We start from the raw sequence: 57,671 nt of genomic DNA, 5'->3' as shown, positions 1-57,671 counted from the left end.
TCATCAGTTCTTCTGTAGTTATTTCTTCACCTTCTAAATACTTCATCATTAATTCTTCATCGTGTTCAGCTATATTCTCAAGTAAATTTTCTCTATATTCTTTGGCTAAATCTAACATATCAGATGGTATTTCAGTTATTTCATACTTTTCACCTAAATCATCATGATAAATTCTAGCATTCATATTAACTAAGTCAACTACTCCTAGAAAGCTATCTTCTTTTCCAATTGGTAATTGTATAGGTACTGGATTGGCTTTAAGTCTATCTTTAATCATTCCTACTGCCCTAAAGAAGTCTGCTCCAAAAATATCCATCTTGTTAACAAATGCTAATCTAGGTACATGATATTTATCTGCTTGCCTCCATACAGTTTCAGATTGAGGTTCTACTCCACCTTTAGCACAGAATAATGCTACAGCTCCATCAAGGATACGTAATGATCTTTCTACTTCTACAGTGAAATCCACGTGTCCTGGTGTATCAATAACGTTAATTCTATGTTCTCTCCACATACATGTAGTTGCAGCGGAAGTAATTGTTATACCTCTTTCTTGCTCTTGCTCCATCCAATCCATTTGGGCACCGCCCTCATGGGTCTCTCCTACTTTGTGTATCTTACCAGTGTAAAACAAAATTCTCTCTGTGGTGGTTGTTTTTCCTGCATCAATATGAGCCATTATGCCGATATTTCTAGTTTTTTCCAATGAAATTTGTCTTGGCACAATTTTTCCTCCTTCTTCTTGATTCTTGGTCCCCCTCCACACATTAAAAACGATATACTACCATCTGTAGTGTGCGAAAGCTTTATTAGCTTCAGCCATCTTGTGAGTATCTTCTCTTTTCTTAACGCTTGCTCCCATACCATTTGAAGCGTCTAAGATTTCTTTTGCTAATTTTTCAACCATAGTTTTTTCTCCTCTTTTTCTTGAATAGTCTACCAACCATCTAAGACCAAGAGTTTCTCTTCTATCTGTTCTTACTTCTATTGGTACTTGGTAAGTTGCTCCACCAATACGTCTTGCCTTTACTTCAAGTACAGGCATGATATTATTCATAGCTTTATAGAATACTTCTAATGGATCTTCATTTGTTTTTTCTCCAATGTAGCTAAAAGCTCCATAAACTATATTTTGAGCAATTCCTTTTTTACCATCTAACATAATTCCATTAATTAATTTAGTTACAACCAAATCATTGTAAATAGGATCTGGCATAACTTCTCTTTTTGGCACATGTCCTTTTCTTGGCACTTTACTTCCCTCCTTAACTATATAGAGTTGATTCATTGGTACTCGACAAATATATTGCCGTACCGCGCCAAAATGCATATATATAAAGGGATTATTAATCCTGCATTTTAAGCACTATTATTTCTTTGCCTTTGGCTTCTTAGCTCCATATTTAGATCTACTTTGCATTCTTTTGTCAACGCCAGAAGCATCCAAGGTACCTCTAACAATATGGTATCTAACACCTGGAAGGTCTTTAACTCTTCCACCTCTTATTAGAACAACACTGTGTTCTTGTAGGTTGTGTCCAATCCCTGGAATATACGCTGCAACTTCTTCACCATTAGTAAGTCTTACCCTTGCAACCTTTCTCAAAGCTGAGTTAGGTTTCTTAGGTGTAACTGTTCTAACAGCAACACATACTCCTCTTTTTTGAGGTGAATTAACTTCAGTTTCCTTCTTTTTTAAAGTATTTAAATTCACTCCTAGAGCAGGCGATTTTGATTTGTAAACAACTTTATCTCTGCCCTTTCTAATTAATTGGTTAATGGTTGGCATCAAGGCACCTCCTTCTATTTTTTATATATTATTTTAATAATGCAGCAGTTGCCGCATTAACATCAATGCCACATGCATCACCTAACTTTTTCATGTTATCTACATAAATAACTTGAATCTGCTTGCTAATGCAAATTTCCTTAATCTCATTTATAACTTTATTATCTGCATCATTAGCAATAAAAACTGCTTCAACTTCTTGTGAATTTAAAGCTCGTTTTACTTGCTTAGCACCAACAATTTTGTTGGTTCCATTGAGTTTTGACAGCATAAAATCTTCTCCTCCTTTAAACACTTTAAAGATTATGTGGAACTAAATTCCACATAATCTTTATGTCATCCAGAGTACTTTCTAAGTTTACACACTAATACATTTTATCATCAGTTATTTTCACTGTCAACATTTAATTCTTCTAAAATTTGAATATTTTCATCTCCAGAAATTTCTATATTTCTATATCTCTTCATTCCAGTTCCCGCTGGGATAAGTTTTCCAATAATAACATTCTCCTTAAGTCCTAGAAGAAAATCTTCTTTACCTTCAATTGCAGCTTGTGTCAATACTCTTGTTGTCTCCTGGAATGAAGCTGCCGATAAGAATGAATCAGTAGCTAATGAAGCCTTCGTAATACCCAATAAAGTTTTTCTTCCTACTGCTGGTTCTAATCCTTGTTGGATAGCTATTCTATTATTTTCTTCAAATTCATAAGAGTTCACTAAAGAACCAGGTAACATATGGGTATCTCCTGCCTCTTCTACTTTTACCTTAGCTAGCATTTGTTTAACAATTACTTCAATATGTTTATCGTTAATATCTACACCTTGCAACCTATAAACTCTCTGAACCTCTTTAACTAGATAATTTTGGACTCCTTGTATTCCTTTAATCTTAAGGATATCATGAGGATTTACTGAACCATCAGTTAGTTCATCTCCTGCTTCAACAATATCTCCAGCCCTTACTTTTAATCTAGATCCATAGACTATATTGTAGTTCATAGATTCCCCATTGGATGAAGTAATAATTACTTCTTTTTTCCTTTTACTTTCCTCTATACTAACTACCCCGGAATTTTCTGCAATTACAGCAAGCCCCTTTGGCTTTCTTGCCTCGAATAACTCTTCAACTCTAGGCAAACCTTGAGTAATATCTGCTCCTGCGACTCCTCCTGTATGGAATGTACGCATTGTAAGCTGTGTACCCGGCTCCCCAATTGACTGAGCTGCAATGATTCCAACAGCCTCTCCGATATTTACTTCATCTCCTGTTGCTAAATTTCTGCCATAACAATGAGCACATACTCCATATTTAGCATTACATCCCAATACGGATCGAACCTTAACTTCTGTTATCCCAACTTTTTCAATTAATTCTGCTTGGATACCTGAAATCATTTCATTTTCTTTTACTATGATTTCTCCTGTTTCGGGGTTAACTATATCTTCAAAAGCATATCTGCCATCAATTCTATCATGTAACTCTTCAATTACTTCTCTTCCATCTTTAAAAGGTCTAACTAACAGATATTCATCAGTTTTACAATCAACCTCTCTTACTATAACATCCTGACTTACGTCAACTAATCTTCTAGTTAAATATCCTGAGTCTGCAGTTCTAAGGGCTGTATCTGCTAACCCTTTTCTAGAACCATGGGTTGAAACGAAGAATTCCAATACACTAAGTCCTTCTCTAAAGTTAGCCTTAATAGGTATCTCAATGGTTCTACCTGATGCAGATGCCATAAGTCCCCTCATGCCTGCAAGCTGCCTAATTTGGTTTACACTACCTCTAGCACCTGATAGAGACATGATATAAATATTATTCATCGGATCTAGTCCGTCCATCAATCTATCAGTTAGATCGTCAGTAGTTCTGTTCCAAATTTCTATAACTTTTTCATATCTTTCTTCATCTGATATAAGACCTCTACGATAAGATCTTTCAAATTTATCTACTTCTTCTTGAGCTTTTGCTAGAAGTTCAGGTTTTGATTCAGGAACAAATATATCTCCCATGGAAATAGATATCGCTCCTATTGTTGAATAGTGGAAGCCTGTTTCTTTAATATGATCAAGTACAGTTGCAGTAACTGCATTTCCATGCTTTCTAAAGCATTTTTCTATAATATTTCCTAATGCTTTTTTATTTACAAGCATATCAACTTCTAGTGAATACTTATCTACAGTTCTATCTACAAATCCCAAATCCTGTGGCAGATGTTCGTTTAATATAAATCTACCTACTGTAGATTCAACTAATTTTCCTGTGTCAGATTCATCTAGTCTCATTCTTACCTTTACTCTAGCATGTAATCCTACGGATCCATTATAATAAGCATGTAGCATTTCATCAAAATCTTTAAATATCATACCCTCTCCAGGTTCATCAGGAGATTCTACGGATAGATAATAGGCTCCTAAAACCATATCCTGTGTTGGAGTGGTAATTGGTTTACCATCTTTTGGTGCAAGAATATTATTTGTAGATAGCATTAAAAGTCTTGCTTCTGCCTGTGCCTCCGTAGATAAAGGTACGTGTACTGCCATTTGGTCACCATCAAAGTCAGCATTATATGCTGTACATACTAAAGGATGTAACTTAATGGCCTTTCCCTCAACTAAAACAGGTTCAAATGCCTGAATTCCTAATCTATGAAGAGTTGGAGCTCTGTTTAAAAGTACTGGATGGTCTTTTATTACAGAGTCTAGAACATCCCATACTTGTGGTTTTACCCTTTCAACCATTCTTTTAGCAGATTTTATATTATGAGCATGACCTTCTTCTACTAACTTTTTCATTACAAATGGTTTAAATAACTCAAGAGCCATTTTCTTTGGTATTCCACATTGATAGAATTTTAACTCTGGACCAACTACGATTACTGAACGTCCTGAATAATCTACCCTCTTACCAAGTAAGTTCTGTCTAAATCTTCCTTGCTTACCCTTAAGCATATCTGACAAAGATTTTAAAGGTCTATTCCCTGGTCCCGTTACAGGTCTTCCACGTCTTCCATTATCTATAAGAGCATCTACTGCTTCTTGAAGCATTCTCTTCTCATTTCTAACAATAATATCTGGTGCTCCCAAATCTAACAGTCTTTTAAGTCTATTATTTCTATTTATTACCCTTCTATATAAATCATTTAAATCAGATGTAGCAAACCTTCCTCCGTCTAACTGTACCATCGGTCTAAGATCTGGAGGAATTACTGGGATAACATCTAATATCATCCATTCAGGTCTATTTCCAGACTTTCTAAAAGCCTCTACAACTTCTAGTCTTCTGGTTATTCTTATTTTCTTTTGACCCGATGAATCTTTTAACTGTTGTCTTAGTTCTTTAGACTCTTTATCTAAATCTATTTTCTCTAACAATGCCTTTATGGCTTCTGCACCCATCATCGCTTTAAATTTATTGTGATATTTTTCATAGGCTTCTCTATATTCTGTTTCAGTTAAAAGTTGTTTTTCATATAAAGAAGTATCTCCTCCATCTATAACTACATATGATGCAAAATACAAAACTTTTTCTAATGATCTCGGAGACATATCCATTAGAAGTCCCATCCTACTTGGAATACCTTTGAAATACCATATATGTGACACAGGAGCTGCTAATTCTATATGTCCCAGTCGTTCTCTACGAACTTTGGATTTTGTAACTTCTACCCCACATCTATCACATACTACACCTTTATACCTTACTCTCTTATATTTCCCACAATGGCACTCCCAGTCCTTTGTAGGTCCAAATATCTTTTCACAAAAAAGTCCTTCCTTCTCAGGTTTCAATGTTCTATAATTTATTGTCTCAGGTTTTTTTACTTCTCCTTTAGACCATTGTCTGATTTTTTCTGGTGAAGCCAGCCCAATTTTAATTGAATCAAATGTATTGAATTCAAACAAGGAGCGTTCTCTCCTTTCTATAATAAAATTAAAGAATTTTTGTTTCTAATTCCTCGGGCATAAAGCCCAAGGTTTTAAAAATCTTCATAATCTTCTTCTTCTTCTTCATAATCATCTTCATCAAAGTCAATATTAATATCTATATCATCAGTATCTTCTTCTAAAATAAACCCTGTAGGTATATCATCTTCTCTTATTCTATCTATATCTTCACTTTCTTCTTGTTCATCATCTTCATCATCAGAAAATACTTTTTCTCCTGTCAATTCTTCACCCATAACTTCTAAATCTGACAATTCATCATCAACTGATTCTTGAAGTTCTATTTCAGTTTTATCTTCTGATATAATTTTTATATCTAATGATAAACTTTGAAGTTCTTTTATTAATACTTTAAAGGATTCTGGAATACCAGGTTCAGGTATATTTTCCCCCTTTACTACTGCCTCGTAAGTTTTAACTCTACCTACAATATCATCAGATTTAACTGTTAGTATTTCCTGTAGTGTATGGGCTGCTCCATATGCTTCAAGTGCCCAAACCTCCATCTCTCCAAATCTTTGTCCACCAAACTGAGCTTTACCCCCTAATGGCTGTTGAGTAACCAAAGAGTATGGTCCAGTTGATCTAGCATGGATTTTATCATCAACAAGATGGTGTAATTTCAGCATATACATATAACCTACAGTTACTGGATTATTAAATTCTTCTCCAGTTCTTCCATCTCTAAGGTAGATCTTACCATTCTCTGGATACCCAGCATCTTTCAATGCTTGAATAATATCTTCCTCGTTAGCACCATCAAATACTGGTGTGGCAACATGCCATCCCAATTTTTTAGCAGCAAGTCCTAGATGAACCTCTAACACCTGCCCCAAGTTCATACGAGAAGGTACTCCAAGAGGATTTAAAACAATTTGTACAGGCGTACCATCTGGTAAATAAGGCATATCTTCCTCAGGCATTATCCTAGAAACTACACCTTTATTTCCATGGCGTCCACACATTTTATCTCCAACATTTATCTTCCTCTTAGTAGCTATATACACTCTTATCATCTGGTTAACGCCTGGTGGTAATTCGTCTCCATTTTCTCTAGAGAAAATTTTAACATCCACTATAATACCCGCTTCACCATGAGGAACTCTAAGAGATGTGTCTCTAACCTCTCTAGCTTTTTCACCAAATATAGCTCGAAGCAATCTTTCCTCAGCAGTTAGCTCAGTTTCTCCCTTAGGTGTCACCTTTCCAACTAATATATCCCCTGATTTTACTTCTGCACCTATTCTAATAATTCCTCTTTCATCTAGGTCTTTTAACATATCATCCCCAACGTTTGGAATGTCTCTAGTTATTTCTTCGGGGCCTAATTTAGTATCTCTTGCTTCTGATTCATATTCTTCTATATGAACTGAAGTCAGAACATCTTCCATTACTAACTTTTCATTAATTAAAATAGCATCCTCATAGTTATAGCCTTCCCATGTCATGAAAGCTATTAATATATTTTTACCTAATGCAATCTCTCCTAGATTTGTACTTGGGCCGTCTGCTATTACTTGACCTTTTTCGATTCTTTCACCTTTCGATACGATAGGTCTTTGATTTATAGTAGTTCCTTGATTAGAACGTTTAAACTTCAACAATTTATATCTTTCTAATTTATTGTCTTCATCTTTTCTTATGACTATTTCTGCTGAACTAACCTTTTCTACAACTCCAGAATGATTGGATAAAACTACAGTTCCAGAGTCTTTGGCAGCCTTATATTCAATCCCTGTTCCAATAATTGGAGATTCTGTTTTTAAAAGAGGTACCGCCTGCCTCTGCATGTTTGCACCCATCAGCGCTCTATTAGCATCATCATTTTCTAGGAATGGAATCATAGCCGTACCAACAGATACAAGTTGCTTAGGTGAAACATCCATATAGTCAACTTCTTCTGTCGGGAATATATCTATAACTCCAGATTTACCTCTTCCTATAACCCTTTTACCTATTATTTCTCCTTCAGGACTTAGTTTCTCATTAGACTGAGCTATTATAAATTCATCTTCTACATCAGCAGTTAAATAATGAATTTCTCCAGTAATTTTACCAGTTCCCTTTTTTACTTTTCTATATGGTGATTCAATAAAACCATATTCATTGATTCTTGCATAGGTAGTTAGTGAGGTTATAAGCCCTATATTAGGTCCTTCTGGCGTTTCAATAGGACACATTCTACCATAATGGGAATTGTGAACGTCTCTTACCTCAAATCCCGCTCTATCACGACTAAGACCTCCAGGCCCTAATGCAGACATTCTTCTCTTATGTGTTAATTCAGCTAACGGATTTGTCTGATCCATGAATTGAGACAACTGGCTGCTCCCAAAAAACTCTTTAATTGAAGCAACAACAGGTCTTATATTTATTAGATCTTGAGGTGTAGCAACATCAATATCTTGAATAGTCATTCTTTCTCTAACTACTCTTTCCATACGAGCTAGACCTATTCTAAATTGGTTCTGTAGTAGCTCTCCGACAGATCTAAGTCTTCTATTTCCTAAATGGTCAATATCATCAGTATTTCCAATTCCATCAAATAAGTTTAACTCATAGTTTACAGATGCAACGATATCATCTATAGTAATATTCTTTGGCGATAATTCTTTTAGCCTCTCACCTATAGCCTCTTTTAATTCCTCTGGATTATCATAAGTATCTACTAATTCTTTCATCAAAGGATAATATACTTTTTCCTTTAATCCAAATTCATCTAATGCAAATGGTAGATTAAACACTTTAGAATCAACAAAGTTGTTCCCTAAAACTCTTACTTTTCTCCCATCCTCTAACAATACATCTACCATATTTATACCACTATTTTCAATTTCTATAGCCTGATCCCTAGTTATTTTTTCACCTTGGGATACTAATATTTCTCCAGTTTCCAGATTGTGAACATCATTAGCAGCTCTTTTTCCATATACTCTATTATATAGAGCTAACTTTTTGTTAAATTTATATCTGCCTACTCTAGCTAAATCATATCTCTTAGGGTCAAAAAATAAATTAGTAATAAGAGATCTAGCACTATCCACTGTAGGCGGTTCTCCAGGTCTCAATCTCTTATATATCTCGATTAATGCTTCTTCTTCATTGGTAGTGTTGTCCTTTTCCAATGTATTTAATACTTGCTCTGTCTCACCAAGTACTTCTATAATCTCTGAATTACTTTGAAGCTTTAGAGCTCTCAACAATGTGGTAATAGGAACCTTTCTTGTTCTATCTACTCTAACATAAACAATATCATTAGAATCTGATTCGTATTCTAGCCAAGCTCCTCTGTTTGGGATCAATGTAGAAGAATACAGTCTTTTACCTGTTTTATCTATCTCTTCTACAAAATAAACACCTGGTGACCTAACTAATTGGCTGACAACTACTCTCTCGGCACCATTAATAATAAATGTACCCTTATCAGTCATTAAAGGTAAATCACCCATAAAAACCTCTTGCTCTTTTACTTCACCAGTTTCTTTGTTAATGAGTCTTACCTTTACCTTTAACGGTGCAGAATAATTAGCATCTCTTTCTCTTGCTTCATCCTCGCCATACTTAATGTTTTCCCCAATATGGTAATCAACAAATTCTAATATCAGATTACCAGTATAGTCTTGGATAGGAGAAATGTCTTCAAAAACCTCTCTAAGACCCTCCTTCAAAAACCATTCATAAGAAGACTTTTGCACCTCAATTAAGTCAGGCAAATCTAGTACTTCATCAATGCGTGAATAACTCATCCTAACACGCTTTCCGTAGGTTACAGGATGTACCATCAAAAATTCACCCCTTATTAAACTAAAATATCCAAAAGCATCAAATACTTTTGGTAAAACTTTTCCAAAACAAATATATTATAATATTGTCATTTAATTGAAAAATTATACAATAGACAATATTTTTCCCTATTATGCATTTAATTATGTTACCATAATGCAATTCTTATGTCAAGTTATTTCTTATGTATTTTTAGCATAATAAAAGGCTTCCATTAAAATATTAATATACAAGGAAACCTTTTGTGAAACCCATTTATGATAACTTCTATAGGTTATAAAAAAGGCTTTCAATATAATAGAAAGCCTTTTTAACTTAACCATAATTATTTTACTTCTACTTGTGCTCCAGCTTCTTCTAATTTAGCTTTAATATCATCAGCTTCTTCTTTTGAAGCTCCTTCTTTAATTGGCTTTGGAGCGTTGTCTACTAATTCTTTAGCTTCTTTTAATCCTAAGCCAGTTAATTCTCTAACAACTTTAATAACTTTGATTTTTTCGTTTCCAGCTGATGCTAATATAACATCAAAGTCTGATTTTTCTTCTGCTGCTGGAGCTGCTGCTCCTGCTGCTGGAGCTGCTGCTACTGCCATTGGTGCAGCTGCACTTACTCCAAATTCTTCTTCTAATGCTTTAACTAATTCTGATAATTCTAATACAGTTAAATTTTTAACCTCTTCAATTAAATTTAATACTTTTTCACTTGCCATTTAATATATCCCTCCACAATAATTTTGTTTTTAAGCTCCTTGTTTTTCAGCAATAGCATTAAGTACTATTGCAAAGCTTCTAATTGTACCTTGAAGTACATTTGCAAATCCTTGGATTGGTGCATTGAATCCACCAAGTACTTGAGCAATAAGTACTTCTCTTGGCGGTAAGTTTGCTAAATCTTTTACACCATTTACATCAATAACTTTACCATCTACAATACCAGCTTTTATCTCTAGCTTATCGTTTTCTTTAGCAAAATCAGATGTAATCTTAGCCGCTTGAACTGGATCATCATATCCAAATGCAATAGCAGATGGTCCCTTTAGGAATTCATTGAATTCTTCTAATCCAGAATCTTTAAAAGCAAATCTCATCATAGTATTTTTATAAACTTTATATTCAACACCAGCTTTTCTATATCTGCTTCTTAACTCAGTTAATTGTTCAACATTAAGTCCTCTATAATCAACTACTACAACTGATTGAGCTTTGCTAATTTTTTCTTTTATTTCTTCTACATTTTGACTCTTAGCTTGAAGGGTTTGTTCCCTCACTGACTTCACCTCCCATAGGACGAATAAATAAAGGTCCCTCCGTAGACACAGAGAGACCCTAATTTCTATTTTATGAATTAGATTAATCTCAACCTCGGTAGGAAATTAAACCCTTAGGTACCTACTGTCTACGGCAGCCTATTTAATTAATAACAAAATTGTATCAGCAATAATAAACTTTGTCAATAGATTAGTCCATTAATTTTTGTCCATTAATTTTAATTCCAGGACCCATTGTACTGGATATAGCAACAGATCTTAAGTATTTCCCCTTTGCTGCAGCTGGTTTTGCTTTAATTATAGCATCCATAACCGCTTCAAAATTTTCTTTTAATTTTTCTGTTCCAAAGGATACTTTTCCAATAGGTACATTTACAATACTTTGTTTATCAACTCTATATTCAACTTTACCAGCTTTAATTTCATTAATTGCTTTTGCTACTTCGAAAGTAACAGTTCCAGATTTTGGGTTTGGCATTAATCCTTTTGGTCCAAGGATTCTACCTATTCTACCTACAACACCCATCATATCTGGCGTTGCAACCACTACATCAAAATCTAACCATCCTTCATTTTGAATCTTAGCAACTAATTCGTCTCCACCTACATATTCTGCACCAGCTTCTTCAGCTTCTTTAACTTTATCACCTTTAGCAATTACAAGTACAGTTTTCGATTTACCTGTACCATGTGGTAGCACTACTGCTCCCCTAACTTGTTGGTCAGCATGTCTTGGATCTACTCCAAGTCTTACTGATAAATCTATAGTTTCGTCAAATTTAGCTTTTGCTGTTTTTTGAACTAATTCAATAGCTTCTGCTACATCATAAAGTGCAGTTCTATCTACTAACTTTAAGCTGTCTTGATAATTTTTACCTCTCTTTGGCATAACTTTACCTCCTTGTGGTTATAACGGAATTTCCTCCCACTACTTTCCTAAAATTATTATTCTTCTACTGTAATTCCCATACTTCTTGCAGTTCCTGCAACCATACTCATAGCAGCTTCTATTGAAGCAGCATTTAAATCTGGCATCTTTATCTCAGCAATTTCTCTAACTTTAGCTTGAGAAATCTTAGCAACTTTTTTCTTGTTAGGTTCAGCTGAACCTGACTCAACTCCTACAGCCTTTTTAATCAATACTGCAGCTGGCGGTGTTTTTGTAATGAAAGAAAAAGATCTATCTTGGTAAACTGTAAGAACAACTGGTATTATCATTCCTGCTTGATCTGCAGTTTTAGCATTGAACTCTTTTGTAAATTGCATAATATTTACTCCATGAGGTCCTAATGCAGTTCCTACAGGTGGTGCTGGTGTAGCCTTTCCAGCAGGTATTTGTAACTTAACTAAAGCCATGACTTTTTTTGCCATAAAACTTCCACCTCCTTGTATCCTTTGTGGTCTGGCGGGATAAACCCTCCCACTTAATTATATATATTTAAAAAGCAATTTGCTTTTAAAAACTACAACTTTTCTACTTGGTCAAAATCCAATTCCACAAGGGTTTCTCTTCCAAACATAGAAACAAAAACCTTTACTTTTCTCTTTTCCATATTTAAATTATCTACAGTACCCATAAAGTTTTCAAATGGTCCTGAACATACTTTTACTACATCTTTTACCTTTAAATCTATATCCGGTAAAATAGTTTCTTGTACACCCAGTGCTTTAACTTCTGCGTCTGTCAATGGAACTGGCTTAGATCCTGGCCCTACAAATCCTGTAACTCCTCTTGTGTTTCTCACCAGATACCATGATTCATCATTGATAATCATTTTCACAAGAACATATCCAGGGAAAAGTTTTCTTTCTTTAAGCTTCTTTTTCCCGCCCTTACTATCCATATATTCTTCAGTAGGCACTGCTACCTCGAATATATCATCTCGCATTCCCCTATTCTCCACCATTTTTTCAAGATTAGCTTTAACCTTGTTTTCATGACCCGAATAAGTATGGACTACATACCATTTTGCATCTATAGCCCTTTGTTCTCTACTTTTCTCCGTCATACAATTGGGAACCTATGGTTCCTCCCTCCCTCTTGTACTAAATTATAAATCGTAAACCACCATGTATCACTAGATCTAATACCCAGACAATAATAGCTACAAGTGCACTAATCATTATAACTACTCCAGTATAGTTTATTAGTTCTTTTCTGCTAGGCCAAATTACCTTTTTCATTTCAGCCTTAACACCCCTGAAATATGCGGACATCTTTGCCTTTTTTGTACCTGTTGGTGCTGTCATAACACTCACATCCTTACTTGTTTTAATATTATTTCGTTTCCTTATGAGTAGTATGAGTTTTGCAGAATTTACAATATTTCTTTAGTTCGATTCTTTCTGTATTGTTCTTTTTATTCTTGGATGAATTGTAATTTCTTTGTTTACACTCTGTGCAAGCTAATGTGATTCTATCTCTCACTTAAAACACCTCCCACAAACACCATATATATGTTAAGCTATCGCTTTCGGGTACATTTCCCCACTTTTAACAACGTTACTAATATAAACTATCATAAATTAAAAATTATGTCAATAAAAAAGTCTTTCTTTCTACCACAATTTTTTCTTCAATTTATACAATTATTCCTCATTAATCTAATGTTTATTCCAATTCCATCCAGAAAAAAGACTAGGTTAAAGACCTAGTCTTTCATCACTATTCAAGAACTTTAGTTACAACTCCAGATCCTACTGTTCTTCCACCTTCACGAATTGAGAATCTTAGCCCTTCTTCTATAGCTATTGGTGTTATTAATTCTATAGTAAACTTTGAGTTGTCTCCTGGCATTACCATCTCTACGCCTTCTTCTAATTTGATATCTCCTGTTACATCTGTTGTTCTAAAGTAGAATTGTGGTCTATATCCATTAAAGAATGGTGTATGTCTTCCACCCTCTTCTTTAGATAGTACGTATACTTCTGATTCAAATTTTATATGTGGATTTATTGATTTTGGTTTTGCTAGTACTTGACCTCTTTCGATTTCGTTTCTTTGAACTCCTCTTAGAAGTGCTCCTATATTATCTCCTGCTTGTGCTTCGTCTAGTAGTTTTCTAAACATTTCTACTCCTGTTACTACTACTGTTCTTGCTTCTTCTGCTAACCCAACGATTTCTACGTTGTCTCCTGTTTTTACTACTCCTCTTTCTACTCTTCCTGTTGCTACTGTTCCTCTTCCTGTTATTGAGAATACGTCTTCTACTGGCATTAAGAATGGTTTGTCTGTATCTCTTTCTGGTTGTGGAACGTATGCATCTACTTCTTCCATTAGTTTAACTATTTTATCTCCCCATGGTCCGTCTGGTTCTTCTATTGCTTTTAATGCTGAACCTACTACGATTGGTGTACCATCTCCATCGAAGTCATATTCGGATAGTAATTCTCTTACTTCCATCTCTACTAACTCGATTAGTTCTTCATCATCTACCATGTCTTGTTTGTTTAAGAATACTACTATCTTTGGTACTCCTACGTTTCTTGATAATAGTATATGCTCTCTTGTTTGCGGCATTGGACCATCTGCTGCTGATACTACTAAAATTGCTCCGTCCATTTGTGCTGCTCCTGTAATCATGTTCTTTACATAGTCAGCATGGCCTGGGCAGTCTACGTGTGCATAGTGACGATTTGGTGTTTCATATTCTACGTGAGATGTGGAAATTGTTATTCCTCTTTCTCTTTCTTCTGGTGCTTTATCTATGTTGTCATAGCTTATTGCTTCTCCTGAGCCAAATCTTTTGTTTAATACCATTGTAATAGCTGCTGTTAATGTTGTTTTACCATGGTCTACGTGTCCTATTGTCCCTATGTTTACGTGGGGTTTAGTTCTTTCAAATTTTGCTTTTGCCATTTCAATATTCCTCCTTAATTATATTTAATAATTTAATACGCTTGAGTTTTCTCTAGTAGATGATAAAGAAAGTCTTAAGTTAAAGCATTAATATAAACTTTCTTAAAATGCATTTATCGGAAATTTAAAATTAAGGAGATTTAGAATTTCCTATGCATCACAAGAAAACTCACCCTGGTGTTTCCTATCTTTAAAAAGCATGGAGCCCACGACCGGACTCGAACCGGTGACCTCTTGCTTACCATGCAAGTGCTCTACCTCCTGAGCTACGTGGGCATTTTTTACTCACTGCTAGTTATTTTACTATTTACATATAAAATTGTCAAGCTTAAGTTTATACTTTGTCCTCTAGTAGCTTCTCTAACTTTCTTTTAACTCTTTGTAAGGCATTATCTATACTTTTCACATGCCTGTCTAAATCCTCTGCAATTTCCTGATAGCTCATACCATCCACATAAGACATTAGGACCTCTAACTCTAATTCAGATAAAATCTCTCCTATTCTTCTTTCCATTAAATTCAAATCTTCTCTGCTAATCATTAATTCTTCTGGATCTGAAATTTTAAAGCCCGAAATTATATCCAATAGAGTCCTATCAGATTCTTCATCATATATAGGTTTATTAAGTGAAACATAAGAATTTAAAGGAATATGCTTTTGTCTAGTAGCTGTCTTAATTGCTGTAATTATCTGTCTCGTGATACAGATTTCTGCAAATGCTCTAAATGATGTAAGCTTGTCCTTATCATAGTCACGAATAGCCTTATATAGTCCTATCATGCCCTCCTGAACGATATCTTCCTTATCTGCCCCTATCAAATAATATGATCTAGCTTTGCATTTTACAATGTTTTTATATTTATAAATCAGGTATTCCAGTGCAATAGCGTCATCATTTTTTGCAGCTTCTACAATTTCTTCATCCTGCATAGTCATATATGTAGTTAATTCCATATCATTATGCACTTCCAATTGCACTAAGCATCCCCCCAGTATAACTCTGTTAATTTTGATTACTATTAATTATATTTAATACCTATATTTTAGTCAAGGTTATTCATTCTTACTAATTAAATTATTTAGTTTTTTTATCGTTTCTTCATCCAGTCTTCCTAGCAGAAGATCATTTTTTTTATTCTCTGTAGTACTTTTACGTTTAATAAGCTTTTTTTCATTAAATATTTCCATTTCTAACTCCCTAGCTGAAATCCTAGTTCCACCTCGACCAAAAACAATTTGTTGTTCCATCCAGTCAGATGTTGCTACTCTTACTCTCTTTATCCTTCCAATCTCATCTAGTTTTTTCTCTATATATTGATCTGCAGTCTCGTTTTCTTTCGTATATACAACTTTTAAATCATTATAATTTTCTTCTGCTCCATAGTTGCCCTTTACTAAATGTGCATCAAATACAATTATGACTTCAATTCCCGAATAATATTTATATTCTGTCATGATCTCTATAAGCTCATTTCGAGCCTCCTCTAAATGTTCCTTTTTAAGTTGACTAAACCGCTCCCAAGAATTAATGATATTATACCCATCAACAAAAAGATATTCTTTAATCTTTTTATTCTTCTTAGCCATGATTCTGTCTTACTACCTCATATATCAATATAGATGCCGCATTAGAGGCATTTAAGGAAGATATTTGGCCTAGCATTGGAATTTTAACTAAGACATCGCATTTTTCTTTCACTAGCCTAGATAATCCTTTTCCCTCATTTCCTATTACCAAAGCAATAGCTCCTTGTAAAGATGTCTTATAATGATAGTCAGTCCCGTCCATATCTGCACCATAAATCCATAGCCCTTTATCTTTTAGTTCTTCAATTGCATTTACAATATTGCTTACTTTTGCTACAAGCATATGCTCTACTGCACCGGCAGAACTCTTATATACCGTTTGATTTACTTGAGCAGATCTCCTTTTAGGAATTATTACGCCATGTACTCCTGCACATTCAGCACTCCTAATTATAGAACCTAAGTTATGCGGATCTTCCAATCCATCTAAAATTACAATAAATGGAGGTTGATTTCTTTCTTTAGCTCTATTGAGGATATCATCTATATCAACATAATTATATGATGTAACTAACGCAACTACTCCTTGATGTGCATTCCCTTCCGATAAAGAATCAAGTTTATTTTTATCTACCTGTTGTATTATAATATTTCTGTCTTTTGCCATTCCAATTATCTTATTTATAGATCCTTGAAGCTCTCCTTTTAGAACATATAATTTTTCTATTTCTCTATCCGTTTTAAGTACTTCTAAAACAGGATTTCTTCCAACCACATATTGAAAATCCATTCTTATCACACCTTTCTTCAATTCACAATTCACAGTTCACAGTTCACAATTGTTGAGGTCGAGCTTTTGAGTCTTTAGATATGACCTTCGGTTGTTGTTTTAATTGTGAATCGTGCATTGTGAATTGTGCATTTACTTAAATCGCTCTCTAACTTCAACCATCTTTCCGCAGGTCATTTTCCCCTCTGGACATGGCCCATTTATACAACCTGGTCCAGCATTTTTGAATAATATAGGATAGACTTTTTTCACTTCTTTAAGCATCAAAGTTGCAATCTCTCTTATTTCCCATTGTGCCCTATTACAGCATCTAAGTCTAAAAAAATTCATCAAAGACCTTGCATTCATAGTAAATACTATCTTAGTCTCACAGGCATTGGGGAAAATATATCTTGCATCTTCAATTGACTCTTTTTCTGCTCTATTTCTTGCTTCCTTCTCGTCGAACTTTTCTTCAATATACTTATTATAATGTTCATCAAATAATAAATTTGATATTTCATCATAATATTTCTGATCTTCTCTCATAGCCTTTTCAAATATTTCTCTAGCCTTTTTATTATTTGCAATAGCCGGCGGAATTATATATTCAAACTGTTCAAGTTTCACATATCTTTGTGATTGCTGAGAAAAACTTGCAATCCTATGTCTCACTAGTTGATGAGTTAATGTACGAGATATTCCTTCAATCCCAAAAGTAAATGTAACATGTTCAATAGGACTTTCATGGTTTAAGTCCATTAAAAGAGATAAGAATGATTCAACCTTATCTTCAGTTAGCTTTTCTTCTATCTCACTGACACCTGATGATGAATAGCAAAGCCTTGCTGCAGCTGCAACTAGTTTTTCGCCATCAGGCGTATACCTCAAAAGTTCTACCTTATCCATCCTAATCCCCCTTTTCTTCATTAGTTAATGTCTATATGTGATACCACTTTAAATAATTCTGCTATTCTGTAATCCTTACCCATTAAGTAAAGATAGCCCATCAACGCTTCAAAACCTGTAGCATATTTATAATCTATCATATCAGCATTTTTAGGCATTGTATTAGTCTTTGCATTTCTACCTTTTTTAACTACTGCTCGTTCATCTTCATTAAGTATATCTTCTAACATATGAACTATATCTGCTTGGGCCTTGGCTTTCACATATTTAATAGTCAATTTATGCAATTCTTTAACAGGTAACTTCTTCTCAAGTAGATATGTCCGTACTAACAATTCATATACTGCATCTCCTATATATGCAAGCTGCAGAGGAGATAACATAGCTATATCCTCTGCACTTAATTCTGTATTCATCTTTCTAAACAAGTTGTTTTCTTCCATAGGCTATATACGTTTCCACTTCACCCCTTCTTGGGTATCTTCTAAGACTATTCCTTTTTCCTTTAACATATCTCTAATTTCATCAGCTAACTTAAAGTCTTTATTTTTTCTTGCCATCGTTCTTTTCTCTATAAGATCTAAAATTTCAACCTCTAAAATTTCATCTTTTTTATTTAGTATTCCAAGAACATCGGATAATTCTAATAACAAATCATAAGATATTTGAATTAATTTCTTAGAAGATTTTTCATTTAGATTTGAATTAGAAAATTTAACAAGATCAAATAATGAAGCTATAGCATCTGCTGTGTTTAAATCGTCTTCCATGCTTTCAATAAATTCTTTTTTAAACTTTTCAATAGTATCTAGTAGATCCTTTTCTTCTTTGTCTAATTCTCTATCTTCCGTGTTTTCAAGTAGATATTCTAAGTTTTTCTTCCCATTATATAATCTTTCTAAGGCATTTTCCATTTGATTCATTATTTCTCTAGTAAAGTTCATAGGAGATCTATAATGTGCGGATAGCAAGAAAAATCTAAGGATTTCCAAATCAAATTCCTCTGCAATTTCTTTTACAGTAAAAAAGTTTCCTAGAGATTTTGACATCTTTTGATTTTCTACATTTAACATACCATTATGCATCCAATAATTTGCAAAGGGCTTCTCCGTTAAAGTTTCAGACTGTGCAATTTCATTTTCATGATGTGGAAATTGAAGGTCTTCGCCACCTGCATGTATATCTATAGTATCTCCTAATAGCGTTCTCGACATAACAGAGCATTCGATATGCCACCCAGGTCTTCCATTACCCCAAGGACTTTCCCAATAAGGTTCACCTTCTTTAGCTTTCTTCCATAATGCAAAATCCATAGGATTATTTTTCTCTTCACTAACTTCTATTCTGGCTCCACTCATTAAATCTTCAATATTTTTCTTAGACAATTTCCCATAGTCTTTTGCACTATCTATGTTAAAATAAACATTACCATCTACATTATAGGCGGCACCCTTTTCTATTAAAGCCTCTATAAATTCAATCATTGGCTGAATAAATTCTGTAGCTTTTGGATGGATGGTTTTCTCTTCATAAATATTTAAACCTTTTGCATCCTCCATAAGAGCTTTAATATATCTCTCGGATATATCATTAAATGCAGTATTTTCTTCATTAGCTCTATTTATTATTCTATCGTCAATATCTGTAAAATTTGAAATATACTTAACATTATACCCTCTATACATAAAAAATCTTCTTAAAGTATCGAATATTACCATTGGTCTAGCATTTCCAACATGTATATAGTTATATACCGTTGGACCACAGATATACATGCTAACCTGACCTTCAACAACCGGTATGAATTCTTCTTTTTTTCGAGTTAAAGTATTATAAATCTTCATATCTAACCTCCTTTATTGAAGTGAATAGTTAATAGTGAATAGTTAATAACTAATAGATAAGAAAACCCCAAATCTTTACTTAAAACTATTCACTCTTCACTTTTAGTTATTCACTGTTTTTTACTTTTCACTATATATAATTTTTCTCTACATAATCAATTCTTTTGAGTATATTTTCTTTACCTAGTAAAACCAATATATTCACAAACTCTGGACCATGTGCCATACCTGTTAGTGCAACTCTAGCTGGCATAAATAGGTTTTTACCTTTAACCCCTGTAGCCTTTTGAATTATCTTCATAAATCCTTTAGCATATTCTTCATCTATTTCTTCTATATTGTTTAATTCTTCCTTAATTGCTGTGAGAACAATTCCTACCTGTTCACCCTTTATTATCTCTAATGCATCTTCCTCTAGAATATCTACATAATCTTTAAAAATAAATTCTACTTTATTTACTACTTCTGATACTGTATTTAAGCTTTCTTGAACTGTATGAACTAATAGCTTTAACCATTCATATCTATCTTGGACAAATTCTCTATCTATAAAATCTGCTTTAATCAAATATGGAATAGCCATATCTGTGATCCTTTCAACAGATGAGGATCTTATATAATGACCATTTACCCAATCTAGTTTATCTTTATCAAATATTCCACCAGTTTTTGAAACTCTTTCAAAGGAAAACTTTTGAATTAACTCTTCCATAGAAAGAATCTCCTGATTATCTTCTGGACTCCATCCTACCAATGCTAAATAGTTGACTAATCCCTCTGGCAGATATCCCTTATCTTTAAAATCTTCTACAGAAACATCGCCTTGACGCTTACTTAGTTTTTTTCTATCTTTATTTAATACAGTTGGAAGATGAACATATACAGGTTTTTCCCATCCAAACACTTCATATAGATAGATATGTTTTGGTGTGGATGGTAACCATTCTTCTCCTCTAACTATATGGGTTATTTCCATTAAATGATCATCTACTACTACTGCCATATGATAGGTTGGATATCCATCAGACTTTAATAATACTTGATCATCAATATCATCAGTGTTTATTACAATATCTCCTCTAACTAAATCATGAAATTTCACATCATAATTCTGAGGTAATTTTAATCTAACCACATATTCTTCTCCATTAGCAATTCTTTTCTTCGCCTCTTCTATAGATATATTCCTACAGAATCCATCATATTTTGGAACTAATCCTTTAATTTTTTGTTCCTCACGTACCTGCTCAAGTCTTTCCTTAGAGCAGAAACAATAGTAAGCATGGCCTTTCTCTATAAGCTCATCTACATATTTTTTATATATGTCTAATCTCTCTGACTGAATATATGGACCGTGATTGCCTTTTTGCACAACCTTACCATCTTCTACAAATACACCTTCATCATATTCTATTCCTGCCCAATGTAAGGACTCTATTAAATTTTCTATAGCTCCTTCTACAAATCTAGTTTGATCAGTATCTTCTATCCTCAAGATAAACTTACCATTATTATTTCTAGCAAATAGATAATTGTATAAAGCAGTCCTAATAGATCCTATATGTATGAAACCCGTTGGACTTGGGGCAAATCTTAATCTAACTTCTTTCAAAACTGACACCTCCTGAATTAATTATATTATATTATATATCACTAGTCCTTAAGTGTAAACTGTCCCCTTTAAATAAAAAAGACCTATATCTAATCATCATAAGCTATCCTTTCTTGGAAACTATATAGATTAAACTCTTATTAGCAAAATGATAGCGTTAAACATTTCTATAGATCATAGTAAAAACTTCTATGAAAGCATAATTAAAAAACTTTCCTTAGTTACTGCATAAGCAACTTGCATGAAATCAAAGCTTTCGTTAATATACTTAAAACTCATTGAAGTCAAGCTTCTGAATATAATTTCAAAAGCAGAGCCCCAATATTAATTATAATAAAAATACTATATTAAATCTTAATATTAAGATTTAATATAGTATTTCCATTTTCAAAAAAATATTATTGCAATATAACTACATTTGTTGCTTCTTGTATAAATTTCAATTTTTGTTTTGAGTGGGCATTAAACTCTTCTTCTGATATTAACGATTGTTCTCTTAATTCATATAATATATCCACAACTTCTTCACATAACGTAATTAATTCAGATTCCAATTTTACTAACATAGCATCCCTCCATCGATTATATAATATACATCATATTATATTTCCCTGATAATATGCCTGTATTTTTATTTTTTTAATTCCCCCATTCCCCTAGTTTCTTAGATTCTCATCTGTAAAATATAAAATAAGGACTATTATAAAATTATAATTAAATATTTAAGTATTCTTCTATTGACTTTATGTCTGTATTATATTAATATTCTACATTCATTTTAAAAATCCTTCTTTTTGGACAAAAAAAGTGGTCCTAGGACCACTTTTTTATTTAATCATATAACCAAACCTTCTTTATAAAACTCTTCTTTTATTAAAGGTATTAATTTATCGATACTAATTTCCAATTTATCCTCTTTACCTCTAATAGAATATTCCACAATAGCTTCCCCTGCCCTTTTACCTACAGTTATTCTAACAGGAATCCCTATTAAATCTCTATCTTTAAACTTAACACCAGCTCTTTCATTTCTATCATCTAAAACGACTTCTAAACCTAATGCATTTAGCTCTTTATATAATTTTTCTCCCAATTCTATTTGTTCTTCTGATTTCACGTTTACTATAGTTATAATTACATGATAAGGTGCTACAACTAAAGGCCATATAATACCATCTTCATCATGGTATTGCTCAACAATAGCTGCTACAGATCTTGAAACACCTATACCGTAACATCCCATTATAAATGGTTTTTCTTTACCATTTTCATCTAAGAAAGTAGCTCCCAAAGAATCAGAATACTTTGTTCCTAACTGGAATATATTCCCTACTTCAATTCCTCTATCCATTTTCAGTGATTTTTCACATTTTGGACAAATATCTCCCTCTTTTACTAAAAGTAAATCTTCTACCACTTCACCAGTAAAATCTCTACCATAATTTGCATTTTTCAAGTGATAATCTGTTTCATTACCTCCAACAACTAGATTTTTCATCTTAGTGATTCTAGAGTCAATTAAAAGCTTAACCTCTTTTTTCAGGCCAATAGGACCAGTAAAACCCTTATTTGCACCTGTGATATCTAATATCATCTCTTCATCTGCCATTTCTAATTCATGTCCACCAATACCTAAATAATTACATAGTTTAGTTTCATTTAACTCTCTGTCACCAGGAATTATTGCAACTATAGGCTTATCTGCAACATTGAACACTAAAGCTTTAGCAAAGTTACTATGTTCTATATTAAAAAATTCCACTAACGCTTCAATAGTTGTTATCTCTGGAGTATATACTTTTTCTAATTCTAACTCTTTCTGTATATCCTCTTTAGCTTTGTAAACTACTTCTGCTTTTTCGTCAGTAGCTGCGTAATCACAATGATCACAATATGCTACGAGACTTTCACCTACATCAGACATAGCCATGAATTCATGAGATATCTTCCCGCCCATAGCACCTGTATCACCTTGAACTACTTTATATTTTAATTTTAATCTAGTGAACACTTTGTCATAGGCTTCCCACATTACTTCGTAAGCTTTTTTCATACTTTCTTCATCTACATCAAAGCTATATGCATCTTTCATTATAAACTCTCTACATCTCATCAAACCAAATCTCGGTCTTTTCTCATCTCTATATTTTGTTTGAATTTGATAAAGGTTCAAAGGAAGTTGTTTATAAGACTTTACTTCATCTTTTATTAAATTAGTAAAGTATTCTTCATGTGTAGGTCCAAGACAAAATTCTCTATCATTTCTATCCTTAAGTCTAAACATCTCTGGTCCAAAATTATCCCATCTTCCTGTTGCTTCCCATATCTCTTTTGGTTGAATAGCAGACATCAATAACTCTTGTGATCCAGCCCTATCCATTTCTTCTCTAACAATCTGCTCAACTTTTCTTATTACTCTATATCCCATTGGAAGGTAAGAGTATACTCCACTAACTAATCTTCTCATCATACCTGATCTTAAAAGTAGCTTATGGCTCGCTATTTCTGCTTCTGCTGGCATTTCTCTTAAAGTAGGTATATAAAGCTTTGACATTCTCATTTTATCTTCCTCCTATTAATTTAATTTACAATTAGCCAAGTAACTTACGCAGTCTCACTATACAAATTCATTTGCTCGTTATCACTCGCATGAATTTGGTCCTAACGGACAGCGAAGTAAACATAGCGAATGGTGCGTTTGATCTACATTCACTCCTTCACTGGATTCTAATTGAGAATTTAATTTAATTCTTCTATTTAAATTTATTCTAACCCTTGGGACATCCACGCAGTTTCGCAACTCAAATCTATTTACTCGCTACGCTCGTATAGATTCGGTGCTCATTGCGTTTGACCTACCTACAGTTCACTCGCTTCGCTCCTTCACTGGGTTAGGTCATAAAAAAATAACCTCCCATCTCTTGTAAGAGACGAAAGGTTAAATTCCGCGGTACCACTCTAATAAACCTAATAAAAGGTTCACTCAATAGTTATAACGCACAACCGTTTAAGCTTTATCACCTAAAAACTCTGGGCTAGGTTCAATATCAGGGAGGACAGAAGTTTTCCACCATTTAACTTCCTCTCTATGACCTATAATATTTACTATTTCCCATCTTCGTCTATATAATATATCCACATTATACTAATAGTATTATCCCATGTCAATTATTTTTTCTGAAGTAAACAAACACTGTAGGATGAAATACCTTCTTCTCTGCCTACAAAACCTAGCCATTCTGTAGTTGTAGCCTTTATATTTATGTTATCTATGGATGTATGCAAAATGTCTGCGATTCTAGCCCTCATATCTTCAATATATGGAGCTAATTTAGGTCTTTGGGCAACTATTGTCGCATCTATATTTCCTATATCATAACCTTCCTCATTCATTAATTTAAATACTTGAGATAAAAGATAAATACTTGAAATATCCTTATATTTCATATCCGTATCAGGAAAATGTTTTCCTATGTCTCCTAGGGCCAATGCTCCTAATATACTATCCATTATTGCATGTATTAGCACATCTGCATCTGAATGGCCCAGCAATCCTTTTTCAAAAGGGATTTTTATGCCACCTATAATTAATTTTCTATCCTCTACAAGTTGATGAACATCATAACCAAATCCTACTCTCATATTATCACCTATCTATTCCATACTACCTGCTTTGAAATATGAATTCTCTTCTTCTAAAAATTATATCCTTATCCTTAAATAAAGATTCAGCAAGAATTATATCCTCAGGTGTAGTAATCTTAATATTTTCATAAGAACCCATTATCATTTTCACTCCATATCCTGCTCTTTCAACTATGGAACTATCGTCAGTGCCACAAAATCCATCGTCTATGGCATTTTCATATCCCTTAATAAGTATATCCTTAAAAAAGCACTGAGGAGTCTGTGCGGCCCAAAGCAAACTTCTCTGAGGTGTGTTACCTATAGTTTTATCTTCTCCTACTACTTTGATTGTATCTGTTACAGGAACTCCTATAACACAAGCACCATGATCAATAGTACCTTTTATTCCATCTTCTATATTCTCAATTTTTACAAATGGTCTAGCTCCATCATGGGTTAAAACAATATCCGCTTTTTCATCTAATGCCAATATTCCGTTATATACTGAATCTTGTCTTTCTTTTCCACCTCTAATTATATTAGCCACTTTATTAAATTTATATTTTTTAACAATCTCTTTTCTACAATATTCAATTTCTTCCTCTTTCGCTACTAAAATTATTTCATCAATATATCTGCATTTCTCAAACTTTTCTATCGTATGGGCAAGTATAGGTTTACCGCCTATTGCTATAAATTGTTTGTTTATCTTGCTTCCCATTCTATTGCTCATTCCAGCGGCGGCAATAATTACAGATACATAGTAGTCTTTATACATCTTCTTCACCTCTTAAAGTATTATAACATAGTATATTAAAACAATAAACAATATTTATTATAACCAAAAAAGAAAAAAAGACCCATGTGGGTCTTAAACAGCTCTATCTATCATTGACTTAGGTTTGGCAAATATCATCCTTCCAGCAGAAGTTTGGAGAACTGATGTCACCACTACATCTATTGTTTCACCAATAAATTTTCTGCCACTTTCTACAACAATCATAGTACCATCATCTAAGTACGCTAGGCCTTGGCCTAATTCCTTTCCATCTCTTACAACCTGCACCAGCATTTCTTCTCCTGGTAATACTACTGGTTTTACTGCATTAGCCAGTTCATTTATATTTAGTACATCTATGCCTTGCACCTCTGCTACTTTATTTAGATTATAATCATTAGTTATTATTTTCCCTTTAAGTAATTGAGTTAGTTTTAGAAGCTTGGAATCAACCTCTTGAACATCTTCAAATTTCTTATCGTTTATTATTACCTCGATATCCAATTCTTTTTGTATTTTATTTAGTATGTCTAATCCTCTTCTTCCTCTATTTCTTTTTAAGGAATCTGATGAATCTGCGATATGCTGTAACTCCTCTAATACAAATTCAGGAATAATAAGAGGTCCTTCAATAAATCCTGTTTTACAAATATCAGCTATTCTACCATCAATTATAACAGATGTATCTAGTATCTTAGGATATGACCTATTTTGAGATTTGCCCTTATCTCTAGGGCTTCTTTTTATATTTCCTAAGGTAGAAGAAATATCGTCCTTTTTCCTATGAGGAATAGTAAGTCCTAAATATCCAAATATACTATAAATAATAATTGATGCAATAACTCCAACATAAGGTATTCCCAAATTATTTATTGGTTGAGATAATAAAAATGCTATTACTAATCCTACAATAAGTCCAACAGAAGATATTGTAATATCATAGACAGAAAATTTTTCCAATTCGTTTTCAATTAATTTAACTAATTTTCTACCCCTGTTAATTATTCTTGATGATAAAGAAAAGAATATAATTCCAAATAAAATAGAAACTCCTAAGTATACTGCTAAATTAATCCAGCCTTCTCTAAACATTTTAATGATCCCTAGATTATCAAATAGGGTTAAAATACTAAATCCCATTAATCCCCCTACTAATCCAATGACCCCTCTTAAAATTTTATCAATCATCAATTCACCCCCATTAGTATATTTATTACCAATTTTATATAATAATAAACCCAATCTTTCTATTTTGCAAATTAAATTTCCAGAGTATCATTTTCCTCTTCACACTTAATTGCATCTATAACCAATTGCTCAACCTTGTCAATATCAGAATCTGCAACTAAAACCATTTCAGATAATAGCATCTGTTTAGCAGAACTTAACATTTTTCTTTCACCTGTAGATAAGCCTTTTTCCAAATCCATCATCAGAAGATTACGAACAACAGCAGCAATTTCAAATATATCTCCTGATTTTATCTTATCCATATTTATTCTATATCTTCGATTCCAGTTTTGAGGCATAGCTGTTTTATTACCTTTAAGTATGGAAATTACTCGTTCTAAATCTGTACTATCAATTATCTCTCTTACACCCACTTCTTCAATGTTGTCTACGGGAACCATAACTTTCATATCCCCGATAGGCATCCTCATAATAAAATATTTCCTTTTTTCACCCAATATTTCTCTTTCTTCTATGCCTTCAATAATTCCAGCACCATGCATAGGATACACTACTTTATCTCCAACATTAAACATTTGAAAACCTCCTATTTACCTTTTCTATCCTATTATACATCAAATTGCTGGAATTGTAAAGTTTATATTGTATCATAGACCTATTTCAGTTGTCAATCCCTTTTTATTAGTATTTTGTAAAGTTATTATTGATTTTCAAAATTAAGAAATCTTTTGGAATAATTGATAGAAATATTTGACAACTGCTTGTCTTCATAAGTATAATTGAACTATAGCAAATAATCTTTTGACGGGAGTGGAGAATATGAATGACAATATTATAAATTCAGATATTAATTCAACTTGTAAGAATTTTCAGGACCAAGTCTCTAAGGTTCTTATTAGACATAAAAGTATATTAGATATAATAACAAAGCTAGATGAGTATAATGCTCGAATTAATAGAGCTGTAGCGAAATCTGTTACTTCTTGTGGATGTATTTCTGTTCATGCTATCAAACAAGATTATAGTAAAGATACCTTTGAGGAAATGTTAAATGCCGCTAAAACTCATGTTGAAGGTAATGTTTGTGATGGTTGTAAAGACGTCCTTAACGAAGAAATAGGCTCATATATTTTTTATCTAGCAGCTTTATGTAATACATTAGATTTAGACTTAAACGATATATTAAAAAAAGAATATGGTACGATTAAAACTCTTGGTGTTTTTAGCTTGAAATAGGCAAACTTATATCAATTATGTAATTGCCCTTTAGGATATAAATCTAAAATTATAGAAATAGGCTAGAATAAATTTCTAAGCCTATTTTTATATCTTTAATCAAAGACATTTTTAATTACATCTTTTAAAGTTTCTAATTCTATAATTTTAAGGTTTGATGTTTTTATTCCCTTCCCGCTATTAGGAGCTACATATACATATTTAAATCCCATTCTATCCAATTCTCTGATTCTTGATTCAAGAGAAGGAACTCTTTTCAACTCCCCCGTTAATCCTACATCTGATATAAACACAGTGTCATTTAATATGCCTTTATTTTTCACGGAGGATATGATGCTCATAAGTACTGCAAGATTCGAAGCCTGTTCCTTTAGCTTTATTCCTCCAGTTGTCTTTATAACTACATTTTTATCATAGAATCTTATTCCACCTCTTTGTTCTATTATAGACACCAAAGTATTTAATTGTTCTCTTTTTAGACATTCTCCTATCCTTGAAGGATATGGGGTAAAGGAATCTGATACTAAGCTTTCTATTTCCAGAATAATTGGTCTGGTTCCTTCTCTGACTACAGTTATGGCAGATCCTGGCATTGTACCATCTCCTTCTCTAGCCGTCATAAAATATTCAGAAGGATTATCTATAGAAATCATACCCTTATCAGTTATATAGAAAAAACCCATCTCCCCAGTAGAACCATACCTATTCTTCGTAGTTAATAAAGTCCTTAGCTCTTCTCCGCTTTCACCTTCTATAATAAGTACAGCATCAACTAAATGTTCTAATGCTCTAACTCCAGCAATTTCATCTTCTTTTGTCATTTGTCCTACTAAAATAATCGCCCTAGGCCTGTCTTGATTTTTTGCTATTTGAACTAAATCATTTGCACATTCCATTGTTTGAGTCGGAGATCCAGCTCTAGAACTGGAGAACTCTTCAAGAGTAAAAGTTTGAATACTATCTATAATAATTAAATCTGGATCAATTTCTTCTATAGTTCTCAATACGTTATCCATACTATTATCAGACATTACCCATACCTTAGGATGAATCTTCTCTATGATCCTATCTGCCCTATTTTTTATTTGTGATTCACTTTCTTCACCTGACGCATATAAAACCTTATAGTCCATCTTAGCTAAATCATTTGCTACTTGTAGTAGCAAAGTAGATTTTCCCGCTCCAGGTTTTGCAGAAAGTATTGTTATGGAATCCTTAACTATTCCACCTCCCATTACCCTATTAAATTCATTTATGTTTGTTACAATCCTATCACTATTTGTAGCTATTACGTCTTGCAACCTTTTGATAGGCTTTCTTTCTATACTTGTCCTAGAACTGATAGTTCCTTTTTTTTCATCAATTATAGTTTCCTTAAGACTATGCCATGAATTACACTCTGGGCATCTTCCTAAATGCCCAATACTCTGGTATCCGCAGTTTTCACATATAAAAATAGTTTTTTTCTTCATTTTGCTCTCCTATAATATAATGGAGCGACGCTATCGTCGCTCCCTATTAAATTTTAAATGCTAATTTTTCATTTTTAGTATCATAATCAATGATTATATTATCTTGCTTAGAAACATTACCTCTTAATATTTCTTCAGCTAGCTGATCTTCTATCATCTTTCTTATAGTCCTCTCTAATGGTCTTGCTCCATAAATTGGATCAAATCCCTTTCCTGCAATATAGGATTTTGTATTATCAGATACCTTTATTTTAACTCCAATCTTTAAAAGGCGCTTTTCTAAATCTTTTATCATAATCTCAACGATTTCCTTCACATGCTCTTCTTCTAGACTGTGGAAAACTATAATCTCATCTAATCTATTTAAAAATTCAGGTCTAAAGGTTCTTTTTAATTCCTCAGTTATGGTTTCTTTCATCCTTTCATATTCTGCCCTATTGTCTTCTCTTCCTATAGAGAACCCCAGTACATTTTGCTTCCTAATAGATGTAGCTCCAACATTAGAAGTCATTATTATTACAGTATTTTTAAAATCAACAGTTTTTCCCTTTGAATCCGTAAGTCTCCCATCATCTAATATCTGTAGAAGCATGTTAAATACATCTGGATGAGCTTTTTCAATTTCATCAAATAGAACTACTGCATAAGGTTTTCTTCTTACTGCCTCTGTTAACTGCCCGCCTTCATCATAGCCAACATATCCAGGAGGTGAACCTATTAATCTAGAAACAGAATGTTTCTCCATATATTCTGACATATCTATTCTTATCATAGCCTCTTCATCGCCAAATAAAGCTTCTGCCAAAGCTTTTGCTAAATATGTCTTACCTACACCAGTAGGACCTACAAATATAAAGCTACCTACTGGTTTCTTAGGATCCTTAAGCCCAACCCTTGATCTTCTAACTGCAGATGATATAGCTTTTACTGCTTGTTCTTGTCCAATCACCTTTTCGTGCAATATATTTTCTAAGTTTAAGAGCCTCTCAGATTCTTCTGTAGTCATCTTCGTAATTGGTACTCCTGTCCAGTTGGACACTACCTTGGCTATTTCTTCATAGTTAACTACCATGCTTGAGGTTTGCTTTTCTTGCTCCCATTTAACCTTGTTATTTTGCAATTCTTCCTTTACTTGTCTTTCTATATCCCTTATTTTTGCTGCCTTTTCATAATTTTGAGTATTTATTGCTTCTTCCTTTTCTTGAGATAATTCTTCTAATCTTTCCTCTAAATTCTTTAATTCCTCTGGTGCTACATAAGAGTTTATCCTAATCATGGAGGCAGCTTCGTCTATTAAGTCAATGGCCTTATCAGGTAGAAATCTATCATTTATATATCTACTTGATAATTCAGCAGCCGCCTTTATTGCCTCGTCTGTTATTTTAACTCTATGATGTGCTTCATACTTATCTCTTAGACCTTCTAATATCTTAATAGTGTCTTCTACACTAGGTTCTTCTACCATGATTGGCTGGAGTCTTCTTTCCAAGGCTGAATCCTTCTCTATATACTTTCTGTACTCATCTATAGTTGTTGCTCCGACTACTTGTAATTCTCCTCGAGCTAACACTGGTTTTAATATGTTTGAAGCGTCTATGGCTCCCTCAGCTGCTCCAGCACCTACTATTGTATGCAACTCATCTATAAAAAGTATAACATCCCCAGCTTCTTTTAATTCTTTCATCACAGATTTTAATCTATCTTCAAATTCTCCTCTGTATTTTGCTCCTGCAATCATTCCTGGTAAGTCCAGTGTAACAACCCTCTTATCTTTTATAATCTCTGGTACAGTTCCCTCCACAATTTTCTGAGCTAATCCTTCAGCAATAGCTGTTTTTCCTACACCTGGCTCACCAATAAGAACGGGATTATTTTTAGTTCTCCTGCTTAAAACTTGAATAACTCTTTCTATTTCTTTTGCTCTGCCTATCACTGGGTCAATTTCTCCAGATGCTGCTAATTTATTTAAATCAGTGCTATATTTAGCTAAATTAGGAGTATTTGAATTATTGCTTTCCATAGTCTGCCCTTGTTTTGGACTCACATCCGTTATCATGCTAAGCACTAATTCTCCAAGTTTTTCTATATCTACTCCAAGTTTTTTTAGTACTACAATTGCAACACCTTCTCCTTCAGCTAGTAATCCAAGCAACAAATGTTCTGTACCAACATAGTTATGACCTAAATTTCTTGCCTCAATAAAACCTAGCTCAAATATTCTTTTAGTCCTAGGAGTAAATCCCAAAATATCTGCCCCATACTGACCTTCACCAATAGCCGAGATCACCTCTGCTCTAGCTTCATCTAAAGTAACACCAGATTGTGATAAGGCTTTTGCCGCTACTCCTTCTCCCTCTGCTATTAATCCTAATAATAGGTGTTCTGTGCCTACATAATTATGTTTTAAATTTTTAGCTTCCTCTTGAGATAAGAGTATTGCCTTTTGTGCTTTTTCTGTAAATCTTCCAAACATAGCCATATCTACTAACCCTCCATATTAATCAAATTATTTCTTATTATTTGTGCTCTATACATGTCTCTTTCATCCTTTAGCATATCTCTATGCAAGTTCATCTGTATACTAGCAGGTTGTATATCTATCATTAGTTTGACAATATCTTTTGTATTCATACCTTTTATTATGCCCATATCACATCCTAATTTAACATTAGATAAGTGTGCCATTGCTTCAGTAGATGATATAAGCCTACTATAATTTAAAATTCCAAGGGATCTAAATACTTTATCTTCTAATTCTAAACTTCTCTTATCCATCATGTATGCTCTAGTACTTCTTTCCCTCGATACTATTTGTAATATAACCTTATTTAACTTTTTAATAATATCTTCCTCTTTTTCTCCTAATGTAGTCTGATTAGATATCTGAAAAAGATGACCTAGAGCTTTAGAACCCTCACCATAAAGCCCCCTTGCAGTTAAACCTATTTTACTTAACCCATCTATAATAGTATTGAGGTGTCCTGTCATTGCTAAACAGGGAAGATGGACCATTACAGATGCTCTAAGTCCAGTTCCTACATTAGTCGGACAAGAAGTTAAATATCCAAATTTTTCGTGAAAGGCATATTCAATGTTTCCTTCTAAGGAATCATCTATATTTGAACAAATTCGCCAGCCTTCTTCAATATTTAATCCATATAACAATACTTGTATTCGAATATGATCTTCCTCATTAATCATTATAGTGACCTTTTCATCACCTCTCAAAAGGAAACTTCCATTTCTTGTACTCTGAGCAAGATTTGGACTTATTAAATGCTCTTCAACAAGTACGGAACTTTCCAACTCAGATAAGTCTTTAACCCTATAGAATCTATATATATCTTCTTTATTTTTCATAACACCTAATACTTCTTCTGTGACATACTCAGATTCATCCATAGTCATAAAATCTGGGAATTTATAATTTGCCATATTTCTTGCAATTCGCAGTCTAGTACTAACTACCACATCCTCTTCTTTTCCTTCACTATCTAGCCATTTTGCCACATTTCTCACCCCTCAAAACCATCAATTTTACTCTTTAATTTTTTTATCTCATCTCTTAAAAATGCAGCCCTTTCAAAATCTTCTTTAACTATAGATTCTTCTAATTCATTCCTTAAAGATTCAATGGCCTTTTTTTGAATGGTTTGGCTATTTATTTTGGTAGGTATTTTCCCTTTGTGTTCATTATGTCCATGTATTCCTTTCAATAAAGAATCAACATCTTCCCTAAATGTTTCATAACACTGTGAACACCCAAATCTCCCTATTTCCATAAATTTTTTATAGGTTAAACCGCATTGCGGACATGAGATATTCTTTATTTCTTCTTTCCCTTCCTGCATTGACCCTATAAGCCCAGTAAAAATCTTTTGAAAAGAGAAAGGAAACTCAAAATCTAAATCGTTATTTTTCTTAGCACAAGAATCACATAGATGCATTTCTTCTATACTACCATTGATTATTTTAGTAAAATGAATAGTTGCATTGTTTTTTTCACAGGCCTGACATAACAAGAATAACACCTCCTATTTAACAAGAATAAGCAAAATGTTTTTTAAAACATCAGCTCTTAATTTATTACGATTATTTACATCTTCTTTATTTAAAGCCCTATCTCCTATTGCAGCTTTCATAATATCGCCTTCTCTCTCGCTAATAAATCCTTCTTCAATTAGTCCATCAATTATATGATATGCTTTATTTTTTGTAATTGATTCACCAATAATGTCAACTATAATAGTATTAATATCTTCATTTTCATCTATTCCTACTTTTATAATCTTAATATACCCACCTCCACCCCTTCTACTCTCAATATAATAGCCTTTATAAGGGGTAAATCTGGTGGTTAATACATAATTTATCTGGGAAGGTGCACAATCAAACCTTTCAGCTAATTCATTCCTCTGTATTTCTATTGTACTATCTTCCGCCATCTCTATCATAGATTTAATAAATCTCTCTATCATATTACTTAGGCCAGGCATATAAATCCTCCTTTGACTTTGACTTTCTTTGTCCTTCTTGTCAAAAATATTTGCTCTGCTGGATTTTTCTCATCTTTAAGAGCAAATAAAATTTTATTATACTAATATTCTCTTACATTATTATACTCAATAGCATCTTTAATCATACTAATCTTTACATTATCTTTTTTCAAAGCAGCATCATATGTGGTATCTATAACAACCCACTTCCCATCTAAGAACACCTGATTCCAAGCATGATATTCTTTTAAATCACTCTTATATCCTTTTACTAGTTTAGTTGGTATTCCAAGGGATCTTAGCATACCCGCAAAAAGAGCTGCATAATCATAACATATTCCAGATTTATCAGCTAATACCTTATGAATTTCTGGTACATAATCATTTGATAATCCCTTAATTTTATTATAATCATATTTTATATTATTTACAATATATTTATAAATAGATTCTATTTTTTCCTTATCTGTGTTTTTTCCCTTAGTTAGATTTTGGGCCAATTCTATTACTTTTTCCTTATCATCCCAATAAACTGGTTGTGTAGAAGCCAAATATATTTCACTTAAATTATTATTTATAACATTTATATCCTGTTTTTGAACTACCTTATATTTATCTCCAGATGTATTTTGCAATATTTTTATTGTATATGTTCCTTTTCCTAATTGTAGAGGAATTATTTCAACTGTTTTATTTAGACTATAATAGTACTTTTCACTTTCTTTTTCAACCATAATTCTCATACCTTTATCCTCTTTTAAACTTTCAACTTTAACAAGATTGTCATCTAAAGCCGATATTGTATATAGAGATTCCCCAATAGCTTGTCCTGCAAAAGCAAATAGAAAAACAAGTATATATATTATGGAAAAATATCTTCTTTTCATTTAAACTCTCCTTTCGGTAGCTGGCTGCCTTCTTTAGGCCCTATAGCTTTGCGTCCTTGAGTTTCCTCAAGTTTGCCTTTATCGCTTGACAGTTTACAAAAGATATTCTTACACTTTTGTACTTGTCATATAATTTGAATATTAAGTTAACATAATTCTAACATATTAATTCCAAGGTTTAAAAGTTAATTTTTTGTAATAATTTAATTCTATTTTATTTAAATATACACATCTTAGATGCCTATATAAACAAAATAGCTGGAAGATTAGTTTCCAGCTATTTTTTCCTCTTAAATCCCATCTGAACTCCTATGAATAAAAATAACATTCCTGCACCGTAGAATAAGCTAGATGGAATTTCACCAGTTCTTGGCATTTTCAAAACTGATTGTGGAATTTTCTCTTCTATTATTTCTTCCTCTTCAATTATTTTAGGTGCAACTTCTGGAATTTTCTCTCCTATTATTTCTTCCTCATTTTCTTCTGGTATTGTTTCCGGAATCCTATCTTCTATTATTTCTTCCTGTTCCTCAAATTCCTCTGATTCCTCTGGTTTTTCTGGTTCTTCTGGTTCTTCTGGTTTTTCTGGTTCTTCTGGTTCTTCTGGTTCTTCTGGTTCTTCTGTTGGAACATCAGATTCAGCTATAAAAATCCACTTTACCTCTACTCCCGCACCCTGAAATTCATTACCTGTTTCTGGTCCCGGTAAATAAACTGCCGCATTTAAATCCTTAATATCATTAGGATTAAATACTCCTAAACTGATACTAGAAGTAGCAAAATCTTTCATCGATCCAGAGTAAACTATATTCCCATGAAGATACACTGTCAAATTTAATTGTTCAAATAAATCTATATCTCCTTCTTCTGGAATTGGACTCATTCTTTCCGCCCTCATATATAGATAAAATGACGATCTGTAATTATTTTTTATAGTGATCTTGGCCTCTTTTGTATCACCTGGATTTAATCTATTTAAATCAAACAATTTTGTACTAGTTGGTATTATCTCCAATCCTAAATCAGTTCCTATTAGCTCCAAGTCTTCAGCATAAGAAATACTACGACCAAATGAATTTAAAGTTCCTAGAACTAAGGAAAGAACTCCTATAAAGATAAATGTTTTAGATAAAAATCTCCTCATATCCTACCCTCCTTACGAGGTATTTCTAAGGAAGGCATATGCCTTCCTTAGATTATATTATGGTAATACTTCTAGACCTAGATCAACTGGGTTAATGCCCCATTGGTCATTGATTGCACCATTAGTTGCTTGAATTGCTTCAGCTTCTACTGTTAATGTAAATGTAGCATCTTGATATTCATTCCCCATTTCTCTGCCTTTAAATTTTACTTCTTCTATTACATTTGATGTAGCAGCTCCTGGCTGTACTATATTTTTATAATAATACCATCCATCTCCACCGTCAATCCAATCAGATAATATTGTGTATTCTACAACATCAACTGGTAATTCCGGATTAAATTCAGGAGTTAATTTAACTCTTATATATGCTCTTTTTGAACCAATATTCTCAACACGCACTACCTTAGAATGTGTATCTCCTGGATTCACATTTTCTATACCATTCTCTGGAAACTCATCAATTAAATTAATATCAACTGTACCTGCTTTAAAAGTATTTACTACCGGCTTTGCTTCTGCTGTAAACCATGCCATTGTACCACCGACTACTAATAGTACTGCCAAAATAACTACTGATCCTAACATTATACTACGCTTTTTCATTTCTTTTCCTCCTTTTAATTTTAATCCTATTTTGCAGCTAGGCTGCCATCAAAAGAAGGCCCTATAGCTTTGCGTCCTTAAGTTTCCTTAAGTTTGCCAATTTTTACTTCCCTTATGGTGCTGGAACTCCTTCTGGAAAAGGTAATGTTGATATTCCCCATATATCCTTCCAAGCATTATGGGTTATTTGGGCACCTTCTGCTACTGCCTTTATGCTGAGAGTCTTTCCATCATATTCGGGACCTAAAGATGTAAAAGTTACACTTTCGAGCAATAAGCTTGTTACTTGATCCTTCGTCAAATAATATTTGTAATAGTAATGTCCATCTCCGCCATCAACCCAATCTCCAAGATTTAAATTTAGTTGAACATTAGATATTGGTAAACTAGGTTCACTCCATTCTGGAATTAATCTGATCCTTACATAAGTTCTTTTTGTTCCTAGGCTTGCTACCTGAACATTCTTTGTATAGGTTCCAGTACTTACATCTGTTATATCTTCAAAGCCTGGTTCTAAGACTTCAACCTTAATTGTGCCCATTTTAAATTTATTAGCAATAGATTCAGTTGATATAAACCATGCAAAAACAACCGTCGAAATTAAAATTATTAATGCAATTGTGGATACTGCAATTATTTTCTTTCTCATAAGCATCCATCCTTATACTACATATTTGTTTGACTTTCTCAATTTCCCTACAATCATCGGCATTATTATCCACAAAATTGTCAATGTTATAAGGATTCCCATTCCTAATTTCGTATTTAATACTCTAAAAACCTTGCCTACTAATGGGACTTTGAATACTACCTTACCTATCAATTGTTTTCCTTCAAGGGGCATTGGGTCATTAACTTCATTGGCATCACCTTTAGTTGTAAAAAATTCACCATGATTTTCTATATCTATTACCCTATGGGTAATTCTAGAATTCTTGTTATGTCCATAGTAGGTAATAATGTCCCCTTTGTTTATTTCATTAGCCTCTAATTCTCTTACTATTATCATAGAGTCTATCTTTATAGTTGGACTCATACTACCACTATCTACTATATATAATCTATGGTTAAGTAGCGTGGGCTCTTTACCTGTAATCTTTGATTGAACAGTTATAAATATTAGTACAATCATAATCATCATGAAGATTGTAAAGAATATATTGCCAATGATTTCTAATTTCTTTTTCTTAGTTTTTTCTTTTAATTCTTCTTCTTTAATTTCATTCTCTTCCACCCCATAATTCCCCCTTCCTCTGTTGCATTTTATGCATTATTAAATTTATTATCTATTTCCACTGTTGCTGGTATAATAAAGTAATCTAGTTTTGTATATAGTAATTTATCTTTAATTGGCAGAGAACTATGATTTCTCGTTTCACCTACGGTAAAGCTATTTACCTTTGGATCTGGATCTTCCCAGAACCATCCATCATTATCTCTTTCATTTATTACATCTATTGAAACATTCCAATCATCATACCCTATTGTCAGCTCGTATGTGTTACCTGATACATAACTAATGCCCCCACCGCTCATACCTATTAATTTGAAGTTCATTGGTACAATTTCTCTAACTGTATAAGTTCCAGGTAATAGGCCCTTGATTGATTTTGACTGCCCTGAATTAAGAGATACAGCCCAAGTCTTTTTATACTGTCCAGTTGGTCCTTCTAATATAATATCGAAGTCTTTATCTCCATATCCTGAACTATTTAAGAGTTTTGTAAATGTCAAAGCCCTCAATCTAAATTCTGGTATCGGAAAATATTTCTTAGCATCATTTCCGTCTATATTTTCATATTCAATATAAGTCGGTTTATTGGCTGGATAGAACACCCCACCCTCCGCACTATAATCCAATGTAACTCTATATTTCATCCAATATTTTATACCTTCGTTTATAGTTCCAATATTCCAAATTATTTTATCTGTAGTTGTATCGTAACTTAATGTTCCATGACTTACGGTTATTAAGCTATTATAATTACCGGCATTTATACCTAGTATTGAATACATATCTCCTAATGGGTCTGTTACTACAGCACCAGTAGCTGCATTGGAAAGTCTTTCTGCAATTTCTTGGAATATAATATTTAGATTACTTGAGCTAGCAGTTGAATAATAATTCCCCGAACTTGCAATGTTTTCTAGTGTCCAATCTCCTTCAGATCCTGCATTTAAAGCTATAGTATAAATTTCATATCCCTTTGATTTGGCAAACTCTGCTTCAGCCACAGCATGAGCTCCATGTCTATAGTTATAGCTATATCTATTTTGCCCAGTTCCTCCTGTTTGATATTCTGTATATTCACTGTTACCAGCACCTACTGTTGAACCATAATTAAAACCAGATTCAGGTATTGCAGAAGTTGTTCTAGAATAGGTTCTATTACTTTCATATTTCCAAAATTCTAAATAGCTGTTGGGACTATTAGGCTTATAACTATAAGTTGCTGCACCATCTCCAAGCAATACTATATTTTTATAATTAGCAATACTACCATTTAATAAAGCACTCCCCTGCCTAATCCCTGCCTGAATATGGGTACCACCATTAGCATTTAAACTATTAATAGCTGATATCAACGAATTCCTTCCGCTATAACTTTGGAATCCTGAATTTACAGTTACATCTCCAGCAAAAGATACTACAGCTATTCTTATATGGTTTTTGCTAGAATCACTTAATAAGGTATTTACAAAGTTCTTAGCTGCATTTTTAGCATCTGTGATTTTTTGACCCGACATACTGCCAGAACGGTCTATAACCAATACAATATCTGATGTTTCTACCTTATCTTTTCCTTGGATTTCCAAAGTTATTTCCCATTGATTTCCAGTCCCTGGTACTTCTATTCCTGATTTGTTTAATAGTAAGGAACCTGGATTTGGCCAAGTCTTATTATTTACTTCATCGGGATAAGATTCTAAGCTCACCAAACTAAATGAATTAATTCTTGAAACATCTTCTTCATCCTCAAATGGTCCTAGCTCTCCATCCCAGAATTCTTCTATATAAGGCGATTCTATTTCTTCTCCTTCTCCTGGTGGAAAGTCTGGATTTTCCGGTATATACTCGCCCGATAGAAATGTATAATATAAATTAATAATATTTTCCCCTTCTATCAAAATGATTTCTTCTACATCGCTTTCTACGAAAGATAAACCTTCAAACTCCTTAACATAATCCAAGCTAAAAATTACTCCACCTACTTCTAATCCTTCTAGGATTTCTGTCTCTATCAACTCTTCTTCAAAATCATATTTTTCTATATGATTTATCACTAGATCTGTAGTTGGTATAATTGGTACTAATGGTGGAACCTCTGGATTCACTGGCGGATTCTCTGGGTCTACTGGCGGATTTTCTGGGTCTACTGGTGGATTCTCTGGGTCTACTGGCGGATTCTCTGGGTCTACTGGTGGATTCTCTGGGTCTACTGGCGGATTCTCTGGGTCTACTGGTGGATTCTCTGGGTCTACTGGTGGATTCTCTGGATCTACTGGCGGATTCTCTGGGTCTACTGGTGGAACCTCTGGGTCTACTGGCGGATTCTCTGGATCTACATAGTAATAATTTTCATTGGGCTCGGCTGTATATGAACTTAGTCCCATGCTCACACACATTGATAGTACCAAAACAAATACAACAGATATTTTAAATATTTTTTTCATTTACATATCACCTCCATTACTAACTATAAACTTTATGCTTTCATTTTTTATCTTATGCTATTTATACCATTAAGAAACTTCATATAGATTTCTTAAACATTACAAATCAATTTCATTTTAATTTTTATCAAAAACTTCTATAAAAGTATCCTAATATAATTTTTTGAAACCAAATCAGATTAAGTTCTTTTTAAAAAATCAAAAACAAGTGAAGATTTGTCCATTAAGTATAAAAAAATCCTACCAACCATATACGGCTAGTAGGATAATATTAATTTATATACTAATTTATAGAGACTTAAATCTAATTTTTAATATTATATTTTTATTCTTACATTTTTCCTGAAACCTTTTCTGTAACCTATTTACAATTATATTTAGACTCTTTTCTTCTATATCATATAGTAAAGAAACCAATTGGCTGCTATTCCATTTAGATAATACATCTCCTTTCCTAAGATTATTATATACTATTTCCTCTAATGTTCTCATGGATTCCTTTCTATCCTCTTCATCTATCGAAAGATATCCTTTGTTCTCTATAGTTAATATTCCTAAAAATTTATTATCTTTCATATTCCTTGATTTTTTTCTCGTTTCCAAATTATATAAGAATTTAAAATAATAAGGTTCGCAAATCAATGCCTCCTTGTTTTCATAATCTTCTTTTAATTCTTCATCTATTTTACTTAAGTTAATATCATCTTTTAAGCTTTCTTCATCTAATTGCATCTTTTTATATAACATTTTCATTTTGGGAGATGGTTTTATACCTATATGACTATATAGTCTAGAAGTGATATATTCATAATGGCTAATTGCATATCTTTTCTCTCCCACCTCTGTTAAAGCTTCAATAAAGTACATATGCAAGACCTCATCATAAGGCTCATATTGGATAGCTTCTTCACAAGTCTTAATTATCTCTTCATTCATCTTCTTCTGCTTCAATAATTCTATATAATTAAATAATCCTTGCAAATATAATCTACGATATCTATTTCTTATGGGTACAATCCATTCTTCATATTCTATCTCTCTCAAATATTCTCCCTTATAAAGCTTCAATCCTTTTTCTAATAATGAAAGGGATTTTTGGGGATCATTTTCTTTTAGCGAATTACCTTCATCTATAAGTTCTTTAAATAATTGAACATCCAATACGCAATTATCATTTGTTTTAAATACATAGTATCCATTTGAATGTTCTATTCTATAGAATTGTTTAAGATTTTTATCATCTAAGTTTATCATTCTTCTTAATCTAGATATCTGTGTTCTTAATACGTTTTTGGGATCATGAAATTCATTATCTGCCCATAAATCTTCAATAATACTTTCAGGCAATAGCTTTTTTTCATTAAAGGTTATAAAATATTTAAAAAGTGCCAACATCCTATACTGGTATCCTTTTGTATCTAAAATACTCTCATCATTGTATCTGATATCAAAATCTCCAAAAGTATATATTTTATACACAGCTATCCCTCCAATAATAACATATATTGATATATACCCTTAATATCTTTAATTCTACATAAAAAATCCAGCCAATTAAGGCTGGACTTTTATTTTCATTATTCTCTTTCCGCTTTTGCTTCTGCTATAATCTTTTCTGCAATATTAGTTGGAACTTCTTCGTATCTAATAAATTCCATTGTAAAGCTTCCTCTTGCTTGGGTCATAGCTCGTAAATCTATGGCATATTCAAACATTTCTGAGTGGGGTGCCTCTGCTGTAACCTTTTGAGTTCCATCATCCTGTTGTTCCATTCCTAATATTCTACCTCTACGTTTATTCATATCTCCCATTACATCACCCATATAATCTTCCGGTATTGATATTTCATACTTCATTATAGGTTCAAGCAATATAGGTTTCGCTGCCTCCATACCCTTCTTAAATGCTAAAGATGCAGCAATTTTAAATGCCATTTCATTAGAATCTACTGGATGATAAGAACCATCAAACAGTATAGCTTTTAAATTTACTACTGGATATCCTGCTAAAACTCCATGTTCCAAGGAATCTATAAGTCCCTTCTCTACTGCTGGGAAGTAGTTTCTTGGTACTGCACCACCAAATACCTCTTCTGCAAAAACAAATTTTTCTTCACAAGGCTCAAATCTTATATGAACATCCCCATATTGACCTGCTCCACCTGATTGTTTTTTATGTTTTCCTTGAACGGATGCTGTTCCTTTAATTGTTTCTCTATAAGCAATCTTTGGATTAGTTAAATTAACATCTACTCCAAAAGCATTTTTCAGTTTATCAACAATAACTGCTAACTGCATATTTCCCTGTCCACCGATCAGCAACTGTTTAGTTTCAGCATTTCTTTGTGCAATAAAAGTTGGATCCTCATCTGTCAACCTTTGTAAAGATGTACCAATCTTTTCTTCATCACCTTTGGCCTTTGGTTCTACAGCTAAGAATAATGTTGGTTGTGGATATTTAATTTCTTCATAAAGTGTAGGATTGTTCTTTGCACACAAAGTATCGCCTGTTCTAGTAAAGTTTAGCTTTGAAGTAGCTCCTATGTCTCCTGCCTGTATTTCAGAAACCTCGATTTGGTTTTTACCTCTAAGTACAAATAGTCCCCCTAGTTTTTCCTGTTTGTCCTTTGTAGAATTATATAATTCCATGTCTTTAGTTATCTTGCCTGATATTACTTTAAATAAAGTTAATTTACCTACAAATGGGTCAATAATTGTCTTAAATACCACTGCAGAGAATGGTTCACTAGGATCAATTTTTCTTTCAACTTCTTTATCATCCTTTAATCCCTTTACGCTACCAATCTCCTTTGGAGATGGAATATATCTTTCTATAACTTCTAATAAGAAATCAACACCTATTGCTTTTTCTGCACATCCTACAACTAAAGGTACTAAATCTCCTTGAGCTACTGCTAGCCTCAAACCTTTAGATATTTCTGCTTCCGTAAACGCCTCTCCCTCAAAATACTTCTCCATTAATTCTTCGTCTGTTTCCGCTATCTTTTCCATTAGACTTTCTCTGATAGAATCTATCTCAACTTTTTGGTCATCTGTAAGTTCTACTTCTTTCCTTTGAGTTCCACTATATTCATAAGCTTTTTCGTCAATTACAGACGCAAAGCCTTTAAAACTACTAGATACACCTATAGGTAAAGCGAAAGGTATTATCTTATCGCCAAATTCTTCCTTTAAATTAGATAATAAATTTTCAAAGTTAACCTCTTCTTTATCCATTTTGTTAAGGAAAATAATCCTTGGTGTTACGTATTTCTCTAAATTTTTCCAAGCCTTCTCTGTACCTACTTCAATTCCAGAGGAAGCATCAACTAATAATACAGAGCCTTCAGATGCCCTTTTTGCACCATACATTTCACCAATAAAATCGAAATATCCTGGTGTGTCTAACAAATTGAATTTTGTGTCTTTCCATTCTACAGGGATAACAGTTGTACCAATGGACACCTTACGTGCGATTTCCTCTTTGTCGAAATCTGATACTGTATTTCCATCTTCTACTCTTCCCTGTCTTTTTGTTACGCCTGTTGCAAATAGTACTGCTTCAGTTAAAGTTGTTTTTCCGCTACTACTATGTCCTAGTAAAGCTACATTCCTGATTTTATCAGCTGAATATGTTTTCATTATACATTTCCCCCTTAACCAGCATATTTATTTAAAAGATTTATTGAAAATCTCTCATACCTATTTTACACATTTCACAAAATTTTTAGTCAATTCTTCTTGCATAGACTCAAAAAATTAGTTACCCTTTTGATTATATCATAAGACATATTATTATCATAGTCTTTTTTTATCACACATATCTTGTTACACTAATATTAGTCCAATAGAAAGGAGTTGTTCATATTGTCAATTAGTTTTAGGGAAGAAATTAAAAATCTACAGCCATATAAGCCTGGAAAGCCAATCGAGGATGTTAAAAGGGAGTATGGACTTGACAAGGTAATAAAGCTTGCATCTAATGAAAATCCTTTAGGTTGTTCACCAAAGGTTAGAGATGCTATAATCAATACCTTAGATGAATTAGCTATTTATCCTGATGGTAATTCTACTGATTTAAAAGAAATTCTAGCTTCTAAACTTGGAGTAGATGTTAGTGAGGTTCTACCAAGCAGTGGATCTGACGAGATGATTGACATGATAGCAAAAGCATATATTAACAAAGATGATGAAATAATAATGGCTGACATTACATTCCCAAGATACATACAAACTACAGAAATGATGGGAGGAACCCCTGTAATAGTTCCATTAAAAGAATTCACATTTGATTTAAATGGTGTATTAGGTAAAATCACTAATAAAACTAAAATCATCTGGATATGTAATCCAAATAATCCAACAGGTACTATGATTACAGAAAAACAATTTGTAGATTTCTTGGATAAGGTACCTTCAAATATTTTAGTTATATCAGATGAAGCATATCGGGAATATGTAACTAGAGATGATTACCCTCATAATACAATAGGGTTATTAAAGAAATATTCTAATCTTTTAGTTATGAGAACTTTCTCTAAAGCCTATGGATTGGCTGGCATCAGAGTAGCTTATACTATAGGAAATAAAAATATTATAGAAAATATAAATAAAGTTAGAGGACCTTTTAATGTTAATATCTTAGCACAAGCTGCGGCAATAGCAGCTATAGAAGATGTAGAATTTCTGCAAAGAAGCTATGATATTAACCTAGAAGGAAGAAATTATCTCTATAATGAATTTGATAAATTAGGATTTTACTATCCACCATCAGAAACAAATCATATATTTGTTAATGTAGGCAAAAATGGTCAAGATGTATTTATTGAAATGCAAAAAAAAGGAGTTATTATAAGACCTATGGGCGGAGATTTTATAAGAGTTTCCATAGGAACTATGGAAGAAAATAAAATATTTATTGAAAAATTAAAAGAAGTATTAGGTTAATTGCAATATTGGATTTGGAATTAATTCACAAATACAAAAATCTTCTGTAGAAGTATTATAGGCAGTTTTTTCTAAAATCCATTGAGACCAAGTTCTCTTTATAAAGTCAAAGATAAATGAGAACTTTTCTATTCGTTATAAAAAATCAGGTGAGAATTTTTCTCACCTGATTTCATTTACATGTACTCATCAGTCTTATATGGCAAACCTTTTTTCTTCAATCTACCTTCTACTATTTCTTTGATAATAGAGTATATAAATACGAATAATGGCACCCCGATAATCATACCTAATAACCCAAACAATTTCCCAGTAACTAATAGAGAAAATAATATCCAAAATGCAGATATTCCTAGTGAATCTCCTAATATCTTAGGTCCTATAATATTACCATCTATTTGCTGGATTATAAGTATTATTACTAAAAACCATAATGCCTTAATAGGTGAAACAAATAAAATGATTATCGCTGAAGGTATAGCCCCAATAAATGGTCCAAAAAACGGAATTATATTAGTTATACCTACTATAAATGATATTAGGATTGTGTAGGGCATCTTAAATATAGTTATAACCACAAATGTTAAAACACCTATTATAAAAGAATCTAATATCTTACCACTTAAAAACTTCCCAAATATATTGTTCCCTCTATTTGCTAGCTCTATTATCCTATTGGCTCTTGTTTCAGAGAATAAAGCTCTAGTCGTTTTCTTACTTAATGCTAAGAATCTCTCTTTGTCTATTAATAAATACATTGATATTATAATGCCAAGAACTATATTCCATACGCTGGACAATATAGTTTTAAGCGTATTTCCTAATACAGGTATAAGATTTGTTGCAAATCTTATAATACTATCCCTATATTCATTCCATTTCGCTACTATAAAATTATAATATTCTTCCTGTATTTCATATTTACTATTAAAGTCATTTACTAAATCTGTGATTTTACTTACATAGGAAGGTATATCGTTTACTAATCCCATTATACTTGAATAAATTTGAGGAAATACAAATTTCATAAATATATAGATTAATAGTATAACTGTTGCATAAGTCAAAATTAAGCCTATAAATCTTACAAACTTTGGTTTAATTCTCTTTAAAGAGTTAAAACGTAGCACTTTTTCTTCGTAAAACCTTAGAATAAAATTAAAAAGATATGCCATAACAAAGCCAATTATAATTGGCATAAATATCGATATAACTTCTCCTACTTTAATTTGAAACGTACTTACCTCTGATGCAATTAAATAAAAAATTATACCAGCACAAATTACAAAAAATGAATAAATTGATATAGTTGTATATTTAGAATTCCAATTAATCTTCATCTCTTCCCCCCATAATTATTCCTTTATCTCATTTTATTATTAAATTATGTTATTTACAAGTAAAATATAACTAAAGCCTTCCATTTAAAGCATTGACATATTAAATAATCTTTTCTTGAAACCCATATAGGAAAGGTTATAATTAAACAAAATTTATTTTTTCTATGGATTATAAAAGAACGGTGTAATCACCGTTCCTAAATTATTTACCCAGTTCAAAATATTTGTGTAAAGCATTTACCGCTCTATTTGTATGCTCACTTTTTATTAGGCAAGAAATTGTAGTATGGGAGTCTGATGTCTGAAGTATTTCTATGTTTTCCTTTACTAATGCTGAAACAGCCTTTGCCATTACTCCAGGTATACCTCTCATCCTATTACCAATAATAGTAACTTTAGTACAATCAGTAATTAATTCATATTCATAATTCAATTCTTTCAATACTGCCTCTAATACTATTGATTGCTTCTCATCTATTATAAAAAATATTTGTTCGGGGTATATATTTATCATGTCAATACTTACTCCCGCCTTTGCAATACTGTCAAATAATATTTCTTGACTCTCATAGTCTAATTTATCAGGTATTATCTTAACTTGAATTCTATTATTTATATTAGCAACTGATGTAATTATTCTCGTATCTTCTTCTATATAAGATCTAGTTCTATGATAATTGGTAATTAATGTACCATTATAGTCTGAACTTGTATTTCTAATAACTATGGGTATATTAGAACGCATTGCTATTTCTACTGCCTTAGGATGCAATACTTTTGCACCATACTCTGCCATTTGAAATACTTCATTATAAAATATTGTATCCATTACCTTAGCGTCGGGTACTATTTTAGGATCTGCAGTCATTACTCCATCTACATCTGTATATATTTCTACTAATTCAGCATTTAAGGCTTCCCCCATTATAGATGCAGTTACATCAGATCCTCCTCTTCCTAATGTTGTAATATCTCCTTTTTCTGTGGTTCCTTGGAACCCTGCAATTATTGGTATAATTCCTTCTTCTAAGCTCTTTAATATTCTCATAGGTTCAACATGTAATATTTTCGCATCCAAAAAGTTCTCATCCGTTATAATACCTGCCTGCCCACCAGTGAATACGGCTGCTTCATATCCTCTTACCTTTAGTGTATTTGCCATAACAGTAGCAGATATAATTTCTCCACATGCCATTAAAATATCCAATTCTCTTGGATTAGGTTCTATCCCTACAGATTTAGCAAGTTGAATCAACGTATCTGTTGCATATGGATCTCCTGCCCTTCCAATAGCAGATACTACTACAACAGGATTTAAATGTTTATCTATTGCTGCTTTGATCTTATCTATAGCTAAATTCCTTCGCTCATCATTCATTACAGAAGTTCCACCAAATTTTTGAATTATTATTTTCATCATAGTCATCTCCATTAAAATTCTATATTATAATTATATCTTTATTCAAACATCATTACTTTTGACACTATCTATTATAATTTATATTTATTGCATTGTGAACTTCTTTATTGAATGATGAAAAATTTACTAGTCCATAAAAAAACAGCCCTAAGGCTGTTCTAGTTAAACCACAAATTTAATTCTCTCTCTGCACTAACTACTGAATCTGAACCATGTATTATATTTTCTGTTAAAGAATTTGCAAAATCTCCCCTTATGGTACCAGGTGCAGCTATTTTAAAATCCCTATGTCCTATCATTAGTCTCATAACCTCTATAGCTGATTCTCCCTCTACTTCCAGAGCCATAACAGGTCCTTCTAAAATAAAATTAACTAATTCTCTAAAAAAAGGCTTTTCTCTATGCTCCATATAGTGCTCTTCTATCAACTCTCTACCTGGTTGAAATAGTTTTGCTTTTGTTATTTTAAATCCCTTTCTTTCAATTCTCCCTATGATTTCCCCTATAAGTCCTCTTTTTACTCCATCGGACTTGATCATGATAAAAGTTTTTTCCACAGAATCACCCCTGTTTATTTTACTTAAATTATTTACATATTTTCGTATTTTTACCCGTTTTCCTCTAGTTATAACAAAAAGTAGTGGATATCCACTACTTTAGTTTTATAGTTGTTTCTTTATTTAGGTATTCAATATATCTTTGTCCTTGTACATGAAATTTTTCAGGAATTAATTCCTCAGTTTTGGATTCATGTATTTCTGGTTTCCCCCATACTAAGCCATTTTTCAGCTCTATCTTCTGCTCCTTATAGAACAAGCGACTATTTCCATCTCCTTCTCCCTTCTTTAACGCTCTGTCCTTTTTATCTCTAAATTCATAATCCGTTACCATACTGCGAGAAAAGGCTGATGGATTATCCTTAGCCGTGATTTTAAAAATAGAACTGCTATATTTTCTATTTTTACTTGTGTCTTCTCTTACTCTAACTTCAGTATTGTCTTTATTATATACAATCTCTTCAATAGTTATTTTATTCCCATTGTATTCTATAGTTTGAGGTAGATTATTTATAAAGATATCATAGCTTTTACTCTCCTCTACAGCATATTCATAAGACTCTATAATAAATTTTATCCTGTTGGGACTTTCCAGATATAAGGATTCAAGAATCTGATTCCCTATTGAATATCCAGGCTCATTTTTGGGATTCCTGTGAATATAGCCAGGCCCAGAGGATAAAGTCGAATACCCATACTTTTTAAGTCTATATCTGATTGAAAATCTTACATCTTCTAGTGAATACCCACGTTTTTCATTATAATTTTTCATTTTATACTCTATATTAGTTTTAGTTGGTGCTATAGTTATTTTTTGTATAACAACTTCATTTCCGTCAAATTCAATAGTCTTGTCTAGATTATAGGATTTAGATTTTATTTTCTTGGCAGGGATTTTTAGGTTCCAGCTTCCTTCTATACTTATTGTAGCTTTATCATCTTTATTAAGCACGGTAGATAATTTGTCTATATAAACATTTATATTTCCCTCATCTACATTTAGACTTCTAGTACTTACCATGATTCTGATAGTATTTTTTTCTTCTGAATATAAATTTGAATAAGAGGCTATTACTGGTAACTCTTCACCTTGGGAATTATTAGCTTTTTCAGAATGATCCAAAATATCACCCCCAACCTTAATTGGGAAATCTTCATTTAAAAATGAATCTTCATCTATCCTTGTAGTAGCTCCAAATCTTAAATCACCTTTTAAATCTTCTATCCTAAGAAATATAATTGTGTTTAATTCATCTGCTATTACTCCCTCAGCCGTAACTTTAATATCCTTATCTATTACAGATATATTTAACTTCTGCCCCACTCCTTTATTAAGCAATTTTTCCCAAGCTGTAATTGTTTTTTCGCTATCCTTTTTCCACCATTGTAAGTCCTCTAAACTATCTGTGGCAATAGCAGTAACCATTAGAATAAATAAAAGTATAATTGCAATAAAAGTAGTTCTTCTAAACTTTATTATAGGTTTAATTCTATACTCTTTCAGTTTTAAGTTTATAGTCTGTATTACATTAATCTTATTTACATTGCTTTCTATATAATCTATTGCAGACTTAGTCTCTTTATATTCAATACTACATTTATTACATTCTTCTATGTGATCTCTAAACAATATCTCCTCTTCTTCATTCAACACTCCATCTATATAATCTAACATTTTATCTTTAATTAGATTACAATCCACAGCTACACCTCCTTTAATAAGCTTCTAAGCTCTCTTAATCCTCTGTATATTCGGGATTTCACTGTTCCTATAGGGATGTCTAATATTTGTGATATCTCCTCCTGACTGTATCCAACTACATATTTTAATACAACAGATTCTCTAAATATTTCATCAATAGAATTGATTTCTTGAAAAAAATTATATTCATCAACATGATAATAATAGATTCCCATGTCTTCATGAAGCAATTCCTTTTTTCTACTTTTCAGACACTGCCTACATTCATTTATTAATATGGATATAAACCAAGTCTCAAATAGTTCAATATCTTTAAGTGTATTGATTTTCTCATGAACTTTTATTATTGTGTTTTGAAAGATATCTTCAATATCCTGATGATTATATACATAAGACCAAGCTATTTTATAAAATTTATCTTTTCCTTCCATAACCCAATGCATTAAGCTTTCTAAATCCCCTGATTTTACTTTTTTAACTAGTATTTTGTTATCAAGCTTGATAATGTCCATCCCCTCCTTCCCCTTACTAATTAGATGAATAAACACATGTAAAAGTTCCCGGAAAAAATAAAAGAGCAAAATTTTTTTGCTCTGATATCTATTATAACTATTTTCTCGATACAAAAGGATTATCTCTAATATAAAACCTCAACAGATAATCTTTAGCCATTTCTGCATAATCTATATTAATTCGTTTACTTCTTACAATTTCATCTAATAATAATTGTGGTGCATCTTCTACCCAAATCTTTGAATCTGTAACTACATCTGCTCCATAAAGTTCTTTTGTAATACCGTATGCCATGATAAATTTTGCCGGTCCATTAGTTAGGTTTATAATCTCTTTTCTTGGTGGATTTTCATATAACTTTTTATATCTATTTACATACATTTTTTCTATTCCCTCTATTGGTTCTATAGCTCTAATCAATACAGCTCCATGTACTCCCTTTTTTTCTGCTACAATATTGAAACATAGATACATACCATATATTGTATAGATGTAGACATGTCCTCCAACTTCATCTATTATCCTCGTCCTGTCCGTCAGACCTTTATTAAAATGAGCACCATCATCCTTTGCATTTATATAGGCCTCTGTTTCAACTATCTTTCCTCTATATATATTTTCTCCATCATTATATACTAAAATCTTTCCCAATAAATCCCTTGCAACTAATATGGTATTTCGTTCATAGAATTCTCTATTTAACCTCATTAACAACGACGCCCTTTCAAAACTATGATATCTTATGTTTTCCATAATTACTCTTCTTTATTAATTTATATTGTGACTTTAAATCTCAAAACAGTTTTCAATTTTTCAGGTTGGGTTTTTCTGAAGTCTGAAATATATATTTCTCTATGTGTTTTTTCTTTTCTAATTAAACCATTTGCCATGCAATACTCTTCCATAATTCTAAAACTTTTAGGTTCATCATCATAGCTTCCTATATGCATCATCTGAACACATAACCCTTCATGAAGGCTATTAAATCTAACTTTATCTAACAATTTATTTGATTTTTTAATCTTTACTCTTTCAATTATGTCCCTTGCCAATTTTTCTGTTACAAATTCTGGTTGTCTAATCATCAAAGTATAGATTAACTTGTTCTTATCTAAGAATTCTTTATCTCTAGCTTCTTCAGCTAAATCCCAAATCCCCTCCAAAGGAAAAACTGTATATTCATAATATCCCTCCGGAACTATTTCTGATTTGTAACTCATTCTAACTGCATAGGATAATGAATATAGTACTTCTATATAATCTGAAAATGAAGGGTCATTAGGATTGCCTTTTCCATCTATCATAAAATAATTCATCGCTGGTACATCTATTACTTCAGGTTTGCTCTTAGATAAATATAAACTTTTATCTTGTTTTCTCCATTCATATTTCAAGTTATCACTCCCTACTTTACATATGTTATGCTTAATTAATACTATATAATTTAACTATAACTAATAATGTCCCTGATAGCAATAATTTATATGTAATTAATGCTATTAGGGACATTAAATAATTATATTAATACATCTATATTTCCATTTCTAAGAGGGCTGAACTAAGACTTTTACCATGTTTATCAACAGCCAGTGATCTAGTTACTCCACCACCTAAGGCTTGATCCATGACAAAGTTAAGGCTACAAAGTAGTGGTAATTCATATCTTACCACTTCTCCTCGAACTATATCTTTAAACCATTCTTTTACTTTTTCTGCTGTTACCTTTTCTTGAATAATTTTATAATCTTCTTCATTATATACTATTAAAGAAATATTAGATATATTTCCCTTATCTCCTGTTCTAGAATGGGCAATTTCACGTAGTTTCATAATCTATACCTCCTCATAAGTAACATCTATGTTTATATCTTCTCTAGGAACAAATATAGACGCAATTGCTATTACTTCTTTCACGGCATTTATTGCTCCTCCACCTGCAGCTGGTCCATTAGTATATAAAGCTTCCACTTCTCTTGCTATTTTTTTGGCTTCCTCTTTTGAACTGGTTCTGCCTGCTACTCTTAATCTAACTTCTTTGCTTAAAGTTTTATCAGAAAACATGTTATCACTTATATTATCTTTATACAAAGAATTGACTCCAATATAATCTATTCTAAGTTCATCATACTTGCAACCAATAATATCTAATCTTTTCTTTATTATTTCACCAGCCAATTTAGCTCTTTCATAGGCACCAGATCCGCCGTAGCTAATTTCACCTTCACCAATATAACTATCCCTATATCCAATACTTACCTTTAAGGTATTTGGTTTTTTTCTGCCTTTAGCACCTCTTACAAGTATATTATTCTTCTTAATTTCTTCCATGGTAACTCTTGTATAGTCAGCAATCCCATCTGGAGTAATATAGGATGATGGATCATGAATTTCATAGAGAAGTTGCTCTTTACAAGTCCCTGTGGTGATAATTCCTCCGGAGCCTTCAACTTTTGTTATAACTACATCTCCATTTTCCATAACTTCTGCAATTGGGAAACCTAAATTCCATAGATCAGGAACATCTTTATAACCAGGGTCTGCAAAATACCCTCCTGTAACCTGTCCTCCACATTCTAATAAATGACCTATCATAATTCCCTTCCCTATTAAATCATAATTATTAGATTCCCAACCAAATTCGTATACTAAAGGAGCCAGCACCAATGATGGGTCTGCACAACGTCCTGTGATTACAATATCGGCACCATTTTTTAAAGCTTCAACTATACCATCGATTCCCAAGTATACATTGGCTGATACAATTTTTCCCTCTAGAGAACTAAGTTTAGTATCTAATTCCAAAACATCATAACCCATATAATCTGTAATATACTCGCTTATATCATCACCTAATACGGCAGCAATCTTCAATCCTTGTAATCCTTTTGAATTTGCCATCTCTTTTACCACCTTTACTGCTGCCAAAGGGTTAGCCGCACCCATATTAGTTATTACTTTTATTTTATTACTTGCACATAATGGTAAAACCTTATCCATTCTATATTCTAAAAGTCCATTATATCCTTTTTCTGGATTCTTAAGTTTTTGCTCTTGAGCTATAGCTATGGTTCTCTCAGCCAAACACTCAAAAATTATATAATCTACATCACCATTTTCCATTATCTCTAAAGCTGGTTCTAACCTATCACCACCATATCCAGCACCAGAGCCTATACGTATTTTTCTCATAATAAATCCTCCCTTATATAGTTTATGTTTCAGTTAATTATCTAGATAGAAATTACTCCAATTATCAAAGCAACAATTAACATAATAATAGTTGTCGCAAAGGCATATGGTATAGTTTTCTTTTGATGATCACCTAAGTCCACTCCTGTCAATCCTATTAATAAAAATGTAGCACCAGTTAACGGACTAATTGGGAATCCTGTAGTCATCTGGCCTAGAATAGCTGCCCTTCCAACATTCAAACTATTTACGCCAAAAGCGCTAGCTGCCTCGGAAAGAACAGGCAATACCCCAAAATAAAAGGAATCAGGATCAAATAACAAACTAGCTGGCATAGCAAATATGCCCGTAATAATTGGTAAAAATTTACCTATAGATGCAGGTACTATTGCAACAGTAGCCTCTGCCATAGCCGTTAACATTCCTGCACCTTTTAATATACCAGTGAAAGCACCAGCTGCAAATAGAATACTTGCCATCATCAGTGCTGCCTTTGCATGAGCATCCACTCTATCTCTTTGATCTTTTATATTAGGATAGTTAATAACTAGTGAAAAGGCAAAAGCAAACATAAATATCACTGTTGGAGACAATTTTCCCATTATCAAGACAACTACACAAATTATAATAGTTAATATATTTATCCAAAACATATGAGGTCTTGCAAGTTTTGCTTTTTCTTCATCTACAGATGTAGTTGTTTCAATGTCTTTTAATTGAACATTGCCAATTCTTTTTTTCTCTTTAACACCTAATCTATAAGATATAAAAATCACAAACAACAAACCAACTAATACTGGAACTAACATAGGATTAAAAAGTTCAGTAACAGGTACATTTAAAGATGAGGCAGCTCTTAAAGTTGGTCCACCCCATGGCACAATATTCATTGTACCTGCAGCTAATGCAACTATAGTTGCTAAAGTGCTTCTTTGCATTCCTAGTGCATCGTATACAGGAAGCATTGCAGGAATAGTTACTAAAAAAGTAACAGCACCTGATCCGTCTAAATGAACAAGCATAGCTAATACAGCAGTTCCTATTGCTATCTTTACAGGATCACTTCCAACTACTTTTAAGATTTTTTTAATTATAGGGTCAAAAGTTCCCGCATCAGTTAAAACACCAAAGAATAAAATTGCAAAAATAAACATTGTACCTGTAGGGGCAATAGCTTTGATTCCATCTGTAATAAATGTATTAAGTTCGCCACCAAATCCGCCAATTACAGCCGCTACTGCAGGCACCACTATTAAAGCTACAACAGGAGATGCCTTCTTGGTCATAATAAGAACTAGTAAAACAACAATAGTTAATAAACCTAATAATGCTAACATACTATACCTCCTAAATAATAATTTCATTTGTCCACTAAATATTGCAAACATTATGCCAAGTATTAGATGGTTTCTAGAATAATATTTGAAATCCTTGATATTTACATGTTTTTTAAATTTAAATTATTATTAATAAATAAATTAATATCCAAGTTTCAAGAAAATTGTTCAAAAGCTAAATTTAATAATGGATATAATTCTAAATTATTAGAATTATATCAACTACCCTTAATCATTGAAGGAGTTCAACTAATCCTTAATACTGTATAAATGAATTTCTAAATTCTTATAAAAAAGCAGGCTTCTTTCTATAAAATTAGAAAGAAGCCTGTTTCATTTTGTTATAAAGGGTTGCTAATGAAATTCCAAGAGCTTCAGCAGCCTTGCTCTTCCCCTCTACATCATGTCCATATATGGATAAAGCTTTTTCAATCTCAGCCAACTCAGCCTGTCTCACTACCTCTTCCATAGGCTTTAGTTTCGCTAGATTATTTTTTACACTTTGAATCTGAATTATCTTCGGCAAATGTTCTTCTCGGATGTTAAAATCCTCAGTCATATTTGCAGCAAATTCTAGAGCATTTTTTAACTCCCTTACATTTCCAGGCCAGGAATAATTAATAAGTATGTCTTCTGCCTCAGGACAAATATTCGTAGCCCTTTTCATTTTATAGGAGATACTATTTAAAAAGAAGTCAATAAAATGTCTAATATCTTCTTTTCTTTCTTTTAAAGGAAGTACATTTACTGGAAAAATTGCTATCCTATAGAACAAATCTTCTCTAAATTTATTTTCTTTGATCATCTGTTCTAAGTTTCTATTAGTAGCGGCAATTACTCTTACATCTATATCTATTTCTTCTAAGCCGCCTATTCTTCTAATAGTCTTTTCTTGAAGAACTCTTAACAATTTAGCTTGGAGGCCAAGTTGCATTTCTCCTATTTCATCTAAAAAAATAGTTCCTCCATTTGCCAACTCAAATAAACCTATTTTACCACCCTTTTTCGCTCCAGTAAAAGCTCCTTCTTCATATCCAAAAAGTTCAGATTCTAACAAATTTCCATCGAAAGTAGCACTATTTATAGCTATAAAGGGACCATTTTGACGATTGCTTGCATTATGTATAGCATGCGCATATAGCTCCTTACCAGTCCCACTTTCCCCAGTAATCAATACATTAGAATCTGTATTGGCTATCTTGACAGCTAAATTTTTCGTATCTATAGATTTTTTATCTACTGATATAATATCCTTAAAAGAATAACGTGCTTTCTCAATGCCTTTCATACGCTCTTCTAGCTTTTTTATAGTAGAATTAGACTTTCTTAATTCTTCAGATAATTTGTAAAGATCACCTATTTCATTTGCTATAGAAATTCCACCAATAATTTTTCCACTTTCTATTATAGGAGCCATATTCACAATATATTCAACATCCCCAACTTTTCTTGGTGCTCCTAATATTTGCTTACCACTCTCAATAACAGAAGGCAAACGAGCACCAGGTCTAGTTTCTGATAATGGTTTATCTACTATATCTTCAAATTCTACTTTAGTTATCCTAGTATAGGCTGGGTTTATATATTTTACAACTCCCTTATCATCTGCTATTAATACTCCATCATAAAGGGCATCCAATATAACTTTAACCCAGTTATCGATTTTCATTATATCAACTCCATTAAAAATTTAAATATACAATAATTATTTTTACTTTATTGTAAAACTTATCCTATCTTCCCGATTCTTTTAACAGGCCAAAACCTAAATACTACTTTTCCTTTAATCTGTTCATAATCTATTAATCCTAATATCCTGCTATCAGTACTATTTTCTCTATTATCTCCTAAAACAAATACCTTGTTTTCTGGAATGGTTAAAGGATAAGAAAAATTCGAATTTTCAAAGGTTTGTCCTCTTGCATAACTTTCCTCTAGTTTTTGTCCATTTACAGTTACATTCCCATCTTTAATATCTACAATATCTCCTGGTACAGCTATTACTCTTTTTATTATATACTTTACTTCTATATTCTTTGTAATCTTACTATAAATATTATCAATAATATCTTTGCCTTCTGTAATAGTATTGATAATTATTCCTTTTTTACTCTGAGACTTACTAAGAATTGCTATTTCACCTGCCTTAGGTTGAGAAAAACTATAGCCAAGCTTATAAATGAATATTTTCTCACCATCAGCAAAACTTGGCTCCATAGACTCTCCGTTTACCTCAGTCATAGA

The 57,671-nt window shown here is 32.5% G+C and carries 54 protein-coding genes, 1 tRNA gene, 2 riboswitches and 2 other annotated features (2 of these 59 cut by a window edge); of the genes, 2 read left to right on the top strand and 53 right to left on the bottom strand.

The features are described from left to right. The 28 genes from fusA (RDK80_RS05865) to RDK80_RS05730 all read right to left on the bottom strand — a co-directional run. On the bottom strand, positions 1 to 724 hold the 5' end (the start) of the coding sequence (gene fusA / locus RDK80_RS05865) for an elongation factor G (RefSeq protein WP_216557403.1). It extends 1,346 nt beyond the left edge of the window; only the first 724 of its 2,070 coding nucleotides appear in the window; it begins with the start codon at positions 722 to 724; its stop codon lies beyond the left edge, outside the window. A gap of 57 nt (positions 725 to 781) precedes the next feature. Further along, the gene (gene rpsG / locus RDK80_RS05860; protein WP_094904396.1) at positions 782 to 1,252 is read right to left on the bottom strand and encodes a 30S ribosomal protein S7; all 471 of its coding nucleotides are present in this window, start codon (positions 1,250 to 1,252) and stop codon (positions 782 to 784) included. Positions 1,253 to 1,369: 117 nt separating this feature from the next. Beyond that, complete coding sequence (gene rpsL, locus RDK80_RS05855; RefSeq protein ID WP_094904397.1) at positions 1,370 to 1,789, bottom strand: 30S ribosomal protein S12; 420 nt, start codon at positions 1,787 to 1,789, stop codon at positions 1,370 to 1,372. 28 nt (positions 1,790 to 1,817) lie between these two features. Continuing rightward, entirely contained in the window at positions 1,818 to 2,060 is a 243-nt protein-coding gene (locus RDK80_RS05850) for a ribosomal L7Ae/L30e/S12e/Gadd45 family protein (RefSeq protein ID WP_094904398.1), read from the bottom strand. Positions 2,061 to 2,170: 110 nt separating this feature from the next. Then, complete coding sequence (gene rpoC / locus RDK80_RS05845; RefSeq protein WP_308523746.1) at positions 2,171 to 5,698, bottom strand: DNA-directed RNA polymerase subunit beta'; 3,528 nt, start codon at positions 5,696 to 5,698, stop codon at positions 2,171 to 2,173. Between the two features lie 74 nt (positions 5,699 to 5,772). Further along, complete coding sequence (gene rpoB, locus RDK80_RS05840) at positions 5,773 to 9,522, bottom strand: DNA-directed RNA polymerase subunit beta (protein ID WP_308523745.1); 3,750 nt, start codon at positions 9,520 to 9,522, stop codon at positions 5,773 to 5,775. 326 nt (positions 9,523 to 9,848) lie between these two features. After that, positions 9,849 to 10,232: a 50S ribosomal protein L7/L12 gene (gene rplL, locus RDK80_RS05835; RefSeq protein ID WP_216557391.1), complete on the bottom strand. Its 384-nt coding sequence runs from the start codon at positions 10,230 to 10,232 to the stop codon at positions 9,849 to 9,851. 30 nt (positions 10,233 to 10,262) lie between these two features. Continuing rightward, positions 10,263 to 10,790: a 50S ribosomal protein L10 gene (rplJ, locus tag RDK80_RS05830; RefSeq protein ID WP_094904401.1), complete on the bottom strand. Its 528-nt coding sequence runs from the start codon at positions 10,788 to 10,790 to the stop codon at positions 10,263 to 10,265. 17 nt (positions 10,791 to 10,807) lie between these two features. Beyond that, positions 10,808 to 10,942 (bottom strand) — a sequence feature (ribosomal protein L10 leader region). Between the two features lie 38 nt (positions 10,943 to 10,980). Continuing rightward, on the bottom strand, positions 10,981 to 11,679 hold the full coding sequence (gene rplA / locus RDK80_RS05825; protein WP_216557388.1) for a 50S ribosomal protein L1: 699 nt from the start codon (positions 11,677 to 11,679) through the stop codon (positions 10,981 to 10,983). A 56-nt stretch (positions 11,680 to 11,735) separates the two neighbouring features. Then, entirely contained in the window at positions 11,736 to 12,161 is a 426-nt protein-coding gene (gene rplK / locus RDK80_RS05820; RefSeq protein WP_094904403.1) for a 50S ribosomal protein L11, read from the bottom strand. 92 nt (positions 12,162 to 12,253) lie between these two features. Continuing rightward, complete coding sequence (gene nusG / locus RDK80_RS05815; RefSeq protein ID WP_216557385.1) at positions 12,254 to 12,799, bottom strand: transcription termination/antitermination protein NusG; 546 nt, start codon at positions 12,797 to 12,799, stop codon at positions 12,254 to 12,256. Between the two features lie 37 nt (positions 12,800 to 12,836). Beyond that, positions 12,837 to 13,040 carry a preprotein translocase subunit SecE gene (gene secE / locus RDK80_RS05810; RefSeq protein ID WP_094904404.1) on the bottom strand — a complete coding sequence of 68 codons (204 nt, stop codon included), beginning with the start codon at positions 13,038 to 13,040 and terminating at the stop codon, positions 12,837 to 12,839. 28 nt (positions 13,041 to 13,068) lie between these two features. Then, on the bottom strand, positions 13,069 to 13,218 hold the full coding sequence (rpmG, locus tag RDK80_RS05805) for a 50S ribosomal protein L33 (protein WP_072978085.1): 150 nt from the start codon (positions 13,216 to 13,218) through the stop codon (positions 13,069 to 13,071). 237 nt (positions 13,219 to 13,455) lie between these two features. Continuing rightward, the gene (tuf, locus tag RDK80_RS05800) at positions 13,456 to 14,649 is read right to left on the bottom strand and encodes an elongation factor Tu (RefSeq protein ID WP_094904515.1); all 1,194 of its coding nucleotides are present in this window, start codon (positions 14,647 to 14,649) and stop codon (positions 13,456 to 13,458) included. Positions 14,650 to 14,849: 200 nt separating this feature from the next. After that, positions 14,850 to 14,925 (bottom strand) — tRNA-Thr (locus RDK80_RS05795). A 58-nt stretch (positions 14,926 to 14,983) separates the two neighbouring features. Continuing rightward, positions 14,984 to 15,604 (bottom strand): RNA polymerase sporulation sigma factor SigH, encoded by a 621-nt coding sequence (sigH, locus tag RDK80_RS05790; RefSeq protein ID WP_094904474.1) that lies wholly within the window; start codon positions 15,602 to 15,604, stop codon positions 14,984 to 14,986. Between the two features lie 99 nt (positions 15,605 to 15,703). Beyond that, positions 15,704 to 16,237, bottom strand: a complete 534-nt coding sequence (locus RDK80_RS05785) for an NYN domain-containing protein (protein WP_094904473.1) — start codon at positions 16,235 to 16,237, stop codon at positions 15,704 to 15,706. After that, entirely contained in the window at positions 16,230 to 16,967 is a 738-nt protein-coding gene (gene rlmB, locus RDK80_RS05780) for a 23S rRNA (guanosine(2251)-2'-O)-methyltransferase RlmB (RefSeq protein ID WP_094904472.1), read from the bottom strand. Before rlmB ends, RDK80_RS05785 begins: the two co-directional genes overlap by 8 nt. 132 nt (positions 16,968 to 17,099) lie before the next feature. After that, complete coding sequence (thyX, locus tag RDK80_RS05775; protein WP_094904471.1) at positions 17,100 to 17,855, bottom strand: FAD-dependent thymidylate synthase; 756 nt, start codon at positions 17,853 to 17,855, stop codon at positions 17,100 to 17,102. Positions 17,856 to 17,875: 20 nt separating this feature from the next. Continuing rightward, on the bottom strand, positions 17,876 to 18,283 hold the full coding sequence (locus RDK80_RS05770) for a ribonuclease III domain-containing protein (RefSeq protein ID WP_308523744.1): 408 nt from the start codon (positions 18,281 to 18,283) through the stop codon (positions 17,876 to 17,878). Positions 18,284 to 18,301: 18 nt separating this feature from the next. Then, positions 18,302 to 19,699, bottom strand: coding sequence for a cysteine--tRNA ligase (gene cysS, locus RDK80_RS05765; RefSeq protein ID WP_216557376.1), 1,398 nt, complete (start codon positions 19,697 to 19,699; stop codon positions 18,302 to 18,304). A 130-nt stretch (positions 19,700 to 19,829) separates the two neighbouring features. After that, positions 19,830 to 21,311, bottom strand: a complete 1,482-nt coding sequence (gene gltX / locus RDK80_RS05760; protein WP_216557373.1) for a glutamate--tRNA ligase — start codon at positions 21,309 to 21,311, stop codon at positions 19,830 to 19,832. Positions 21,312 to 21,709: 398 nt separating this feature from the next. Next, on the bottom strand, positions 21,710 to 21,877 hold the full coding sequence (locus RDK80_RS05755) for a hypothetical protein (protein WP_158220137.1): 168 nt from the start codon (positions 21,875 to 21,877) through the stop codon (positions 21,710 to 21,712). 269 nt (positions 21,878 to 22,146) lie between these two features. Next, positions 22,147 to 23,871, bottom strand: a complete 1,725-nt coding sequence (locus RDK80_RS05750; RefSeq protein ID WP_308523743.1) for a proline--tRNA ligase — start codon at positions 23,869 to 23,871, stop codon at positions 22,147 to 22,149. Positions 23,872 to 24,234: 363 nt separating this feature from the next. After that, positions 24,235 to 24,439 (bottom strand) — a binding site (T-box leader). 40 nt (positions 24,440 to 24,479) lie between these two features. Then, entirely contained in the window at positions 24,480 to 24,953 is a 474-nt protein-coding gene (gene ispF, locus RDK80_RS05745) for a 2-C-methyl-D-erythritol 2,4-cyclodiphosphate synthase (protein WP_216557368.1), read from the bottom strand. Between the two features lie 22 nt (positions 24,954 to 24,975). After that, a complete protein-coding gene (ispD, locus tag RDK80_RS05740) occupies positions 24,976 to 25,716 on the bottom strand; it encodes a 2-C-methyl-D-erythritol 4-phosphate cytidylyltransferase (RefSeq protein WP_094902310.1) in 741 nt (246 codons plus the stop codon). A 93-nt stretch (positions 25,717 to 25,809) separates the two neighbouring features. After that, complete coding sequence (locus RDK80_RS05735) at positions 25,810 to 26,904, bottom strand: PIN/TRAM domain-containing protein (protein ID WP_094902308.1); 1,095 nt, start codon at positions 26,902 to 26,904, stop codon at positions 25,810 to 25,812. A gap of 71 nt (positions 26,905 to 26,975) precedes the next feature. Further along, complete coding sequence (locus RDK80_RS05730) at positions 26,976 to 27,482, bottom strand: CarD family transcriptional regulator (protein ID WP_094902306.1); 507 nt, start codon at positions 27,480 to 27,482, stop codon at positions 26,976 to 26,978. Positions 27,483 to 27,726: 244 nt separating this feature from the next. Here RDK80_RS05730 and RDK80_RS05725 point away from each other — a divergent pair, with 244 nt between their 5' ends. Next, a complete protein-coding gene (locus tag RDK80_RS05725; RefSeq protein WP_094902304.1) occupies positions 27,727 to 28,143 on the top strand; it encodes a DUF1573 domain-containing protein in 417 nt (138 codons plus the stop codon). 95 nt (positions 28,144 to 28,238) lie between these two features. Here the strand turns inward: RDK80_RS05725 and radA are convergent, their stop codons facing one another. From radA to fusA (RDK80_RS05660), 13 genes are all read right to left on the bottom strand, one after another. Then, entirely contained in the window at positions 28,239 to 29,615 is a 1,377-nt protein-coding gene (gene radA, locus RDK80_RS05720) for a DNA repair protein RadA (RefSeq protein WP_216557365.1), read from the bottom strand. A 46-nt stretch (positions 29,616 to 29,661) separates the two neighbouring features. Next, positions 29,662 to 32,094 carry an ATP-dependent Clp protease ATP-binding subunit gene (locus RDK80_RS05715; RefSeq protein WP_216557359.1) on the bottom strand — a complete coding sequence of 811 codons (2,433 nt, stop codon included), beginning with the start codon at positions 32,092 to 32,094 and terminating at the stop codon, positions 29,662 to 29,664. Positions 32,095 to 32,099: 5 nt separating this feature from the next. Then, entirely contained in the window at positions 32,100 to 33,125 is a 1,026-nt protein-coding gene (locus tag RDK80_RS05710; RefSeq protein WP_094902298.1) for a protein arginine kinase, read from the bottom strand. 5 nt (positions 33,126 to 33,130) lie between these two features. Next, on the bottom strand, positions 33,131 to 33,637 hold the full coding sequence (locus tag RDK80_RS05705; protein ID WP_094902296.1) for a UvrB/UvrC motif-containing protein: 507 nt from the start codon (positions 33,635 to 33,637) through the stop codon (positions 33,131 to 33,133). A 12-nt stretch (positions 33,638 to 33,649) separates the two neighbouring features. Next, positions 33,650 to 34,111, bottom strand: a complete 462-nt coding sequence (locus RDK80_RS05700; RefSeq protein WP_094902294.1) for a CtsR family transcriptional regulator — start codon at positions 34,109 to 34,111, stop codon at positions 33,650 to 33,652. Positions 34,112 to 34,212: 101 nt separating this feature from the next. Further along, positions 34,213 to 34,998: a transglutaminase-like domain-containing protein gene (locus tag RDK80_RS05695; protein WP_308523742.1), complete on the bottom strand. Its 786-nt coding sequence runs from the start codon at positions 34,996 to 34,998 to the stop codon at positions 34,213 to 34,215. 12 nt (positions 34,999 to 35,010) lie between these two features. Beyond that, positions 35,011 to 35,085: riboswitch (cyclic di-GMP riboswitch) on the bottom strand. Positions 35,086 to 35,275: 190 nt separating this feature from the next. Continuing rightward, the gene (locus RDK80_RS05690) at positions 35,276 to 36,142 is read right to left on the bottom strand and encodes a hypothetical protein (RefSeq protein ID WP_216557353.1); all 867 of its coding nucleotides are present in this window, start codon (positions 36,140 to 36,142) and stop codon (positions 35,276 to 35,278) included. Between the two features lie 57 nt (positions 36,143 to 36,199). Further along, positions 36,200 to 36,748 carry a TasA family protein gene (locus RDK80_RS05685; RefSeq protein ID WP_216557350.1) on the bottom strand — a complete coding sequence of 183 codons (549 nt, stop codon included), beginning with the start codon at positions 36,746 to 36,748 and terminating at the stop codon, positions 36,200 to 36,202. 29 nt (positions 36,749 to 36,777) lie between these two features. Further along, positions 36,778 to 36,856, bottom strand: a riboswitch (cyclic di-GMP riboswitch). A gap of 4 nt (positions 36,857 to 36,860) precedes the next feature. Next, positions 36,861 to 37,397, bottom strand: coding sequence for a hypothetical protein (locus tag RDK80_RS05680; protein ID WP_216557347.1), 537 nt, complete (start codon positions 37,395 to 37,397; stop codon positions 36,861 to 36,863). A gap of 12 nt (positions 37,398 to 37,409) precedes the next feature. Then, positions 37,410 to 37,982 (bottom strand): signal peptidase I, encoded by a 573-nt coding sequence (locus RDK80_RS05675; protein WP_094902284.1) that lies wholly within the window; start codon positions 37,980 to 37,982, stop codon positions 37,410 to 37,412. Between the two features lie 29 nt (positions 37,983 to 38,011). Beyond that, on the bottom strand, positions 38,012 to 40,423 hold the full coding sequence (locus RDK80_RS05670) for a VWA domain-containing protein (RefSeq protein WP_216557344.1): 2,412 nt from the start codon (positions 40,421 to 40,423) through the stop codon (positions 38,012 to 38,014). Positions 40,424 to 40,711: 288 nt separating this feature from the next. Further along, complete coding sequence (locus RDK80_RS05665; RefSeq protein WP_216557341.1) at positions 40,712 to 41,902, bottom strand: bacterial transcriptional activator domain-containing protein; 1,191 nt, start codon at positions 41,900 to 41,902, stop codon at positions 40,712 to 40,714. A gap of 98 nt (positions 41,903 to 42,000) precedes the next feature. Then, complete coding sequence (gene fusA / locus RDK80_RS05660; RefSeq protein WP_216557338.1) at positions 42,001 to 44,064, bottom strand: elongation factor G; 2,064 nt, start codon at positions 44,062 to 44,064, stop codon at positions 42,001 to 42,003. A gap of 225 nt (positions 44,065 to 44,289) precedes the next feature. Between fusA (RDK80_RS05660) and hisC the strand changes: the two genes are divergently transcribed. Then, positions 44,290 to 45,369, top strand: a complete 1,080-nt coding sequence (gene hisC, locus RDK80_RS05655) for a histidinol-phosphate transaminase (RefSeq protein ID WP_094902276.1) — start codon at positions 44,290 to 44,292, stop codon at positions 45,367 to 45,369. A 176-nt stretch (positions 45,370 to 45,545) separates the two neighbouring features. On the opposite strand, the gene RDK80_RS05650 is transcribed toward hisC, so the two are convergent. The 12 genes from RDK80_RS05650 to lepB form a co-directional block, all read right to left on the bottom strand. Beyond that, positions 45,546 to 46,709: an AI-2E family transporter gene (locus tag RDK80_RS05650; protein ID WP_094902274.1), complete on the bottom strand. Its 1,164-nt coding sequence runs from the start codon at positions 46,707 to 46,709 to the stop codon at positions 45,546 to 45,548. Between the two features lie 202 nt (positions 46,710 to 46,911). Continuing rightward, complete coding sequence (dapG, locus tag RDK80_RS05645) at positions 46,912 to 48,126, bottom strand: aspartate kinase (RefSeq protein WP_216557335.1); 1,215 nt, start codon at positions 48,124 to 48,126, stop codon at positions 46,912 to 46,914. A 161-nt stretch (positions 48,127 to 48,287) separates the two neighbouring features. Further along, positions 48,288 to 48,686, bottom strand: a complete 399-nt coding sequence (gene ndk / locus RDK80_RS05640; RefSeq protein ID WP_216557332.1) for a nucleoside-diphosphate kinase — start codon at positions 48,684 to 48,686, stop codon at positions 48,288 to 48,290. Positions 48,687 to 48,780: 94 nt separating this feature from the next. Next, positions 48,781 to 50,388, bottom strand: a complete 1,608-nt coding sequence (locus tag RDK80_RS05635; RefSeq protein ID WP_308523741.1) for a DUF4179 domain-containing protein — start codon at positions 50,386 to 50,388, stop codon at positions 48,781 to 48,783. 2 nt (positions 50,389 to 50,390) lie between these two features. Further along, positions 50,391 to 50,900 carry an RNA polymerase sigma factor gene (locus RDK80_RS05630; RefSeq protein WP_216557327.1) on the bottom strand — a complete coding sequence of 170 codons (510 nt, stop codon included), beginning with the start codon at positions 50,898 to 50,900 and terminating at the stop codon, positions 50,391 to 50,393. A 97-nt stretch (positions 50,901 to 50,997) separates the two neighbouring features. After that, the gene (locus tag RDK80_RS05625) at positions 50,998 to 51,654 is read right to left on the bottom strand and encodes a DNA-3-methyladenine glycosylase (RefSeq protein WP_246565670.1); all 657 of its coding nucleotides are present in this window, start codon (positions 51,652 to 51,654) and stop codon (positions 50,998 to 51,000) included. Positions 51,655 to 51,674: 20 nt separating this feature from the next. Next, a complete protein-coding gene (locus RDK80_RS05620; protein WP_216557322.1) occupies positions 51,675 to 52,295 on the bottom strand; it encodes a GyrI-like domain-containing protein in 621 nt (206 codons plus the stop codon). A 136-nt stretch (positions 52,296 to 52,431) separates the two neighbouring features. Beyond that, positions 52,432 to 52,731: a hypothetical protein gene (locus RDK80_RS05615; protein ID WP_216557319.1), complete on the bottom strand. Its 300-nt coding sequence runs from the start codon at positions 52,729 to 52,731 to the stop codon at positions 52,432 to 52,434. Between the two features lie 3 nt (positions 52,732 to 52,734). Then, complete coding sequence (locus tag RDK80_RS05610) at positions 52,735 to 54,090, bottom strand: acyclic terpene utilization AtuA family protein (protein ID WP_216557316.1); 1,356 nt, start codon at positions 54,088 to 54,090, stop codon at positions 52,735 to 52,737. Between the two features lie 41 nt (positions 54,091 to 54,131). After that, complete coding sequence (locus RDK80_RS05605; protein ID WP_216557313.1) at positions 54,132 to 55,427, bottom strand: CitMHS family transporter; 1,296 nt, start codon at positions 55,425 to 55,427, stop codon at positions 54,132 to 54,134. A 316-nt stretch (positions 55,428 to 55,743) separates the two neighbouring features. Then, on the bottom strand, positions 55,744 to 57,096 hold the full coding sequence (locus RDK80_RS05600) for a sigma-54-dependent Fis family transcriptional regulator (RefSeq protein ID WP_216557311.1): 1,353 nt from the start codon (positions 57,094 to 57,096) through the stop codon (positions 55,744 to 55,746). Positions 57,097 to 57,155: 59 nt separating this feature from the next. Beyond that, a protein-coding gene (gene lepB, locus RDK80_RS05595; protein ID WP_308523748.1) for a signal peptidase I crosses the window boundary here: on the bottom strand, positions 57,156 to 57,671 show its 3' portion. 129 nt of this gene lie beyond the right edge of the window; only the last 516 of its 645 coding nucleotides appear in the window; its start codon lies off the right edge, out of view — the gene reads right to left on this strand; it ends in the stop codon at positions 57,156 to 57,158.

This window comes from uncultured Tissierella sp., from assembly GCF_902479755.1.
GTDB lineage: Bacteria > Bacillota > Clostridia > Tissierellales > Tissierellaceae > Tissierella > Tissierella carlieri.
Note: the sequence above shows the minus strand (reverse complement) of the source record. Positions and strands in the feature narration are given on the sequence as shown.

Coding starts and splice junctions, on each gene's coding strand:
- fusA (WP_216557338.1), bottom strand. CDS start 44,064: ATGAAAACATATTCAGCTGATAAAATCAGGAATGTAGCTTTACTAGGA.
- tuf (WP_094904515.1), bottom strand. CDS start 14,649: ATGGCAAAAGCAAAATTTGAAAGAACTAAACCCCACGTAAACATAGGG.
- RDK80_RS05670 (WP_216557344.1), bottom strand. CDS start 40,423: ATGAAAAAAATATTTAAAATATCTGTTGTATTTGTTTTGGTACTATCA.
- rpsL (WP_094904397.1), bottom strand. CDS start 1,789: ATGCCAACCATTAACCAATTAATTAGAAAGGGCAGAGATAAAGTTGTT.
- rpoB (WP_308523745.1), bottom strand. CDS start 9,522: ATGGTACATCCTGTAACCTACGGAAAGCGTGTTAGGATGAGTTATTCA.
- rplL (WP_216557391.1), bottom strand. CDS start 10,232: ATGGCAAGTGAAAAAGTATTAAATTTAATTGAAGAGGTTAAAAATTTA.
- RDK80_RS05735 (WP_094902308.1), bottom strand. CDS start 26,904: ATGATTGATAAAATTTTAAGAGGGGTCATTGGATTAGTAGGGGGATTA.
- sigH (WP_094904474.1), bottom strand. CDS start 15,604: ATGGAATTAACTACATATATGACTATGCAGGATGAAGAAATTGTAGAA.
- RDK80_RS05615 (WP_216557319.1), bottom strand. CDS start 52,731: ATGAAACTACGTGAAATTGCCCATTCTAGAACAGGAGATAAGGGAAAT.
- ispD (WP_094902310.1), bottom strand. CDS start 25,716: ATGTATAAAGACTACTATGTATCTGTAATTATTGCCGCCGCTGGAATG.
- secE (WP_094904404.1), bottom strand. CDS start 13,040: ATGACAGCACCAACAGGTACAAAAAAGGCAAAGATGTCCGCATATTTC.
- RDK80_RS05850 (WP_094904398.1), bottom strand. CDS start 2,060: ATGCTGTCAAAACTCAATGGAACCAACAAAATTGTTGGTGCTAAGCAA.
- RDK80_RS05630 (WP_216557327.1), bottom strand. CDS start 50,900: ATGGACATTATCAAGCTTGATAACAAAATACTAGTTAAAAAAGTAAAA.
- RDK80_RS05610 (WP_216557316.1), bottom strand. CDS start 54,090: ATGAGAAAAATACGTATAGGCTCTGGTGCTGGATATGGTGGTGATAGG.
- RDK80_RS05650 (WP_094902274.1), bottom strand. CDS start 46,709: ATGAAGATTAATTGGAATTCTAAATATACAACTATATCAATTTATTCA.
- cysS (WP_216557376.1), bottom strand. CDS start 19,699: ATGAAGATTTATAATACTTTAACTCGAAAAAAAGAAGAATTCATACCG.
- RDK80_RS05700 (WP_094902294.1), bottom strand. CDS start 34,111: ATGCCTGGCCTAAGTAATATGATAGAGAGATTTATTAAATCTATGATA.
- RDK80_RS05695 (WP_308523742.1), bottom strand. CDS start 34,998: ATGAAAAGAAGATATTTTTCCATAATATATATACTTGTTTTTCTATTT.
- radA (WP_216557365.1), bottom strand. CDS start 29,615: ATGAAGAAAAAAACTATTTTTATATGTGAAAACTGCGGATACCAGAGT.
- RDK80_RS05600 (WP_216557311.1), bottom strand. CDS start 57,096: ATGAAAATCGATAACTGGGTTAAAGTTATATTGGATGCCCTTTATGAT.
- RDK80_RS05755 (WP_158220137.1), bottom strand. CDS start 21,877: ATGTTAGTAAAATTGGAATCTGAATTAATTACGTTATGTGAAGAAGTT.
- rplA (WP_216557388.1), bottom strand. CDS start 11,679: ATGCCAAAGAGAGGTAAAAATTATCAAGACAGCTTAAAGTTAGTAGAT.
- RDK80_RS05690 (WP_216557353.1), bottom strand. CDS start 36,142: ATGAGGAGATTTTTATCTAAAACATTTATCTTTATAGGAGTTCTTTCC.
- thyX (WP_094904471.1), bottom strand. CDS start 17,855: ATGGATAAGGTAGAACTTTTGAGGTATACGCCTGATGGCGAAAAACTA.
- RDK80_RS05605 (WP_216557313.1), bottom strand. CDS start 55,427: ATGTTAGCATTATTAGGTTTATTAACTATTGTTGTTTTACTAGTTCTT.
- RDK80_RS05715 (WP_216557359.1), bottom strand. CDS start 32,094: ATGGCTATGTTTGGAAGATTTACAGAAAAAGCACAAAAGGCAATACTC.
- rlmB (WP_094904472.1), bottom strand. CDS start 16,967: ATGGATTTTCAATATGTGGTTGGAAGAAATCCTGTTTTAGAAGTACTT.
- RDK80_RS05730 (WP_094902306.1), bottom strand. CDS start 27,482: ATGTTTAATGTTGGAGATAAAGTAGTGTATCCTATGCATGGTGCTGGA.
- rplK (WP_094904403.1), bottom strand. CDS start 12,161: ATGGCAAAAAAAGTCATGGCTTTAGTTAAGTTACAAATACCTGCTGGA.
- RDK80_RS05750 (WP_308523743.1), bottom strand. CDS start 23,871: ATGAGAATGTCAAAGCTTTATATACCTACTTTAAGAGAAATGCCAGCA.
- RDK80_RS05785 (WP_094904473.1), bottom strand. CDS start 16,237: ATGGCTAAGAAGAATAAAAAGATTAAAGAATATCTTTTTGTTGATGGG.
- dapG (WP_216557335.1), bottom strand. CDS start 48,126: ATGAAAATAATAATTCAAAAATTTGGTGGAACTTCTGTAATGAATGAT.
- RDK80_RS05685 (WP_216557350.1), bottom strand. CDS start 36,748: ATGAAAAAGCGTAGTATAATGTTAGGATCAGTAGTTATTTTGGCAGTA.
- ispF (WP_216557368.1), bottom strand. CDS start 24,953: ATGAGAGTAGGATTTGGTTATGATGTTCATCAACTTGTAGAGGATAGA.
- RDK80_RS05625 (WP_246565670.1), bottom strand. CDS start 51,654: ATGGAAAACATAAGATATCATAGTTTTGAAAGGGCGTCGTTGTTAATG.
- RDK80_RS05725 (WP_094902304.1), top strand. CDS start 27,727: ATGAATGACAATATTATAAATTCAGATATTAATTCAACTTGTAAGAAT.
- RDK80_RS05680 (WP_216557347.1), bottom strand. CDS start 37,397: ATGAGAAAGAAAATAATTGCAGTATCCACAATTGCATTAATAATTTTA.
- nusG (WP_216557385.1), bottom strand. CDS start 12,799: ATGACGGAGAAAAGTAGAGAACAAAGGGCTATAGATGCAAAATGGTAT.